This is a genomic window from Paenibacillus sp. JSM ZJ436, from assembly GCF_044383795.1.
Lineage (GTDB): Bacteria > Bacillota > Bacilli > Paenibacillales > Paenibacillaceae > Paenibacillus_AQ > Paenibacillus_AQ algicola.
The window spans coordinates 173,014-217,958 of sequence record NZ_JBISEO010000007.1 but is presented as its reverse complement, the minus strand read 5'-3'; the positions used below and the strand labels follow the sequence as shown (position 1 = coordinate 217,958).

Below are 44,945 nucleotides of genomic sequence, written 5' to 3'. Positions count from 1 at the left end.
GGCTGTGATGGGGAGCGAAAATTACAGTAGCGAAGGTCATGATCTCACACTGCCAAGAAAAGCCTCTAGTCAGGTGAAGGTGCCCGTACCGCAAACCGACACAGGTAGGCGAGAAGAGAATTCTAAGGCGCGCGGAAGAACTCTCGTTAAGGAACTCGGCAAAATGACCCCGTAACTTCGGGAGAAGGGGTGCCCCGGTAGTGTGAATAGCACGAGGGGGCCGCAGTGAAAAGGCCCAAGCGACTGTTTAGCAAAAACACAGGTCTGTGCGAAGCCGTAAGGCGAAGTATACGGGCTGACGCCTGCCCGGTGCTGGAAGGTTAAGGGGAGCGGTTAGGAGCAATCCGAAGCTGTGAACCGAAGCCCCAGTAAACGGCGGCCGTAACTATAACGGTCCTAAGGTAGCGAAATTCCTTGTCAGGTAAATTCTGACCCGCACGAATGGCGTAACGACTTGGGCGCTGTCTCAACGAGAGATCCGGTGAAATTTTAATACCTGTGAAGATGCAGGTTACCCGCGACAAGACGGAAAGACCCCATGGAGCTTTACTGCAGCTTGATATTGGATTTGGGTACGATCTGTACAGGATAGGTGGGAGCCGTTGAAACAGGAGCGCCAGCTTCTGTGGAGGCGCCGTTGGGATACCACCCTGATCGTATCTAGGTTCTAACTTGGTACCGTGATCCGGTGCGAGGACAGTGTCAGGCGGGCAGTTTGACTGGGGCGGTCGCCTCCTAAAGAGTAACGGAGGCGCCCCAAGGTTCCCTCAGAATGGTTGGAAATCATTCGAAGAGTGCAAAGGCATAAGGGAGCTTGACTGCGAGACCTACAAGTCGAGCAGGGACGAAAGTCGGGCTTAGTGATCCGGTGGTACCGCATGGAAGGGCCATCGCTCAACGGATAAAAGCTACCCTGGGGATAACAGGCTTATCTCCCCCAAGAGTCCACATCGACGGGGAGGTTTGGCACCTCGATGTCGGCTCATCGCATCCTGGGGCTGAAGTAGGTCCCAAGGGTTGGGCTGTTCGCCCATTAAAGCGGTACGCGAGCTGGGTTCAGAACGTCGTGAGACAGTTCGGTCCCTATCTGTCGTGGGCGTAGGAAATTTGAGAGGAGCTGTCCTTAGTACGAGAGGACCGGGATGGACGTACCGCTGGTGCACCAGTTGTTCCGCCAGGAGCATGGCTGGGTAGCTACGTACGGAAGGGATAAGCGCTGAAAGCATCTAAGCGTGAAGCCCCCCTCAAGATGAGATTTCCCAGTATGTAAGACCCCTTGAAGACCACGAGGTAGATAGGTTGGAGGTGGAAGTGCAGCAATGCATGGAGCTGACCAATACTAATCGGTCGAGGGCTTATCCTACAAGCTTTGCGAAGCAAAGCTAGCTACGAAAGCATCCACAGAGCTTTGCGAAGCAAAGCTAGCTACGGAAGCATTACGCTAATGATCAATCTAATAACGCATATTCGTTTCGTATCTAGTTTTCAGGTGATCAAACATCTGAATCACGTTTGGTGGTGATGGCGGAAGGGTTCCACGCGTACCCATCCCGAACACGACCGTTAAGCCTTCCAGCGCCGATGGTACTTGGACCGCAGGGTCCCGGGAGAGTAGGACGCCGCCAAGCGAAGAAGAAACCGTTACTGCAGCTAATGCAGTAACGGTTTTTTTGTTCCATTCCAATCATCCACAGCGCATGACTTCAAACCTGCGTATCGTGATTGAAGTTATCCCTATGATGTGAACAAGCTGTATATAAGCTTGAAGATCAAGCTCATTAAGCACAGTTTATCAACATGACCTGGATACATCTTCACAGGAAAGCTTTTAATTCATGTTGAACAAAGGGGTTATCCTCAGGTTCATCCCCAGACCTGCATAAGATTCAGTGTTCTGCATGTCTATCTTACAAAATGTAATACATTCTTATCCACAAATTTAGTACTAAGTCCTAATACTTAGTGTTATAATAAACGAAAACAGATGGAGGTATCCACGGTGATCCAATCCCAATCAAGAGTCACGGCAATAGGAGCCTATGTGCCGGAACGGATTCTGACGAACGAGGATTTGCAGAAGATGGTTGATACCAGTGATGAATGGATAGTACAGCGGACGGGAATGCGGGAACGGCGGATTGCGGCAGAGGGACAATTCACGTCTGATCTGGCTGAGCAGGCCGTAAAGGATATGGTCCGCCGATACGGTATTTCTGTTCAGGATGTGGATATGATTCTGGTGGCGACAAGTACACCGGATTTTGTTTTTCCAAGTACGGCAGCAAGGCTGCAGGCCAAGCTCGGAATTCAGAACACCGGTGCCCTGGATATGAATGCTGCTTGTGCCGGTTTCGGGTATGCGCTGCAAATCGCGGACGGATGGATTACCAGTGGAATGTACCGTAAAATTCTGGTCATTGGCGCGGAGACGATATCCAAGATTACAGATTATACTGATCGAGCGACGTGTATATTGTTTGGTGATGGCGCCGGTGCGGTGCTGGTAGAGCGTGATGAGGAGCAGCCGGGATTCCTTGCCTCGATTACCGGCACTTATGGGGAAGGCGGCATGAATTTATATAAAACCGGCCTTGCCAGGCAAATGGATGGACAGGATCTTGGCAGCGAATGCATTGTCCAGAACGGACGGGAGATTTATAAATGGGCGGTGCGGAATGTACCGGAAGGCACTCAGCGCTTAATCCAGCGGGCGCAGCTAGCTCCTGAGGATGTAGATTGGTTCGTCCCGCATAGTGCGAATCTTCGGATGATTGAAGCGATTTGTGAGCGGGGACCGGTTCCATTTGAACGGACTTTAACGAGCGTTGAGTATTTCGGCAACACCTCAGCGGCATCGATACCGCTTGCATTGCAGCTGGCTGTGGATAACGGGAAACTGAAGGCAGGTCAGAATGTGCTGCTGTACGGCTTTGGCGGAGGCATGACCTATGCCGGTTCTATCATTCACTGGACCATCTAAATGACAGCTTGTTTGCGTACCCCCAGCGGTTATTGTGGATTAATAGCTTAAGCGAGGCCAGGATGGTTCCTGGCCTTTTTGGCATGGCGGCAGGATCGTAAAATATTCAACCTAGATTCAGAAGTTTGCCTCCTCAACATAAGGTGCTGCTTTGATTACACTGAAGAAGTAGAAAGCAACCTAAATGAGAGGGGTAAAAAGCATGAGTAGATTTAAAACCTGGGGCGTCATGCTCCTGAGCGTGATGATGGTGTTCTCGCTGGCGGCCTGCAGCGGTGGGAGTTCTGGAAACAACGAAGGTTCATCGGAAGGAACGAATGGAGAGCAGCAAGGTAGCAGTAACGAAGGAGCATCTACGGAAAACGTTGAGCTTTCTTTCTGGTCGCTCGGTACGACCAATTATGAGGAACTGGCCAAGGAGTACACGAAAGAGCATCCCAACATTACGTTCAAGTTTCAGAACACTTCTGATCAGACCGCACATCATGCCAATTTAACGACAGCCCTATCGGCGGGATCAGGTGCCCCAGACATTTTCATGCTTGAAATCGCATTCATTGAGCGCTTTATCAATGCTCAGGATAAATTCTATAACCTGTATGATCTCGGTGCGAAGGATGTACAGGGAGATTACCTGGACTGGAAATGGAAGCAAGCTACTTCCGTAGACGGCAGCTTCCAGTTGGGACTTCCTACTGACGTCGCTCCGACCGTAGTCTACTACCGGACAGATCTCGCAGAAGCAGCAGGTCTCCCAACAGACCCGCAGGAATTCTCGGCAGCCATTAACACCTGGGATAAGTTTGCTGAGGTCGGCAAGCAGTTCAAGGACAAAACAGGCAAGCCATTCGCGGATTTGACGGACCTGGTCTATAACGGTCTTCGGGATCAGTCTCCAAACCAGATTTATTTCAGTAAAGAGGATGGTTCATTCATCGGGGATTCCAACCCGCAGGTGAAGAAAGCTTACGATTTCACAGTCAAAGGGATTCAGGAGGGCTGGATTGGCAACTGGGTGCTCTGGTCTCCGGAATGGAATAAAGCCATGAATGATGGTGAATTTGGCGTGCTGCTGGGCCCGGCATGGATGGCGGGAACGATTCGTAACGCAGAAGACTCCTCCGGCAAGTGGCAGATTGCTCAAATGCCAGAGGGCGCAGGCAACTGGGGAGGCTCCTTCCTGACGCTGCCGAAAGAAGGAAAGCATTCCAAAGAAGCATATGAATTTATTTCCTGGCTCGTCAACAAGGAGAACCAGCTGAAATCCTTCAAGGTCAGCGGCTTGTTCCCGTCTATTCCTGCAGTGTACGATGATCCGGCATTCAAGTCGGAGCAGGACGAATTCTTCAGCGGTCAGATCATTGCAGAAGCATATGCCGAAGCAGCGAAGAGCGTACAGCCGGTGTATTACGGTCCGCTTCATGATCAAACCGATACGATTATCAAGAACGCCCTGAAAAATGTACTGGAGAAAAAAGCGGATCCAGCAGCAGAGTGGGAAGGTGCCATGAAGCAAATTAAAACGCTGGTGGACCGCAGCTAGATATAGAAAGAGACAGAAAGAGATAGCACAGCAAGGTACAGATATTCGAATCAGGAAGCATATCAGACAAAGAGTTCATCACAATCATTATCATTAGAAGCAGTTCTGAAATAACAACCGTCCGGATGAATGCAGGGAGGACTTCCTTACGTTCATTCGGACCTATTCTTTAGCATGGAGGTGCACCATGGCAGAACCCGCAACAGCCGCAGCGGCATCCTATCCGGCCACACGTAAACGGCTGACAGAGCAAAGAAAAAGCCGGCTGACGGCCTACCTGTTTATTTCTCCGTTTTTCGTGCTGTTCGGCATTTTTGGCTTGTATCCGATCCTTTTTACGATCTACCTGTCCTTCTACAAATGGGATGCGCTCGGTCCAATGAGGTATGTAGGCTTCAAAAATTACGAGCTCATTACGAGTGATCCGACCTTTTGGATCTCGTTTAGTAACACTTTGATTATGGGAATTATGGGAACCGTACCGCAGATTATCGTTGCACTGCTTGTTGCCGTCATGCTGAATTCGGCCCTGAACAAGTACAAGAACATATTCCGTATACTATTTTTCATGCCCAATATTACGTCCATCGTCGCTGTAGCATTAGTGTTCAGTACGATGTTTGGCAACAACGGGATGGTGAACTGGCTGCTGAATAGCCTGGGCCTGGACAGTGTTCCTTTTAACTCCGGCTGGTGGGGGGTCAAAATCGCCATATCGACGATGGTCATGTGGCGCTGGATGGGGTATAACGCGATTATTTTTTTATCCGGCCTGCAGAGTATACCGACTGATATATATGAAGCCGCCCGCATTGATGGAGCCAGCCGCAGCCAGCAAATGCTGTATATTACGCTGCCGCTACTGCGTCCGTTCATTCTGTTCGTAACCTTGGTATCGACAATCGGGGCACTGCAGCTGTTTACCGAGCCTTATGTGTTTCTGGGGCAGTCCGGCTCTGGCTCTACTCGACAGGAAGGGGTTACGATGGTTACGTATTTGTATGATGAGGCATTCAAGAATGGATTTTTTGGAACGGCGGCGGCGACGGCAGTGCTGCTGTTAATAGCGACCATTATGTTCTCCCTGCTGAATATGCTTCTATCCAGCCGGATGGGCGGAGAAAGAGGGGGGAGTAAGGCATGAGCATCGCTGTAACGGCCAAAAAAAATCCGGATGAGCCGGGCATTGGCGCAAAGATACTATTTTATCTGCTGCTGCTGTTCGGTGCTGTACTCTCCATCTTTCCGTTCTATTGGATGTTTGTCGTAGGTAGTAATGATAAGACGGCCGCCTTTCAGATTCCGCCGCTACTTACTCCCGGTACGGAGTTCTTCAATAACTTCTCCCGCGTGCTGGAGCGTACGGATTTCTTCAGAGCGCTGATGAATTCAGCTGTGGTGTCCACCACGGTTACGCTCTCCGTTGTCTTCTTATGTACGCTGGCAGGATATGCGTTCGCCAAATATGAATTTCCGCTCAAAAAAACGCTGTTCGTGTTCGTGATTGGCACGATGCTCGTCCCTGCACAGCTCAGTGTACTGCCTCTGTATGTGATTATGGCCAAGCTGCAGTGGATCGACAGCTACAAGGCACTGATCGTGCCGGCCATGGTGAATGCGTTCGGTATTTTTTGGATGAGGCAGTATATTGCCTCGGCTGTGCATAATGAGCTGATCGAGGCAGGCCGGATGGATGGCGGCGGACATTTTCGGATCTTCTGGAATATTGCAATTCCGGTGGTGACCCCGGCCATGGCTACACTTGGCATTATCAACTTTATGAACGTATGGAATGATTTCTTCTGGCCCCTGGTTGTGCTGAAGAATCGTGAGAATTATACAATCCAGATCGCTCTTCAGCAGCTGTTTACGAACAAGGACGGCCTGGATTACGGGATGATCATGTCAGCAACCTTTGCAGCGACACTGCCGCTGCTCATCGTGTTTCTGCTGTTTAGCCGCTGGGTGATTGCCGGGTTGACCTCGGGGGCGGTTAAGAGCTGAGTTTTTTCAAACTTGTTAGCCAGCTACAAAGGAAGTGGCGCAGCGATGAAGAATAATAGACAGAGGAGAATGGGGGGAAGCCTGTGAAGCTCCGTCGTAAAATCCTGCTGGCTATTATTCTTCTTGTGTTTATCCCGGTGATCGCTATGGGGAGTGTGACCTACTACACGTACTCCCAGGCCATGGAGAAGAAGTCCAGTCATTTTTACTGGATATCGCTTCAGGAAACGGATCGCCGTCTGAAATTTGCACTGAATGAGATTACGACCATATCCAATTTTGCAATTACCCAGCAGGCAGTTCAGCAAGCCTTGAAGCAGCCGGAATCCGCTGTGACCTATAACCGCCGGCAGGAAATGAACAATTTAATCCATCACCCGATGATTCTGTCCTTTGCGCTGTATAGTCATGACCGGCTTATCTACTCCGACAGTGACGCTTATACCCTCGCAGAGCTTCAGGCCCAGGAATGGTATGGCCGGGTCGTGGAAGCGCAGGGACGTCCGGTGTGGGCAGGACCGGGAGAGGACCGTGCTGCGGGAGCGCTGATCTCTGATCAAGCCCCTTCCACAGGGCGTATTGAAATCGCTTCCGGGGCACTTATTCAGGCGCGGACCATTAAGGATTACCACTCTTTGGAGGACATCGGGACGCTTATCATTTACGTCAAGCCTGATTTGCTAGACCAGGTGTTTTGGGAGGCGGCAACGTTAAAGCAGGGAGACATCCTGCTGGTCAATCAGGAGGGGCGCATCGTATTCGATAAATCCGGGGAGCGGATCGGGGAGCATGCAGCGTTTCCTTTTTTGGAGGCGGGCTACAGCAACGGCAAAGGCTATTATGTAGATGATGATCTCGGGGAGTCGTCACTCATTACCTATCTGCCTTCACATCACAAGGAATGGTTTCTGGTCGCGGTGACCGAGAAGAAGCTGATCGCCTCGGAGTCGTCCTATATCCGCAATCTGGCGCTGCTGCTGGGCGGAAGCTCGCTGCTGTCGGCGTTTTTGTTTGACCGCTTCTTTGTCCGGCGGCTCGTGCAGAGCATCATTGGGGCGGTCAACGGCATGAAGCAGGTGAAGCGGGGCAGCTTTGTTCCGATTCCTTCACCAGGGCGGGCGGATGATGAAACCGATCTTTTAATTGATGGCTTTAATCGGATGAGCGCCCAGATTGAAGAGCTGCTGCAGCAGATTCAGACCGAGCAGGCACGCAAGAAGGAGGCTGAAATGCAGGCACTGGTGGCGCAGATCAATCCACATTTTATATATAATTCTCTGGAGTCGATCAATTCGATGGCGGTGCTGGAGGGCAACCGGAATATTAGTAAAATGGTTATTTCGCTCGGCAAGCTCCTGCGGATCAGTATTAACGAGAATCAGGAGCTAATCCCGCTTAGTATGGAGCTGGAGCACGTCAGGCATTACATGAACATCCAGAAGTTTCGCTTTGAGGATCAGTTTGATTATGAGATTACGATTCCCGAAGAGCTGAAATTTGTCGTCACTCAGAAGCTGATTGTGCAGCCCATTGTAGAGAACGCGCTATATCATGCCATTGAGCCTATGGAGGAACCGGGTCTGATTCGTATTGCGGTCAGCGATGCGGGAGACGAGGTATTCATTGATATTACGGATAACGGACCTGGATTCTCTAAGGAACGGCTTCAAAAGCTATATGGTGAAGAACAGGGACCCGCGAGAAAGTATCGGGAAAACGGTGTGGGATTAAAAAATGTTCATGAACGCCTTCAGATTCGCTTTGGCGGGCGTTATGGCATGATGATCTGCTCCGCGCCGGGCTTCGGCTCGACGATCCGTATCCGGATACCGAAAATGCTGCCATGAAGGGAGAGCAAGCATGAAGACTCCAAACATATTGGGAGCCCGGGGATGGGTTGTACTGTATATGTGTCTGATGACGTTACTTGTAGGCTGGATGCTGCTGCAGGATCGGGAAGTCATTGAAGAGGAGCAGGGTGAGAAAATAACGCTCACCTTTCGACACTTTTGGAATAAGGAGCATGACCGCCAAGTGCTTGACATCGTAACAGAAGTCATCAGCAGCTATCAGGCGGAGCACCCGAATATCAAAATTAACTTTGAAGGAATGGACCAGACGATTCACCGGGAGCAGAAGCTTAAGAGTGAAATGGTTACCGGCACGCCTCCGGATATGTTTGTACTGTTCGGCGGAGCGGAGATTGAGCCTTACGCCCGGGCTGGGCGCCTAATGGATTTATCGGAGTTTGTGCAATCCCGCGGTTTGAACGGGGAGTTTACAAGCCTTTCATTATGGACCTTTGATGGCAAAATCTTTGGGCTTCCCATCGAAGGGCATGCTGAGCCGCTCTATTATAACAGGGACCTGTTTCAGCGGCTCGGACTTCAGCCGCCCCGGACGCTCGCCCAGCTGAATGAGATCATAGAGAAGCTGCTGAAGCGGGATGTGATTCCATTTGCGTTAGGCAATGAGGACCGGTGGCCGGCTGCAATTTTTGCCCATTATTTCATGGATCGGTATGCCGGAGCTGCCTTGATTGAGCGCTTGGCACGGGGAGATGAAGGCGTCCGTTTTGACAATGAGCTATATTTGAGTGCCTTTCAGCATTTCCAGTCCTGGATTGAGCAGGGGGCCTTCGGCCCTTCGCCCAACACTTCCTCAACAGAGGAGGCCATTGCCCTGTTTACCGGCGGGCAAGCCGCGATGTATTTAAACGGGAATTGGGATATTAATCTGTTTCAAAGTGAAGAAGACCCGGATTTTCAGCAAAAGGTGGGTGTCATCCCGTTTCCTTCTCTTCGGAACAGCGAGCCAAGGTCTATGGCCGGCGGATATACGATCGGTATTGGACTGTCCTCCGAGCTTGTAGATCCAGAGAAGCAGGCGGCGTTAGGGTTAATGGAGGCCTTGTACACGGAGGATGTGCAGGCTCGCATCGTGTATGAGGGTCGGAGGATTCCGTCAATGAAAATTCCGTTTGATCCGGAGCGGACTGGACCGGTATTTGCCCAGGTCATTGATTTGCTAGAGCAAAGCCCGGCGAGCTTTCTCGCTTATGACAACGTCATTTCTCCGGAGGTCAAAACATCATTTCTGGAGGTCATTGAGGACCTTATCAGCGGTAAAACCAGTGCAGGAGCAGCACTTGAGCAAATTGAGCAGTCCTCCCGGGCGTATTGGGAGCTGCGCAAGGATGCGCGCAGGTGACAAAAAAGGGAGGCTGGTGTGCTTATGGAGGAGAAGCGGTATCGTGTTATCCTGGTGGATGATGAGCCGATCATTCTCCGGAGCTTGAGAGCAGCAATTCCATGGGAAGAGCTGTCGATGGAGGTTGCCGGTGAAGCAAAGAATGGAGAAGCGGCGCTGGAGCTCGTCAAGCAGCTCCAGCCTCACGTACTGATCAGCGATATCCGTATGCCGGGCCTGGATGGGATTTCTTTAATGAAGGAAGTAATGCAGGAGCAGCCGAAGCTGTTTTTTATTTTTATAAGCGGCTACGGGGAATTCGAGTATGCCCGGGAAGCGCTGCGGGAAGGCGCCTTCGATTATTTGCTCAAGCCGATTGATCATGAGGAGCTGGCGGCTTCACTTCTGAGAGCTGTTGCGGCTTTGAAGAAGCAGGAGGAGAATGACAGGCTGCTGCACTCTATGCAAACCCTGTCCCTTCTGGCCAGAGAACGCCTCTTTACTGAGCTGATTGAGGGCAGCCGCAGCCCGCTCCTTCAGCTGCAGTGGCTGGAGCATAATGAGCTGGACCAGAGCTGGTATATGGCGGTGCTTCAGCTTGACCGTTTCGAGAAGCTGGAAGCGGCCTGGAGCCGGGATGAGAAAAGGCTGTGGCTGTTCGCAATTCGGAATATATTGGAGGAATGGTTTGAGAACAGCGGCGGCCTGACTGTGTTTCCGTTTCGGAGCGGAGAGTGGCTGCTCATCTTTCCCGAGCGGATGAAGGAGCTGCAAAAGCAGCTTGGTCATGAGCTTATTTCTTTGATAAAACGGCATACAAAGCTTTCCGCCTCCGTCGGCTTCAGCTTGACGGCGTCGGGTATGCAGCAGCTGGGTGAAGCCTATGAATCGGCCACCCGGGCGCTGTATCAGCGTTTTTATACGAATGGAGAAGGCGTCTACTGCGCGGAGCAGAATAGCAGGATTAGCACCTCTGCCGGGAGCTCCTATCCAAAAAATCTGGAGGCCTCCCTGTTGGACCGTGTAAGAACGCTGGATCAGGAAGGACTGCGCTCAGGCCTTCAGGAGGTGTATGCTTACCTGGAAGCACAAGGCTGCCTGAGGCCGGCGGCGGAGCAGATTCTGGTTGAGCTGTCGGTCGTATTGTATCGGCAATTTAAGGATATGAGGACCGGGCAGGAATGGTCATTGGAAGAGCTGCTTCAGGACATCCATGCTTCCGACAGCCTGAAGGATATGATGTCCGTGCTTCAGATCACGCTGGCGCGGTGGATGAAGGACAGTGCTGCCGAGCCCTCCAGGGAGGATATGCACACGGTCATGGAGAAAGCCCGCAGCTATATTCAGGAGCACTATCAAAAGGATTTATCGATCGAGGAGGTGTCAGAGTATAGCCATCTTAGCATCAGTCACTTTTGTACGTTGTTCAAGCAGTCCTCCGGCTATACCTTCGTGGAGTATTTGACTCTCTGTCGTATCGAGAAAGCGAAGCATATTCTGAGAAATACGAGTGTGAAGGTATATCAGGTGGCGCCGCTTGTCGGCTATCAGGACCCCAGATATTTCACTCAGGTATTCAAAAAGGTTACCGGTCATACACCTACAGAATACCGAGAGTCGGTAAGTGCACAATAAAAAACACCTTCCCTTGCAAATGCGGGAAGGTGTTTTTTTGGGGAATAATAAATGCGTTGTCTGTTGTTAAGGTTACGAACGGTTGCGTCTCATCGAACCCATAACCAGGCTGACGATGAAGACCAGTGCAACGGCACCGATAATGGCAGGGACGATGAAGAAGTCACCAATTTCTGGACCCCAGTCACCAAGAATCAGGCTACCGAGCCATGCGCCGATGAAACCGGCAATAATGTTACCGATGACGCCTCCGGGAATATCTCTTCCCATAATCAGACCTGCGATCCAACCAATGATACCACCAACAATGAGAGACCAAAGAAAACCCATGATTATCACCTCGTTAAAATTTTTTTAACTGTCTGTGCTTTACTATTAACCAAAGAAGCTCCGTTTAAACAGCTACCGACACAGAAAAAATGGAATCCTGTTGTAAGGGGTATGTTATATATAAGAAATTAAAAATAACGATATGGAGGGAGAGTCTGTCATGGAAAATCACAGCTTGCTAAGAACCGGTGCAGTCGATACCGAGGAGGTCACCCCGGATCTATTGTCCATGAGAACGCTAATTGCCAATGTGCTGATGGTAGGACAGCCGAAGCAAGGCAGCTGGGTGCTGGTGGATACCGGCATGGCCAAGTTTGCAGACGCCATTGCAGACACTGCAGTCCAGAGATTTGACCGCCCGCCCGCATGCATTGTGCTCACGCACGGGCATTTCGACCATGTCGGCACGGTGAAGGAGCTGGCAGATCGTTGGAATGTTCCCGTGTATGCCCATGGGCTGGAGCTTCCCTATCTGACAGGGAAGGCAAACTACCCGCCGGCAGATCCTACGGTGGGCGGAGGCTTGATGGCGCGGGCAGCGCCAGCGTATCCGAACGAAGGCATTAATCTTGGCACACGCGTTCACGCTTTACCGAAGGACGGATCACTGCCGGAGCTGCCGGAATGGAGATGGATCCACACACCAGGCCACAGTCCTGGCCATATTTCACTATACCGAGAGCGGGACGGCGCCCTCATTGCAGGCGATGCGTTCATTACCGTGAAGCAGGAATCGGCCTTGGCGGTCGTGACCCAGAGTAAGGAGCTTCACGGACCGCCGATGTATTTTACGCCTGACTGGGAAGCCGCGGAGCAGTCCGTTCAGAAGCTTGCCGCATTAAAGCCTCAAGTAGCAATTACGGGACATGGCGTTTCCATGGCAGGTGCCGAGCTGCAGGAGTCGCTGCTCTGCCTCGCGGAACATTTCAAAGAGATGGCTGTACCGAAGCAGGGCAAATATGTAGAGGACAGACCGTAGGCCGAGGCTGGACCGTTCTTATATGACCTGACTCCCGGATGCTGGAGACATCCGGGAGCTTTTGCCGCAGCTGCCCATGGTATAATATCATTTACGAGAAAGGGGAGAGCTTATGAAGATATTGGTGTTGGCGGAGAAGCCGTCGGTAGCTAGAGAAATTGCGCGGGTCATGGGGAGCCGCGAGAAGCATAAGAACTATTTTGAAGGACCGAAATATGTAGTTACCTGGGCACTGGGGCATTTGGTAGGGCTGGCCGAGCCGGAGGATTATGATCCCAAATACCAGACCTGGGCGCTGGAGGATCTGCCGATCCTGCCGGAGCGCATGAATCTGAAGGTGCTGCGTGAAACGAGCCATCAGTTCAAGACCGTACAGCATCTCTTGAAGCGCCAGGATATCGGGGAGATGATTGTAGCCACGGACGCGGCACGGGAAGGCGAGCTGCTGGCCCGCTGGATCCTGAGCATGGCGAAATGGAACAAGCCGTTCAAGCGTCTATGGATTTCTTCCCAGACAGACAAGGCGATTCGGGAGGGCTTTGCTTCCCTTAAGCCGGGCAGTCAGTTCGATCGTCTGTACGAGTCCGCACGCTGCCGGGCGGAGGCAGATTGGATGGTCGGCTTGAACGTGACGCGCGCGCTGACGTGCAAATTCAATGCACAGCTGTCTGCCGGGCGGGTACAGACGCCGACGCTGGGCATGATTATGCAGCGAGAGAAGGATATTACCGGCTTCCGCTCCCAGGAATTTGATACGATTCAAGTGGATCTTGGGGGCTTTGAAGCCTCGTGGCGGGCGTCCGGCGGTGACGGACGCATCTTTGACCGCAAGCAGACCGAGGAACTGAGGGCCAAGCTGTCTTCAGGAGCAGCCCGCGTCATCACGGTGAAAAAAAGTGAAAAAGCCGAGCCGCACCCGCTGGCGTACGATTTGACCGAACTGCAGCGGGATGCGAACCGCCGCTTCGGCTTCTCAGCCAAGCAAACGTCCAGTGTGCTGCAGCGTCTGTATGAACAGCATAAGCTCGTTACATATCCGCGTACAGACAGCCGTTACTTAACAAGTGATATGGTGTCCACGCTTAAAGAACGGCTGGAGAGCGTAGCCATCGGCCCGTATGCTGCGCTGGCCCGTCCACTGCTGCGCAAGCCGATGCAGCCTGGCAAGCGAGTCGTTGATGACAGCAAGGTGAGTGATCACCATGCGATCATTCCAACAGAGGAAACGGTGCTGCTGAACAAGCTCAGCGCAGAGGAGCGCAAGCTGTATGACCTGATCGTGCGCCGGTTCATCAGCCTGTTCTATCCTCCTGCGAAATATGATTCCGTGTCGGTCACCCTCAAGCTGGAAGGCGAGCAGCTGTACGCCAAGGGAACGACCGTTAAAGACAGCGGCTGGCGCGAGGTGTACGGAGGCGATTACGAGACCGCGGAGGAGGACGATGCAGATCTCGGCGTTTCGGAGTCAGCCGGAAAGCTGCTGCCTCCGCTGCAGGAAGGCGAGCAGCTTCAGGTGCGCCGCTGCATCGTCAAGCCGGGCCGCACTCAGCCGCCGAAGCGGTACACGGAAGCCGCGCTGCTGACCCAGATGGAGAAGCATGGGCTCGGCACTCCGGCAACGCGCGCGGACATTATCGAGAAGCTCGTCAGCTCTGATACGATTGAGCGGCAGGGCTCGTCGCTGCATCCAACAGGCAAGGGCAAGCAGCTGATTGAGCTGGTGGCGCCGCAGCTGCGTACACCGGAGCTGACCGCAAGCTGGGAAGCGGACCTGGAGATGATCGCCAAGGGCCAGGGCAAAGCGGAGCCGTTCATCCGCGGCATTCGGGAGATGACAAAGGAGCTGGTCGCGGGAGTCAAGGGGAGCACGGCGGAATATACGCCGCATAATGTATCGGCCAGCCATTGCCCGGACTGCGGCACGAGGCTCCTGGAGAAAAAGAGCAAGCGCGGCAAGCTGCTGCTCTGTCCCAGCGACGACTGCGGCTATAAGCGTTCCGGGGAGAAGCGTCTCTCCAACCGCCGCTGTCCTCAGTGTCATAAGAAGATGGAGCTGAAGGAAGGCAAGGCCGGGATGTTCGTGCAGTGCCTGGGCTGCGGCATTACGGAGACGCTGAATAAAGACAGCAAGCATATTAACAAACGGGAGGAACGTAAGCTCGTTCAGCAGTATGGTAGCAAGCAGGAATCTCTGGGTAATAATCTGGGGGAGCTGCTGAAGGCTGCGATGGAGAAGAACAAAGACTGATTTCCCTTCTTGAACAGAGGGAGAAATCGGCTTTAATTTTACATAGAATTAACTCAATAACTGCTCCCCGTAAATTTTTCCGCGTTATGGTAGGAAAGCAGCGTCTTTGAAAATTCATTTTTTCATAGACCAGTGGTTAGATCCATTCCGCTAAACAGCGAACGAGGAGGAGTATAATTCTATGGAAAAGGTATTGGCGAAAAAAATGATCAGCAGCATGCTGAGCGCAGTTGTTGTGGCAGCATCCGTTCTTCCCGGCCTGGCAGGAGCGGCAGGTACAGCAGGTGCAGCGGGTACAGCAGGTGAATCAAAGGGGTTTGAGCTCCGCATTTTACATACGAATGATACCCACGCGCATTTGGACCAGGTCGCCCGCAGGGTGACGGCAGTGAATGCAGCGAGAAACGACAGCACTTTGCTGCTGGATGCCGGCGATGTATTCTCCGGGACGCTGTATTTCAATCAATATAACGGACTGGCCGATCTGTATTTCATGAACCTGCTGGGCTATGACGCTATGGTGCTCGGAAACCACGAGTTTGATAAGGGTCCCAAGGTGCTGGCTGATTTCGTCAAGCAGGCCAAGTTTCCGCTGCTAAGTGCGAATATTGATTTCAGCACCGAGCCGGCACTGCAGAAGGAGTCTGATCAGGCCATCGGCGTGCCCGCAAGCAACGGCAAAATCTATCCGGCAATGATCAAGGAAGTAAACGGAGAGAAGGTTGGCATTATTGGACTGACGACTCCGGACACCGCGGTGCTCTCTTCTCCGGGTCAGAACATCAAATTTCAGGACGAGGTGGAGAGTGCACAGCAGCAGGTGGATGCCTTTGAAGAAATGGGAATTGAGATGATCATTGCATTGACTCATTTGGGCTACAATGCCGACGTGGCGCTTGCCGAGCAGGTAAAGGGGCTCGATATTATTGTGGGCGGTCATTCCCACACAATCCTGAATGAACCTAAAGTGGTGCATGCGGATGAAGAGCCTACGCTCATCGTACAGACGGGTGAGTACGACAACAACCTGGGCCAGCTTGACGTCACCTTCAATGATGAAGGCGTGGTTACAGCCTGGAAGGGCCAGCTGATTCCTCTGAATAAGAAGGATGATGCAGGCAACTACACCATTGCCAGCGATCCGGCTGCTGCTGAGAAGCTGGCTGAGTATGCAAAGGCGCTGGAGGAGCTGAAGAAAACCGTAGTCGGTAAATCCGGCGTGGAGCTGAACGGCGAGCGTGAATCAGTGCGCAAGGAAGAGACAAACCTCGGCAATCTGATGGCGGACGGAATGCGCTCCAAGGTGATGAGCATCGTCAAGGACCCGGATGCCAAAGCTTATGTAACCATTCAGAACAGCGGCGGCATCCGCGCCTCGATTGGGGCGGGCGATATTACCCTGGGGCATCTGCTGACGACGATGCCTTATGGCAATAATCTGACGGCTTTGAAGATGACCGGGGAAGAGATTGTTGCTGCGCTGGAGAACGGAGTCAGCGGCGTGGAGGACGGAGCGGGAAGGTTCCCGCAGGTGTCCGGTTTGCGCTTCTACTATGATTCCACGAAGCAGCCGGAGAAGGTGGACAGCGTAACCGGAACAACAGAGCAGGAAGGCCAGCGGATCGCAAGTGTGCAGATTCTGAATGAAGATGGCACGTATTCCGATATAGACCCGGATGCTTACTATATCGTTGCCACGAACTCCTATGTTGCCGATGGCGGCGACTTCTACAGCTCCATGAAGCAAGCCAAAGAGGACGGGCGTTTATATGAGCTGAATCTGGTCGATTATGAGGTGTTCCGCGAGCATCTGGATCAGGTGGGGAACGTCAAGATCTCTACCGAAGGACGGATCACCGATCTGCTAGGAGCGGCGCTTCCGGCTGAAGCCGGAGGAAACGCTGGTGCCACTAACGGCCCTGTATTCAAGGACATCGTCAATGATCCGGCTCTGGCTATGATTCAGGAGGCAGCAGAAGCGGGGATCATCAAGGGCTATGAGGATGGCACCTTCCGTCCGGACCGTGTCGTTACAAGGGCGGAATTCGCCGTCTTGATCAGCCGGGCATTTGACATGAAGAAGGCAGGAGATGCAGCGGAGTTTACGGACGCCCATCTTATTCCTGCCTGGGCGCAGGATTCTATCGCTGCATTGGATGGAGCCGGACTGCTGAAGGCATGGCCGGGCATGGCATTCAAGCCTATGGAGCCGATGACAGCATCTGAAGCAGCAACGCTGCTCCGCGCAATCTCGGACAGCTACGACGTTACCGGAGAGGCGAAAAGTCTGACCCGTAAAGCGGCTGTGCTTCTGATCATGGAGGCACTCTGATATCTAGAAAGTCCTGACAGTGAGGCCCCTGGTCTTTGAGGCGTGAAGCTAGAGGCTTCATCCGTAGACCAGGGGCCTTTTTTTTATTGAAAATGGCGGAAAATGGCGCTGCATTGTAACCTTTGCGCGGCACTTTAATTATAGAATAGGATGGAGTGACTGGATAGCCATTTCATTCCAATTAGACGAGGTGAAGGAGGAGTATGGCATGGAAGAAACAGCAAGCCGCATTCAATGGGGCATTATGGGGACAGGCTGGATTGCCGAAAAGTTTGCTGCCGATTTGAAGTATGCCAATAACGGAAGCCTTGCGGCCTGCGGGTCGAGAACTGACGACAGCGCCCGGCGCTTTGGGGAGCGCTTTGATATTCCTCGTACATATGGATCTTATGAAGAGCTCGTGCAGGATCCGGCACTGGATGCCATTTATGTAGCAACGCCGCATCCGCTGCACAAGGACAATGTGCTGCTTGCACTTCGCGCCGGCAAGGCCGTGCTGTGTGAGAAGCCCTTTACGATGAACAGCCGCGAGCTGGAGGAAGTGATCCAGACTGCGAGAGACCACAAGCTGTTCCTGATGGAAGGCATGTGGACCCGCTTTCTTCCGCCTATTGTACAGGCAAGACAATGGATTGCGGATGGCCGTATTGGCGAGGTGCGTATGTTGAAGGCGGAATTTGGCTTCAGGACGGAGATGAACCCTGAGCACCGTCTGTTCAAGCCGGAGCTGGGAGGCGGTGCACTGCTGGATGCGGGCATCTATCCGGTTTCGTTCGCTTCTATGGTGCTGGGAAGTGCTCCTTCAAACCTTAGCAGCACGGTACATTTTTGCGAGACCGGGGTTGACGATCAGTTTACGCTGCTGCTGGAGTATGAGGATGGAAAGTCAGCCTCTTTAAGCAGCGCTACGCGCCTGGCCTTGACCAATGACGCCGTCATTTATGGAACGGAAGGGCGGATCCGGATTCCTGGCTTTTTCAATGCCCGTGAAGCCTTTCTTTATGAGGGAGATCAGCAGACCGAGGCCTATCAGGATGACCGGGTCAGTGACGGCTATGCCTTTGAAGCCGAAGAGGTTGGACGCTGCCTCATGAACGGCGCCCTGGAGAGCGCTGTAATGCCTTTGGATGAATCCCTGGCCATTATGAAGCTGCTGGATGGGGTGCGGGAGCAGTGGGGACTTCAGTACGAGGTTGAATAAAAAAAACGGAGCATAAGCTTCCCTTCGTTGGCTCACTCTAGGTAGTACAGGGGGGTGAAGTGATATGCCGATCCATAAGCCAAGAAAGATCAAGAATCAACAAAACCACTCCAGCATTCTGGAGGAAAGCCAGACGGTGAAGCCGCAAAAAGCAGCTCATACACCGCCGAGCCTGAACGGAATCCCGAAGCAGGAATCGTAAGCATTTTGCCGGAATGATATAGCATAGAGCCCCTTAGTTTGTGTTCTCCTCCCGTCACTTTTATAATAAAACGGAAGAAGAACGCGGGATAGGGGGCTTTTATAGTGAGGACAGCACTGATCATATGGTTTCTGTTTATTAATCTGACCTCATATCTGGTGATGTCCGAGGACAAGCGCCGGGCACGGCTGGGCCGCGAACGGATTCCGGAGCAGACGCTGTTCCTGCTTGCGGCAGGAGGCGGGGCAACGGGAGTGCTGGCAGCGATGTACCGCAAACGTCACAAGACCAGGCATCTCTCCTTTCGACTAGGAATACCGCTGCTGCTGTTTGTAAACGCGGTCATTTACGGGTACTTATGGACATAATAAGCAGGCTAAAGGGCATGCTCCGGGGTTTCACCTTACCGGGTTGAAGGTTAATGAAGGGCAATTCTTTCTTTAACCTGGGAATGAGGTGGGCTACATGCTGTTCAAAAATATATTGCTGGCTTATGACGGATCGGAGCTGTCCGAGAAGGCACTAGAGCAGGCGCTGGGGCTGCTGAAGGTCATGCCAGAGGCAGCGCTGGATATCGTGCACGCTTATGAATTTCCTCGCTTTTTCATCGGAGAGGGCATTGCGCCGGTTCCGGGAACGGTGAATAAGGAGATTTTTGATGTGGCGGAGCAGACGACGAACGAGCTGAAAACCCGGCTGCGCGAAGCCGGTGTGGACGGGAACGTACAGATGATTCAGGGTGCACCGGGAGAGGTGCTGGTAGAATTTGCTGTTCAGAACGGGAATGACCTGATTGTGATCGGCAGCCGCGGTCGCAGCGGTATCCAGGAATTCATGCTGGGAAGCGTCAGCCATCATGTCGTTCAGCACGCCGGCGTGCCGGTGCTGGTCGTTAAATCATAATTCGAGAGCGGGGACACGGCTTCAGGGACACCATGGGTGTTCCTTTTTTTATAGGAACAGGAGCCTTGATTTTACAAAAAGCGAACATTAGATTTTACGAACAACTAAACGTTCGTGTTTAGGTTGACACCCGGTGTTAGAGATTGTTAAACTGAAATTATCAGGGCTTATTTATCTCATGAATGATCTATCCCATGAAATAACGGCCTAATTGTATAGGTCTCGTATAAAGCCGGGGATAGGGCCCGGAGGTTTCTACCCGAAAACCGTAAATTTTCGGACTACGAGGGAACAGGGCATAAGTCAGCAGGGCCATGTGTCGATGGCTGCAGAAGACCGCCCTTACAGGTATTTTTTGTGCCCGGACTTTAATCGCCATTATGATTTCATCATAGAGCAGGTCCGGTGTTCCCTTGGAAGTCCGGTCCTTCTGCACAGCTGCAGAAAGAGCCGGATTTTTTTAATAGCTAAGTGTAGTTGAATCCTGAGAAAGCAGGTGCATGATGTCGGTAAAAGCAGCAGTCATTATGGGCAGTCAATCGGATTGGGATACGATGTCCCACGCATGCGAGGTGCTGGAGGAGCTAGGCATCCCCTATGAGAAGAAAGTGGTATCCGCCCACCGGACGCCGGACTTGATGTTTAAATATGCTGAAGAGGCAGAAGGACGGGGCATTCGCGTAATTATTGCCGGAGCGGGCGGGGCAGCCCATCTGCCGGGTATGGTGGCGGCGAAGACCGTGCTGCCGGTGATTGGTGTGCCGGTGCAGTCGAAAGCGCTGAACGGTCTGGATTCTCTTCTGTCCATCGTGCAGATGCCCGGCGGCGTGCCGGTAGCAACGGTGGCGATCGGCCGCGCGGGGGCAGTCAATGCAGGCTTGCTGGCCGCCCAGATTCTCGGAACCGCCGATGAGGCGATCCGGGCCAAGGTGCAGGAGCGGCGTGACCGCACCCGCGATGAGGTGCTGAAGGGCAGTGACCTGTTATGAGCAAACGTATCAATGAAGGACAAGCTGCTCCAGTGCTTCCGCCAGGCTCCGTCATTGGGGTGCTCGGAGGCGGTCAACTCGGCCGCATGATGGCTCTGGACGGAATGAAGATGGGGTATCGGTTCATGACGCTGGACCCCGTCCCGGATTGTCCGCTGGGCCAGCTGGCTCCGCAGATTACGGCGTCCTACTCTGACCGTGAGGCGGCTGCGGAGCTGGCCTCCAGGTCAGATGTCATCACTTATGAATTCGAGAATGTTGACGCAGCCGTAGCTTCATTGCTGGAAGAGCAGTCCTATGTTCCTCAAGGCAGCCGGCTGCTCTATACGACGCAGAATCGTCTGCGGGAAAAGGCGGCGATTGAAGCTGCTGGCGTTCCGGTTGCTCCTTACCGGGAGATACGGAGTCTTGAGGAGCTTCAGGCTGCTGCGGCAGCTCTGGGCCTGCCCTGTGTGCTGAAGACCGCAACAGGCGGCTATGACGGCAAGGGACAGGCGGTTCTGCGGGAAGAAGGCCAGCTGGCTGAAGCCTACGACACTCTGGCAGCAGCTGGAACACAGCTCGTGCTGGAGAAATTCATCACCTTTAGCAGTGAAATTTCTGTGATTGCAGCGCGAACACCGGCTGGTGAGGTCAAGAGCTTCCCGCCGGCGGAGAATGTGCATATAGACAATATTTTGCACGTATCCATTGTGCCCGCCCGAATTCCTACAGAGGTTCAGCGCCGGGCCTGCCAGGTGGCGGAGAAGGTAGCAGAGGGCTTAGAAGCTGTTGGTCTGCTGGCCGTTGAAATGTTCTTGACAGACCAGGGCGATATTTATGTGAACGAGGTGGCTCCTAGGCCGCATAACTCGGGTCACTATACGATGGAAGCCTGCGCTACCTCACAGTTTGAGCAGCATGTGCGTGCGATCTGCAGCCTTCCTCTCGGAGACACCGCGCTGCTGAGTCCTGTTGTGATGGTGAACCTGCTGGGCCAGCATGTCGAGCCGGCTGTGGAGCGCCTCACAGGCAAGGATGAACTTGCAGAGTCGCTTGGCATCGTGCCGAAGCTTCATTTATATGGAAAGAGCGAAAGCAAGCACGGCCGCAAGATGGGACATATCAACCTGCTGTGCGGTGATGTGGAAGATGCGTTGAAATGGATCGAGCAGACTAATATTTGGAGGCTGAATCAATGATTGAACGTTACAGCAGACCGGAAATGCGGGCCGTTTGGACCGAGGAGAACAAATTCAGAGCCTGGCTGGAGGTTGAGCTTTGCGCCTGTGAGGCTTGGGCAGAGCTGGGCGTAATTCCGAAAGAGGATACCGTCACCCTGCGCCAGAATGCTTCCTTTAATATTGACCGGATCTACGAAATCGAGCAGGAGACGCGCCATGACGTTATTGCCTTTACCCGCGCAGTCTCGGAAAGCTTGGGCAATGAGCGCAAATGGGTTCACTACGGTTTGACCTCCACAGATGTTGTGGACACGGCCAACGGCTATCTGCTGAAGCAGGCTAATGAAATTCTGGAGCAGGACCTGCTGCGCTTCATCGACATTTTGCGCGAGAAGGCGCTCTCCTACAAGCATACCCCGATGATGGGACGCACACACGGCGTTCATGCCGAGCCGACGACCTTCGGTTTGAAGATGGCGCTGTGGCATGAGGAAATGGTCCGCAATCTGGAGCGCTTCCGCCACGCCGCAGATGCGGTGCAGTACGGCAAGATCTCCGGCGCAGTTGGCACATACGCGAACATTGATCCGTTCGTAGAGGAGTTTGTGTGCCGCAAGCTGGGTACAAAAGCGGCTCCGATCTCCACCCAGACGCTGCAGCGTGACCGCCATGCGGAATATATGGCGACGCTGGCGCTGATCGCGACGTCTCTGGACAAGTTCGCTACCGAGGTCCGCGCGCTGCAAAAGAGTGAGGTCCGGGAGGTGGAGGAAGCTTTTGCCAAGGGGCAGAAGGGCTCCTCGGCAATGCCGCACAAGCGCAACCCGATCGGTTCGGAGAACATCTCCGGCCTGGCCCGTGTCATCCGCGGCCATATGGTGTCAGCGTATGAGAACGTGCCGCTGTGGCATGAGCGCGATATTTCACACTCCTCCGTGGAGCGGATCATTTTGCCGGATGCAACCATGCTGCTGAACTACATGCTGAACCGCTTCGGCAACATTGTGAAGAATTTGACGGTGTTCCCGGACAACATGAAGCGCAACATGGCCCGTACATTCGGTGTTCCGTTCTCCGGCCGCGTCATGACGAAGCTGATCGACAAGGGCTTCAGCCGGGAGCAGGCCTACGATACAGTGCAGCCGAGAGCGATGCAGGCGTGGGAAGAGCAGCGCCAGTTCCGCGAGATTGTGGAGAGCACGCCGGAAATTACTGAAGTGCTGAGTGCAGAGGAGATTGAGGATGCGTTCAATCCTTCATGGCATCTGAAGCATGTAGATACGATTTTTGACAAGCTGGGCTTGAAATAGAAGTAAGGCGGCTCCGGCTGGAGCTGCCCCTTCAAAGGGAGTGGAGAATATGGGATCTCGCGCACTGTCCACAGCTGTGGATCTGATTGATGCGCCGCTGCTGTACAAAGGCAAGGTCAGAGAGCTTTATGATCTTGGAGAACATCTGCTGATTGTGGTCACGGACCGCATCTCGGCGTTTGATTACGTGCTGGACCCGCCGGTTCCCGCCAAGGGAACGGTGCTGAACCAGCTCAGCGCTTTTTGGTTTGACCTTACGAAGCATCTCATGGATAACCACGTGGTGCATACCGATGCTCAGACATTAGGCGCAATCGCCAAGGACCCGGAGGTGCTGGAGGGAAGAGTGATGGTGTCCAAGCGGGCGGAGCGCATTGATATTGAGTGTGTGGTCCGCGGCTACATTACCGGAGGAGGCTGGCGGCAATACCAGTCCACCGGAGAGATCAACGGCATTCATCTTCCGGAAGGCATGCGGAAGAATGAGGCCTTTAAAGAGCCCATCTTTACGCCTGCAGCCAAGAACGACGTCGGCCATGATGAGGATATCTCCATGGATACGATGAAGGACATGGTGGGAGCAGAGCTCGCACTGGAGCTGCAGGAGAAAAGCCTGATGCTCTACCACTATGCCCATAATTACTGCGCCGAGCGGGGCATCATCCTGGCAGACTGCAAGTTCGAATTCGGCCTGCTGGACGGCAAGGTGATTCTCATTGATGAAATCTTCACTCCCGATTCCTCAAGATTCTGGGATCAGAGCAAGTACGAGCTGGATATTGAAATTGACAGCATGGACAAGGAGCCGGTCCGCAGCTACCTGGCGGGAACCGACTGGGACAAGAACAGCAAGCCGGAGGAGCTTCCGGCCGGTGTCGTTGAAGAGACGACTCGCCGGTATACCGATATTTACCGCCGCATTACGGCACCCGTTCAATCAAACTCTTAATTCCTATACGATACCGAGGAGGAACATCAAAGACATGTTAAAAGCAAAGGTCTATGTCACCATTAAGCAGAGCGTTTTGGATCCACAGGGAGTTGCCGTTCAGGGCGCTCTTCATTCCATGGGTTTTCAGGAAGTGGAAAGCCTTCGGATCGGCAAGTATATGGAAGTAGAGCTGAATACGGATGACCGTGAAGAGGCGGAAGCGCGTTTAAAAGTCATGTGCGAGAAGCTGCTTGCCAACACCGTGGTTGAAAATTACCGCTTCGAACTGGAGGGCTAAGTATCATGAGATTTGCAGTACTCGTGTTTCCCGGCTCCAACTGTGATATTGACTGCTACAAGGCGGTAGAGCAAACGGTTGGTGAGCCTGTTGATTACGTTTGGCATACCGCAACCGACCTGTCGGCATATGATGCCATTCTGGTACCCGGCGGCTTTTCCTACGGCGACTATCTGCGCTGCGGCGCCATTTCTCGCTTCGCTCCGGTAATGAGCGAGGTCGCGAAGGCAGCAGAGCAGGGCAAGTTTATTCTGGGCATTTGCAATGGCTTCCAGATCTTGACGGAGGCGGGCTTGCTGCCAGGCGCTCTGCGCCGCAATGAATCGATGAAATTCCGCTGTCATGACAGCGTTCTGAAGGTCGTGAACAACGAAACTCCATTTACCCGCCACTATAGTGAGGGACAGGAGATCGTCATCCCGATCGCACATGGAGAAGGCAACTACTACTGTGATGAAGAGACACTGCAGCAGCTGCATGACCGTAACCAGATCGTATTTACGTACAGCGACAATCCGAACGGCTCCGTTGCGGACATCGCTGGCATTTGCAACGAGCGTGGCAACGTGCTGGGCATGATGCCGCATCCGGAGCGGGCGGTGTCCAGCCTGCTTGGCTCGGAAGACGGAAAGGCAATGTTTACATCCATCATTCAGACCTGGAGGGATACACATGGCGCAGCAAGTGTCCGCTAAAGAACCTACCGCAGAACAGATTGCGGAACACCGACTATATGAGCAGATGGGCGTGTCGGACAGCGAGTATGATCTGATCTGTTCGTTCATGGGACGCAAGCCGAATTATACGGAGATTGGCGTATTCAGCGTCATGTGGTCCGAGCACTGTGCCTACAAAAATTCCAAGCCGCTGCTCCGCCGTTTTCCAACGAGCGGTCCGCGCGTGCTGATGGGACCCGGCGAAGGCGCAGGGATCGTTGACATCGGCGACAATCAGGCCGTTGTATTCAAAATCGAAAGCCATAACCACCCCTCCGCTGTAGAGCCGTTTCAGGGCGCAGCGACCGGAGTCGGCGGCATTATCCGTGATATTTTCTCCATGGGTGCAAGGCCGGTAGCGATTCTGAACTCGCTTCGTTTTGGCAAGCTAGAGAGCGATCGGGTGAAATATTTGTTTGAGCACGTCGTTTCCGGCATCGCAGGCTACGGCAACTGCATCGGCATTCCGACCGTCGGCGGTGAGGTAGTGTTCGATGAGAGCTATGAAGGCAACCCGCTTGTAAACGCGATGTGTGTCGGCGTCATCGACCATGACAAAATTCAGCGCGGTGTCGCCAAGGGTGTAGGGAACCCGGTCTTCTATGTAGGACCTCCTACCGGCCGTGACGGCATTCACGGAGCAACCTTTGCTTCGGTAGAACTGACTGAGGAATCGGAAGCGAACCGTACTGCGGTTCAGGTTGGCGATCCGTTTATGGAGAAGCTTGTCATGGAATCGTGCCTGGAGCTGATCGACTCCGGGATCGTGCTGGGCATTCAGGATATGGGCGCAGCCGGCCTCACGTGCTCCAGTGCTGAAATGGCAAGTAAAGCCGGCAACGGCCTGGAGCTGTATCTGGATCAGGTTCCGCAGCGCGAAGAAGGCATGACGCCTTATGAGATGATGCTGTCGGAATCCCAGGAGCGTATGCTTTTCGTTGTTGAGCCGAAGGATGAAGCGCAGGCGCGGGAAATTTTTGAACGCTGGGGCGTGATTTGTGCGAAGGTCGGCAAGGTTACAGACGACGGCCGCCTGAAGCTGTTCCATCACGGTGAGGTGGTCGGCGATATGCCGGTTACGGCGCTCGTGGATGAGTGCCCGGTGTATAACAAGCCTTCCTCGGAGCCGGCTTACTTCGCCGAACAGGCCAAGGTGGATACGACACGTTATGCGGAAGTCACAGACCTTGGCGGCGCGTTGAAAAAGGTGCTGGGCTCCCCTAGCCTTGCGAGCAAGGCCTGGGTATACAACCAGTACGATTATATGGTACGCACCAGCACGGCAGTACGTCCGGGCTCGGACGCTGCGGTTGTAACCGTGGACGGCACACGCAAGGCGCTGGCTATGACAACGGACTGCAACGGCCGTTATGTATATCTGGATCCGGAAACCGGCGGCAAGATTGCTGTCAGCGAAGCAGCGCGGAACATCGTCTGCTCCGGCGCAGAGCCGCTGGCCATTACGGATAACCTGAATTTCGGATCTCCGGAGAAGCCGGAAATCTTCTGGCAGATGGAGCGGGCTGTTGACGGCATGGCAGAAGCATGCCGCGAGCTCAATGCTCCAGTCATCGGCGGTAACGTCAGCCTGTATAACGAAAATGCCAAGGGAGCGATTTACCCGACGCCGGTCGTTGGCATGGTCGGTCTGATCCATGATGTAGACCATATCACGACACAGGACTTCAAGGCGGAAGGCGATCTGGTGTATCTGCTGGGCGAAACATTTGCGGAGCTGGGCGGAAGTGAATTCCAATCAGTAATCCACGGCGTTTCCGAGGGACGTCCGCCGGTGCTTGATCTGGCCAAGGAAAAAAGACTGCTCAGCGGCGTGCTGACAGGTATCCAGTCCGGCTTCATCTGCTCCGCGCATGACGTATCCGAGGGCGGACTTGCCGCTGCTCTGGCCGAGAGCTGCATCAGCGGACAGATTGGCGCAAGCATTGAGCTGCAGAGTGAGCTCAGAAATGACATGACGCTCTTCAGTGAAAGCCAGTCCCGGATTATCGTTTCAGTTACCCCGGGGAATGAGTCCAATCTGGAGCAGCTGCTGAAGGAAGCCGGCGTTCCGTTTGCTGCGATCGGACGGGTTGGCGGCAGCGAGCTGCATATTTCGATCAACGGTGCTTCCGCGGTACAAGAACCGGTGGAGGCTTTGAAAGCCGTCTGGGAGGATGCCATCCCATGCCGAATGAAATAATGCCTGAAGGCTTATGGACTGGCGATTATTACAACGAAGGCAGCGGCAAGGACGGCGTCTTTGATAAATTGAAGGAGGAGTGCGGGGTGTTCGGCGTGTTCGGACATCACGACGCGGCTTCACTCTCCTACTACGGACTGCATGCTCTGCAGCACCGCGGTGAGGAGAGTGCCGGTATTTGTGTAGCGGACGGCATACAGTTCCGTTATCATCGCGGCATGGGGCTCGTCAAAGAGGTGTTCGGGCGGGAGCTGCTGGAGTCTCTGCAGGGAGACCGTTCTATCGGACATGTCCGCTACTCTACGAGCGGCGACAGCCAGATTACGAATGCCCAGCCGCTCGTCTTTAAATATCGCCAGGGTAATCTTGCGATTGCTACGAATGGCAACATCGTCAATGAACCGGCACTGCGCCGGGAGCTGGAGGATTCCGGCTCCATCTTTCAGACGACCAGCGACACCGAGGTCATCGCGCATCTTATTGCCCGGTCCCCTAAAAATTTTGTTGAAGCAGCCAAGGATGCTTTGCAGCGTCTGGTAGGCGGATTCGCCTTTCTGCTGATGACGGGCGATAAGATGATTGTGGCTTCGGATCCGAACGGTCTGCGTCCGCTGACGATGGGGCGTCTTGGAGACGCCTACGTCTTCGCATCGGAGACCTGCGCGATGGAGGTCATCGGTGCCGAGCCGGTCCGCGACATTGCACCAGGCGAGCTGCTGGTGCTGGATGCTGACGGACTGCACGAGGACCGTTATACCGAAGCCGGCAGAAAAGCGCTGTGTGCGATGGAGTATATCTATTTCTCCCGTCCGGACAGTGACATGAACGGCTCGAACCTGCATTCCGCCCGCAAGCGGATGGGCAGCCGGATGGCGCTGGAATCCTTCGTGGATGCCGACGTCGTTACCGGAGTTCCGGACTCCAGTATCTCCGCTGCCATCGGCTATGCCGAGCAGACCGGTATTCCGTACGAGCTGGGACTGATCAAGAACAAGTACACGGGCAGAACGTTTATTCAGCCCAGCCAGGAGCTGCGGGAGCAGGGCGTCAAGATGAAGCTCAGCGCCGTACGGCGGGTCGTGGAAGGTAAGCGGGTAGTCATGATTGATGATTCGATCGTGCGTGGAACGACGTCGCGGAGAATCGTGAATCTGCTGCGTGAGGCCGGAGCGACTGAGGTGCATGTGCGGATTACGTCGCCGCCGTTCCAGAATCCGTGCTTCTACGGCATCGACACGCCGGACCGGAGGGAGCTGATTGCTTCTTCCAAGAGCGTGGACGAGATCTGCCGGGAAATTAACGCGGACAGCCTCTCCTTTCTGACGCCGGATGGCCTCATATCGGCCATTGGGGGCTACGACGAAAACAGCCCGAAGGGCGGCTTGTGCCTGGCCTGCTTCGATAATGAGTATCCGACACAGATTGATTTCGGCGGGGAAGAGAAGATGGGGTGCAGCTGTTAAGGAAGGCGGCTTAAGCTTTCAACAACCAGTGCACCTATGATCTGGTATCCTGCATGCAATGAAGTTAAGTCCATAAATGATTCAAGCCATAAAGCAACACGCTTGATACCGGCACGGACATCATCCGGCAGTTGAAAAGGAAGTCCTGTGGATTCCTGCTGGACTGGCCGGATGGTTCTGTCTGTGTCATCAAATACGTATCCATTAATTTCTTTAAAGGAGTGTTTCGCGCGTGTCTGATACTTATAAAAACGCCGGAGTCGATATTGCGGCAGGCAATGAAGCGGTAGAACGGATGAAAAAACACGTCAAAACAACGTTCAGGCCGGAGGTTATGACGGATCTGGGCGGATTTGGCGCTTTGTTTCAGCTGAATAAGGATCAATATGAAGAGCCGGTTCTCGTCTCCGGTACCGACGGCGTAGGCACCAAGCTGAAGCTCGCATTCTCGATGGACCGCCATGATACGATCGGGATCGATGCTGTAGCGATGTGTGTCAATGATGTCGTGGTGCAGGGTGCAGAGCCGCTCTTTTTTCTGGACTATCTGGCCTGTGACAAGGTCATTCCTGCAAAAATTGAATCCATCGTGAAAGGCATCGCAGACGGCTGTAACCAGGCGGGCTGCTCCTTGATCGGCGGCGAGACCGCGGAAATGCCAGGAATGTACAGCGAAGGCGAATATGATATCGCCGGCTTTACGGTAGGCATCGTGGACAAGCGCAAAATGATCACTGGCCAAAGTATCGCTGCCGGCGACACGGTCATTGGACTGGCGTCCAGCGGCGTGCACAGCAACGGCTTCTCGCTCGTACGCAAGCTGCTCCTGGAGCAGTCTGGCTACAAGCTGGATCAGGACATTGAAGCATTGGGAGGCCGTCTCGGGGACGTGCTGCTCACACCGACCAAGATTTATGTGAAGCCGCTGCTGGCCTTGATGAAAGAGGTAGAGGTTAAGGGCATGGCGCATATTACAGGCGGAGGCTTTATCGAGAACATTCCGCGGATGCTGCCAGAAGACGTCAATGTCAATATCGAATACGGCTCCTGGCCGATTCTACCGATCTTCCAGCTGATGCAGGAGCAAGGCGGAATCTCGAATAAAGATATGTTCACAACCTTTAATATGGGCATTGGCATGGTGATCGTTGTCTCCAGCGCCCAGGCAGAACAAGCTGTTGAGCTGCTGAAGGCTGCAGGAGAAGAACCGTACGTGCTGGGACAGGTCACAGCAGGCGAGCGGCTTGTGACCTTTACAGGGGCGGACGTTTAATGGGCTCTTACCGGATCGCCGTGTTTGCTTCCGGCACCGGGAGCAATTTTCAGGCGCTGCTGGATGCGCAGCGTAAGGGGAGCTTGCAGGCGGAAATCGTCCTGCTTGTGTCGGACAAGCCGAACGCCCCGGTTGTGGAGCGTGCCCGAAATGCCGGAATCGAGGTGTTTCTGTTTCAGCCCAAGGACTATAACCAGCGGGAGGATTATGAACGCGAAATTCTGAGTCAGCTGGAAGCACGGGGCGTAGATCTCATTGTATTGGCAGGCTATATGAGACTGCTGACCTCCGTACTGGTAGCGCCGTACAGCGGACGGATGATCAACATTCATCCGTCACTGCTGCCGGCTTTTGCAGGCAAGAACGCAATCGGACAAGCACTGGAATACGGTGTAAAGGTGACGGGAGTGACCGTTCATTTTGTCGATGGGGGCATGGATACCGGACCGGTCATTGCCCAGACGGCGCTGGACATCCAGCCCGGAGAAGAAGAAGCCGCCCTGACAGAGCGTATTCATGCTGCGGAACAGCAGCTTTATCCAGCGGTCGTTTCCTGGTTTGCTCAGGGGCGGATTATCTTGGAGGGACGTCAGGTGACGGTGCTGCCGCTGCGTTAAGGAGATTAAGCGCTCAGCCCAACCTTCTGCAGCAGTCCATGCAATAGCCCTTTAGCTCAATCTGGGCTGCAACTATATAAAGTCCGATTGAGCTTCAGGCATTCTGAATAAAGCCCCGAATACTGCCGGGCAGGTTACATATTTCTCGGGAAATACTGCCCCATATCTTCCTTCTCGACAGCATTTATCGCTGGTAAGGCAGTGTTTAGGGAACTTTGCATAAATTAGGAGGAATCCATAGTGAGTATCAAACGAGCGCTGGTCAGCGTCTCTGACAAAACAGGTATCGTGGAGTTTTGCCGCGAATTGTCTGCATTAGGCGTCGAAATTATTTCTACAGGCGGAACAAAATCCTTGCTGGCGAAGGAAGGCGTGCCGGTCATCGGCATTTCGGACGTAACCGGCTTTCCGGAAATTTTGGACGGACGTGTCAAAACACTGCATCCTGCGGTGCACAGCGGCCTACTTGCCATTCGTGACAGCAGTGAGCATCAGCGTCAGATGCAGGAGCTTGGACTGGACTATATCGATCTGGTGGTCGTCAATTTGTATCCGTTCCAGGAAACAATTGCGAAGCCGGATGTTGAGTATGAGGACGCAATTGAAAATATCGACATCGGCGGTCCAACCATGCTGCGCTCTGCAGCAAAAAATCACGCGTTTGTCAGTGTTGTTGTCGATGCAGCGGACTATGCTTCCGTATTGGAAGAGGTTTCAGCAAGCGGCGATACGACGCTGGAAACGCGCAAACGCCTTGCAGCCAAGGTGTTCCGCCACACCGGCGCATACGACACCTTAATCTCCGAATATTTGTCGAATGTAACCGGCGATCCGCTGCCGGAGCGTCTCAGTGTTACTTTTGAGAAAATCCAGGATTTGCGCTATGGCGAGAATCCGCATCAGAAGGCTGCCTTCTATCGCAAGCCGCTTGCTCCAGCCGGTACGCTTACAACGGCAGAGCAGCTTCACGGGAAAGAGCTGTCCTACAACAATATTAATGACGCGAACGCAGCACTGCAGATCGTTAAGGAATTTGACGAGCCGGCTGTGGTAGCCGTCAAGCATATGAATCCATGCGGTGTTGGCGTTGGTGCAACGGTGCTGGAGGCTTACCAGAAGGCGTATCATGCCGATCCAACTTCGATTTTTGGCGGTATTGTGGCCGCGAACCGGACCGTGGATGCAGAGACTGCCGAGCTGCTGAAGGATATTTTCCTCGAAATTATCCTCGCTCCGGATTTCACGCCGGAAGCGCTGGAGCTGTTAACCCGCAAGAAGAATGTGCGCCTGCTCAAAATGGGTGAGTTCGGTTCGGCGAAGGAGCGCACATCATCCCTGAACGTAACGTCCATTGAGGGCGGGATGATTGTGCAGGAAAGTGACGTGCATTCTCTGGATGCTGCGGAGCTGCAGGTGGTCACAGAGCGTCAACCGACAGAGGAAGAGCTGAAGCAGCTGCTGTTCGGGTGGAAGGTTGTTAAGCACGTGAAATCCAATGCCATCGTTCTGGCAGCAGATGATATGACCGTCGGTGTCGGCGCCGGTCAGATGAACCGTGTCGGTTCAGCGCGGATTGCGATTGAGCAGGCAGGGGAGAAGGCTCAGGGAGCTGTAATGGCTTCCGATGCGTTCTTCCCGATGGGAGATACTCTGGAGCTGGCGGCGAAAGCAGGCATTACTGCTGTTATTCAGCCCGGCGGCTCGATCAAGGACGAAGAGTCGATCAAGGTTGCTAACGAGAACGGCATCGCCATGGTGTTTACCGGCGTAAGGCACTTCAAGCACTAAGCCCTGCCGCGCTATAACGATTCACTTTGGCAGCTAGCAGGCTAGGTATGACCAAATTCACACGGAGATGCCGTTTATCCCTCAGGAAACGGCATTTCCGCATATGGAGGGAACCCATGGATATTCTGGTAATCGGCGGCGGCGGCCGCGAGCATGCAATCGTCTGGGCTTTGGCCCAAAGCCCGAAGGCGGGGAGTATTTATTGTGCGCCGGGCAATGCCGGCATCGCGCAGCTGGCGGAGTGTGTGCCCATCGCAGTCGGTGAGTTTGAAAAGCTGAAGGCATTCGCACTGGAGAAAGAGGTCGGGCTGGTTGTCGTCGGACCGGACGACCCGCTCGCGGATGGCATCGTTGACGTGCTGGAGGACGCGGGCCTGGCCGTATTTGGACCCCGTAAAAATGCAGCCGAAATTGAAGGCAGTAAAACCTTCATGAAGGATCTGCTCCACAAGTACAGCATTCCGACCGCCGCATATGAGAAATTCGACAGCTACGAGCAAGCACTGACCTACCTGCGCAGCCAGAAGGCGCCGATCGTCATTAAGGCTGACGGGCTGGCCGCCGGTAAAGGGGTAACCGTCGCTCATACGATGGAAGAGGCGGAGCAGGCGCTGCAGGATATTATGCAGTCCAAAGTGTTTGGTGAGGCTGGCAGCCGTGTCGTCATTGAGGAGTTTCTAGAGGGACAGGAGATGTCGATCCTGGCGTTTGTCGACGGAGAGACGGTCAAGCCCATGTCGGCAGCCCAGGACCATAAGCCGGCATATGACGGAGACAAGGGACCGAACACGGGCGGTATGGGAACCTATTCCCCGCTGCCTCATATTCCGTCTTCTGTCATTGAAGAAGCGGTCGAGCAGATCATTAAGCCGACAGCCAAAGCGATGGTCGCTGAAGGCCGGCCGTTCCGCGGCGTGCTGTTCGCAGGCCTGATGATTACGCCGGAAGGGCGCGTGAAGACGATCGAATTCAACGCCCGGTTTGGCGATCCGGAGACGCAGGTCGTCCTGCCGAGACTGAAGACGGATCTGCTTGAAGTGTTCCTTGCAGCGGTCAATGGCACACTTGCAGAGCTGGAGCTGGAATGGCGTGAAGAAGCAGCAGTCTGCGTTATTCTGGCGTCCGGCGGTTATCCGGCCTCGTATCCGAAGGGACTGCCGATTACCGGCCTGGAATCGACGGATGATACGTCCATGGTCTTTCATGCAGGGACGGCCTTAAATGCTGAAGGTCAGGTGGTCACAAGCGGAGGCCGGGTGCTGGGCGTTGTGGGTCTGGGTGAGGATATTGCTTCAGCCCGTGACAATGCTTATCAGCGTGCCGAAGGCATTACATTTGAAGGTAAGCATTTCCGTACCGATATTGCTGCCAAGGCGTTGAAATAGCTTCCCGGTCCTGAAGGCTGAAATATGGGCATTGCGTCTACAAAAGGCTGTTCTCCAAGTGCTACACAGGAGAACAGCCTTTTTAATTTGGAGCTCCAGCACGTTGATTATAGGCTACTATAAGTCGTAGCGCATGAAATTTTCGCTAATGCAAACGATTGCTCAAATGGAGAGGCGTATCAATCCGTTACAGGAGCAGATCTTGTCCAATTCTCAGTATAATTTCGCGAAAAATTAGATATACTGCATAAGAAAGCGATATAGGGAGAAAAACGGAGATAATGAACAATTACTCTGGATTTTCAGTCTGTGCAAACGTTTTTACAAAGACTTGCGCATGGTGTATGATGTTTCTAGTGAATGAAGCGCTTTCTCATTAAAAAAGTCTTGGGAAACGGTTTCGCCCTACATAAACTACAATGGGCTTGAAAGTTTTCTGAAATCGTTTGCGCAGAGTTCCAAGGTGATTCAAGAACATTATTGAGAGGGGTTATTTTAGAATGAAGATGAAAAAGGTTATGACACTCGCCGCTGCGTTCACTATGGCATTCTCGATCACAGCATGCGGAGGCAACACAGCAGCTCCAGCTCCAGAAACTCCAACACCTGCTGAAAATACACCAAAGACGGAAGCTCCACCAGCCAATTCCCCAGAGCTGGCACCTGAAGAAGGCGCTAAGCTGGTCGTTTGGGAAAGTAAAGACGAAAGAGCTTACACGGATGAAGTTATAAAAGCATTTACCGAAAAATATGGTGTAGAAGTTACCCTGGAAGAGCTGGCTCCAACGGATCAGCTGACTAAGCTGGCACAGGATGGACCATCCGGCCTCGCCGCTGACGTTGTGATCTTCCCGCATGACCAGCTGGGTAGAGCGGTATCCTCCAATCTGGTACTGCCAAATGACCACTTCGATGTAGAGACGAGAGAAGCAAACTCTGAAGCAGCAATTCAGGGCGCATCCTTCGATGGCGTACTGTATGGCTACCCTCGTGCAGCTGAAACCTACCTGATGTACTACAACAAGGATTTGGTTCAAGAAGCGCCTGCAAGCTTCGAAGATGTTATTGAATTTGGCAAAAGCTTCACTGACAACACGAAAAACAAGTATGCGATCATGTGGGAAACGGGTAACCTGTACTTCACATATCCGTTCCTGGCTTCCAACGGCGGCTACATCTTCGGAAGCAACGGTACAGATGTGAATGATATCGGGATCAACAATGAAGGCGCTGTAAAGAGCATGGAGGTTTACCAAAGCCTGAATGAAATTCTGCCCGTCAAAGCTGGTGACATCACTCCGGACATCAAGCGTGCACTCTTTAATGAAGGCGACCTGGCCATCGACATTAACGGTCCTTGGGAATTGGCAGGCTACAAAGCAGCACTGGGCGACAAGCTGGGCGTAGCACCGATTCCAACGATCGCAGGTCAGCCGGCTGTATCCCTGTCCGGTATTAAAGCTTGGTACGTCAATGCAAACTCCCAATATCCGAATGCTGCCCGTCTCTTCGCAAACTTCGCAACGAATGAAGAGAACCAGCTGAAGCTGAGCGAGCTCGTAGGCTCCGTACCAACCAACAAAGCAGCTCAGGAATCCGATCAAATTAAAAACGACCCGTACCTGTCCGCGTTCACAGAGCAGTTCAACAGCTCTGTACCAATGCCTTCCGTACCTGAGATGAACAATGTATGGTCTCCGGTGGGAGCGGCACTGACAGAAATCTGGGATAACAACAAAGACATTAAAGCTTCCCTGGACAACGCAGTCAATCAGCTGAAAGAGCTGAACAGCGGCGCAGCGAAGTAAGCAGCACCCTATAGAATAACGTACAAAGATGTTCACCCGCCGCGGGCCGGCGGGTGATTCCTCGATTATACGGAGAGGAGAATGGATGGAGAATGCGTCAACATCGAATGATCGCAGCCATATTATCAGCAGTTTGTATGGGCTTGGGCCAACTGTATAATCGTCAATGGATGAAAGGCATTATTTTAACTGTGATCGGGGCGGGAAGCCTTTATTTTTTCTTTAACAATCTGGGGGATGCCCTGTGGGGAATTACAACCCTGGGAGAGCAAGGCAACCGCTTTGAGAAGGTGGATGGCCTGACCAAGCTGGTGCCGGGAGATCATTCCATCAACCTCCTGATTGAAGGGCTGATTGTTCTGATTCTGCTTGCTCTGTATCTTATCGCTTATTACGCAAACATCAAGAACGCTTATAACGCAGGAAAACAAAGGGATCTGGGCGAGAAGCCCAACACGATGAAAGACACCCTTAACTATATTTTTGAAGTTAAATTTGCACAATCCTTTCTGACGCTGCCTGCATTCGGTATTTTGTTCTTTACGGTGATGCCGATTATATTCATGGTCATGCTGGCATTTACCAACTATTCAGCGCCGAATAACCTGCCTCCGGCGAAGCTGGTGGACTGGGTCGGCTTTGAAACCTTTACCAGCCTGGTAGCGCTTAAATCATGGAGCCATACCTTCTATGGCGTATTAACCTGGACGCTGATCTGGGCGGTGCTGGCCACAGTTACGACCTATTTCGGAGGCATGCTCGTTGCCCTGCTCATTCAGCAAAAAGGCATTCGCTTCAAAGGCATGTGGCGTGTCATCCTGATTATTCCTTACGCAATTCCACAGCTGATTTCCCTGCTCGTGATGCGGAATCTGTTCAACGGTCAATTCGGCCCGATTAATCAGTATTTTAAATACTTCGGTTTAAATGGCCTGCCATGGCTGACAGATCCCTTCTGGGCAAAGGTTACGGTTATCGTCGTTAATATGTGGGTCGGCATCCCTGTATCCATGCTGCTGATCATGAGTGTATTGACCACAATTCCGAAGGATTTGTATGAAGCTGCCGAAGTCGATGGGGCAAGCGGATACCAGAAATTCAGAATTATTACTCTGCCGATGATCCTGTTCTCGACAGCACCCGTGCTGATCACACAGTTCGCCGGTAACATCAATAACTTTAATGCGATTTTCCTGCTGACCAACGGTAACCCGGTCGTCGGCGACTATCAGTATGCCGGAGCTACCGATTTGCTTGTCACCTGGCTCTACAAGCTGACACTGGATCAGCAGCGCTATAATATGGCGTCTGCGGTCGGCATCATTATCTTCCTGATTATCGCCAGCTTCTCGATTTACAACTACCGTCGTTCCAGATCGTTCCGAGAGGAGGATATGATCCAATAATGGGAATCAAGCTGAAAAACACCATTCGCCTGACGTTCAGCTACCTGCTGCTCGTGATTATCGCCATCGGTTGTATTTATCCGGCTGCCTGGGTCGTGTTGTCTTCCTTCCGTCCCGGAAAGTCGCTGTATAGCAAGACATTTATTCCGGAAGCCTTTACCCTGAGCCATTACCAGGAGCTGTTCACCTCAAACACCTTTATGTTTACGACCTGGTATGCCAATACGTTAAAAATTGCCGTGCTATCCATGGTCATCGGTACGCTGCTCGTGCTTCTGACCAGCTACTCGGTTTCCCGCTTCCGCTTTAAGGGACGGAAGAACGCACTGTCTACGATTCTCGTACTGGGTATGTTCCCGGGCTTCATGAGTATGATTGCGATTTACATTTTGCTGAATTCTCTGAATCTCCTGAACACGCATATGGCGCTGATCATCGTGTATGCGGCGGGTGCGCCGCTAGGCGGAACGTTAATTATGAAGGGCTTCCTGGATACCATTCCGCGGAGCCTGGATGAAGCCGCCAAGATTGACGGAGCTACCAACTTCCAGATTTTCCGAAAAATCATTCTGCCGCTTTCCAAGCCGATGATTACGTACATGGGTCTGACCTTGTTCGTTGGTCCATGGGTGGACTTCATCTTTGCCCGCCTGGTGCTGCGGACGAAAGAAAACTGGACCCTGGCCGTCGGACTGTGGGATCTCGTAAACTCTCAGCAGAACAGTAACTTTACGCTGTTTGCGGCTGCATCTGTATTGATTGCCCTGCCGATTACGATACTGTTCGTCTTCCTGCAGCGCTTGCTGGTGGATGGTATGACTGCCGGCGCGAGCAAGGGATAAGGAAAGACATCGTGAACTTACGACAACGCCTATAACGTTGAATAGAGCTTACTATAATGGCATAAGCGACATCATGGAGAGACACAGCGTACAAGATGCTGTGTCTCTTTATGCATAATTCTAAATAATCGGGGGTACATACGAGTATGTTAAAGCGCTTACAATTCAAGTCGGTCGGGATGAAGCTGTTTATGATCTTTTTTACAGCAGTGCTGCTGCTCACTTCGGTGCTGGGCTGGGTCGCGCTCTCTGTCTCCCGCAGCATTGTGCTGGAGCAGGTGTCAGAGGCGACCGCCGGACAGCTGGCTCAGGCAGCGGACAAGGTGGATTTTCTGTTCTCACAATATGAAGGAATCTCCAAGCAGCTGGCTGTGGATACTCTGCTGAGGGAGGATCTGGTTATTGTCAGCGATCCTGCAGTGAGCATTGTGAACAAGACAGCCGCCGAGGCTCGGATCCGGGAGCGCTTGAACGGCGCTGTGCAGATGGACAGCAAGCTGCAGGGGGTGCGCCTGGTGTCACTGGATCTGGGCACCTCGACCTCCTACAGCTCGGTAGGCTCCTCCGGGACGACCTCCTCTGAAGCGATACAGGCCAAGATGGAGCACATTGTGAAGGCAAACGGGCAGGTAGTATGGTTCCCGACAGAAATCAAAGGCTTTATGGGCAATGAAACGAAAGCATCGATAAGTATGGGAAGGCTGCTGAAGAACCTCAACTTCCCACGGGCCACCTATGTGCTCGTGATTGACGTCAAGGAACGGGCGATCGGAGACATGCTGTCCAATATTCAGATCGGCGAGAGCGGCAGCATCCGTATGGTGACAGCGGAAGGACGGATCGTCCATGATCCGGATGCCCAGCTGCTGATGAGCCAATCTGATCTTGAGCTCCCGCAGCAGGATGAAGCGGAGCAGGGAGCTTTTTATACGGACCAGGATGAAATGGTCGTGGTAGAAGCCATGAGCACAGCGCCATGGGTGCTGGCGGGATATGCACCGACGGATGATTTTTTGCAGGCGGCGGACAAGCTGTTATGGGTGACATTAGCAGTCATTGCGGCAGCCATCGGGATTGCCCTGCTCCTCGGGTGGTTTATGATGCGGCATGTTGGCAAGCCGCTGAATGATATGTGCTTATTGATGGAGCAGGGAGAACAGGGGAACTTACAGGTACGGACCTCGTTTCCACAACGGCAGGATGAGATTGGAAGGCTGGGGTTGAGCTTTAACCGGATGATGGAGCAGATTTCGGGCCTGGCTGATCAGACCCGGGCTTCAGCCGTACAGGTGCTGGCTACTGCGGAGGAGCTGGCCGATGTATCCCGCTCGACCTCCCAGACGGCTGGTGAAATTGCGGCGGCGATGGAGCAGGTCGCTCAGGGTGCCGGCAGCCTCAGCCAGCAGGCGGAGAATGAAAATGCTCTGGCCGAGCATATCGGGGTTCAGATGGGTCGGGTTACGCAGTCTCATGAGGTGATGCAGGAAGCGGCAGACCGGGTGCTGCAGGTTGCGGGCCAAGGAAGCCGTCATATGCATCATCTGGTAGAAAAAACGGAGGAGATTCATCAGGTGAATCAGCAGATGGTTCAGCGTGCGGAGCAGCTGAAGGACAAAGCCTCCTCGATCCACAAAATCCTGGAGCTGATGAATGAGATTGCGAAGCAGACGAATATTTTGTCCATGAATGCGACGATTGAAGCTGCCCGGGCAGGAGCAGCGGGCAAGGGCTTTATGGTCGTGGCGGATGAAATTCGGGAGCTGGCGGATTCCTCCAAGCGCTCGATCCATACCGTTGCCGGCATGACCCGGGAAATTCAAGAGGGGGTCCAGCATACCGTGGAAACACTGAATCGCTCCGCTCCGCTGTTTGATGAGCAGCTGCAGTCGGTAGGTGAAGCACAGGAGAGATTTCATAATGTGCAGAAGCAGATGGATCACTTCCTGGTTGAAATTCAGGGCTCAACGCATTCCATTCAGGAGCTGCTAGATGCTCAGCAGGAGCTGACCGGCTCGATCGCTTCGGCGGCCTCCATCGTTCAAGAGAGCAGTGCGGCGACCGAGGAGGTGGCTTCCATGGCGTCCCAGCAGTATAAAGTAAGCGAACGGCTCGTGGGCCTGTCTGGTCAGCTGGAGCAGCTGTCGGAGCAGCTGAAGGAATCGCTGGTGAAGTTTAGAACATAAGCGCATAAGTAAAAGTATTAATATACCTCTTATTTTAATTTATTTGTGTTAAAATACAATAAATTACAAAATAAGAAGGGGGAAAAGCATGAAAAAGAAAGGTTATGTCATATCCGTTATAACTTTGTTTGTTGCTGCTGCGTCTTTTTTCTACTTCAATACCACAAGCAAAGCTTCGCTGCCGGAAGAAAAGGAGGTTCAAAATATCTTCGAAACATATTTTGAAGCAATTCAATCTGGAGATATTGAATCGGCTATGGAGCTAGTGATTGACACTCGCTACGAAGATGCTGAAAGTCAAAGGATTGGTTACGAAGCTGCGGCTAAAGAGGATATCATCTACAGCATAAACGTAGAAGGTATATCAGAAGGAGATTCCGGGAAATCAAGCTTGTACAGCAAGAAGTTTCAGGAACAATACGATGTTCAATTGGCTGTTAAGAATCAAACGAATGGAGCATTTAAGATTACCTTACCGGTCGTAAAGGACGAACAAGGTGAATGGAAAATCTTAATTCTTCCCACGAATGTTGCACCAGCCTCATAAATATATACACACACAAAAGACCAGCCCCCTCGGGGCGAATCGGTGGATGGCTTCACCGGTTTGCACCCCAGGGGGCTGGCTGTATTAGAGACTATTCATTGCCGGAGCTAGAGCCTAGCTGATGCTCATCTCATCATGGCTGCCAGTTGACGTTGACGGTTGCCGTGCCGGAGGCTGGAGCGGTAAATGTACGGTTGCTGCCCCCTTCCCACGTAGCCGTAGAGCCGTTTTTCTTCAGGAATTTGTAGCTGATCGTTGCACCGGCCGGTACGCTGACATCATAGTACCAGGTCGGATACTGGGTGATGACCTTGTTGTACAGTGGTCCGATCGCTTTCGCCGGATCCCAGTTGCCCAGCTCACTGACGCTGCCGGCAAGGTATACATTTTGGCCGAGCGTTGTGGTCGCGTTGTTAACAATGAAGCGGACGGTGACCTGATCTCCGGTCAGTACTTCAAAATTATCGTACACATTACTCTGAACGGCTCCTGCATTCCCGATGCGGACATTATATTTACCCGGCGTGACAGCTGGAATCTTCACTTTGATCTGGGTATCCTCCCAGGATGTAATGGCACTTCCAGTGACAGCTGTGGTGCCGAAGTACACAGTTCCTTTGACTGCGCCGAAGCCGCGGCCATCAATGGTGATGGTGGTGCCGGCTTTGGCCATCATCGGTCCGACATGTCCAACCACCGGAGTGGATTGGGCAGAGGTCTTCTCCCATACTGCCACTGCGCCTGCAGCCAGAGTGAAGGCATTGACCGTGCCGCTGCCGCCGGCAGTAATCGAGCCGCCGCCCAGCAAGCCGCCCAGCGCGTCACTATACGTACCCGCCGGAAGCGAGGTGACCATTCCGCTGATGGAGGCGGAGGTGTTCAGGTTACGATTGATCGCAATGACAGCCGTGCTGGAGCCGAATTTGCGCTCATAGACGATGACGTCATTGTTAATCCAGCGCTCCTGGGTGGAGCCGTAGGCAATGGCTGGGTTTGATTTCCGCAGCGGTGCCAGCTTTTTGATGACATTGTATGCCGTTGTGGTCGTGGAGAAGGAAGGGATGCGGGCCCGGTTGTTCGGGTCATTCCCGCCGGCCATATATTGCTCCGTTCCATAATAGATGGCGGGTACGCCGCGTGAGGTCAGGGTAAAGGCCAGCGCCTGCTCCAGCTTTCGGTTGCTACCGGTTTGGAAGCGCTCCATATCATGATTGTCAATGAACGTGACCTGATCATCCACCTGGGCGTAGTCCACTGCCGTGCCCTCCAGCATGGCCTTCAGGCCGTACATGTTATCCGTACCGTCACGGAACACCTGCCGCGTCTTCTGCGCGAAGCGGAAATCCAGCAGGCTCATGCCGATCTCATTGGCAAATTGGTGATTCTCCGCGCTGACTTCATTGGTGCCGAGGAACCATTCGCCGAAGGTGAAGACCGGCTTATAGTTGTTAATAGTAGCCATAAAGCTCTTCTGCCAGCCAAACGGCATATGCTTGACCGCGTCGACACGGATTCCGTCGATGCCAAGATCCAGCCACATCTTGATCGCATCCTTCAGATACTTGTCCACCGTGCTGTTGTTATGGTTCAGGTCCGCGAGATCATACAGATTGCGGTAGATCCCGTCCTCCGTGGAGGAGAAGTTGGTGCCGCCGTTATGATGGAACAGATTTTGCGTATCGTTGGTGTAGCCTCCCAGCAGAGTGCCGTTGTTGTAGAGCTTGCCATTCTCGGCAAAGGAAGGCTGATCGGATGAGGCAGGTGAAGTATGGTTCGGTGCAAAGTCGATAATGACCTTAATATTCTTGGCATGCGCGGCCGAGATCAGGTTGCTGAATTCGGTCATGGTGCCGTAGTAAGGGTTCGCCTTCTTGAAATCACGGGCCCAGTAGCCATGGTAAGCGGTATTGTTCACTCCGGAGTAGTTGATGACACTGTAAATGTTCTCCACCGGCTGCGAAATCCAGATCGCGGTAATGCCCATGCCGGTCAGGTAGCCATCATTAATCTTGTTAATGATCCCTTGCCAGTCTCCCCCGCAATAGAGCCGGAGGTTGGAGCAGTTTGCGCTATATGCCGATCCGGATGGGTTGTTAGCTGCATTGCCGTCCGAGAAGCGATCGGTAAAAATCTGATAAATCACGTCGGTGCTGAAATTCTGCTTGTTCGTCACCGAGGTGTCTGGTGCAGCCTGAGCCGGTGTAATGACACTCAAGGCCAGAGAGAGCGACAGTGTAAAGGCAGCGGTAAACCGAGTCCATCTCTTCATTTTCTTAAAAAGCCTCCTCTTTGATCTTCAAAATTCCAGGAGTTCTCCTGGTGCAATCGGTTGCTCAAACAAGCGTCGCTGCCTCACCTCCTTAAAAATGGACCACAAACAACCCCGGCGTCTCGGGAAGAGATACCGGGGTTGTTTCATCACCTGAAATGGATCTGAAAGCAGGGCCCTCAAATTAACCTAGTTATGAATGTGTGTGAGTTTATTTTATAAGTAAGCGTATACATTGTCAATCATTTTATAGTCAAGAAACTGTAGGTCTGTCTAATTTACTGAAGATTTTTTTGTGAATAGTTCCAAAATATCAGCTGACAGCATCTCAGCGCTCTGTTATAATGGGTCTTGTTACGGGGGAACACGTACGTGTATAGAGATATAGAACTAGAAGGAGGCCTGTCCTAAGACAGGCCTCTTATATATTCTTCTGGTCCATTGGCGAAGAATCCCTCATGGGATTGACAAATATCTCGTTAATATCTTAATATTAAGATATATAAATTAAGCATAACTACACTGAAAATATATTTAGCTCTGAGGAGGAGAAGCAGCATGCCTAGAACATCGGGAATTCACCATATTACATCTTTTGTGCAGGATCCGCAGGGCAATGTGGATTTTTATGCGGGTGTCTTGGGGCTTCGACTGGTGAAGAAGACCATTAACTTTGATGCACCTCAGGTCTATCATTTTTATTTCGGGAATGAAACGGGAAGCCCCGGAACGATTATGACCTTCTTCCCGCAAGAGGGCGCGCGCCGGGGAAGTATTGGCGGAGGACAGGTCGGAATTACGGTCTTTGCAGTGCCCTCAGGAGCACTGGAATTCTGGAAATCCCGGCTGGAGCAATTTGGGATTGCCTATGAGGAAACGACCCGCTTCGGAGAAGTGTACATTCGCTTCCATGATCCGTCGGGCCTGCTGCTGGAGCTTACGGAGCGCAAGTCAGGCGAGGATAGCCGCTGGACCTTCGACGGGATCGGGGTGAAGGAGGCTATCAAGGGCTTTGCGGGAGCGGTACTGTTTAGCATGAAGCCCCAGCGCACGGCGGAGGTGCTGCAGGGACCGCTGGGTCTCCAGCAGGTAGAGGAGTCCGGGGGCTGGGTGCGGTATCAGGCAGCCGGGGCCCGAGGCCAGATCATCGATATGAACAGGAACGAGATGGAGTGGGGCCGGGGGGGAGCGGGAACGGTGCACCATATTGCCTGGCGCGCAGCCGATGATGCACAGCAGGAGCAGTTCCGCCGTGAGGCGGAAGAACAGCGGCTTCACCCGACACCGGTCGTGGATCGTCAGTATTTCAATGCGGTCTACTTCCGCGAGCCGGGCGGCATCCTGTTCGAGATTGCGACCGACCCTCCGGGATTTGCGAAGGATGAGCCGGAAGAAACCCTGGGTGAGCGCCTCATGCTGCCGGAATGGTATGAGCCTCACCGTCAAGAGATTGAGCGCGGCCTTACTCCAGTAGAGGTGCGTGTACTGAAAGGAGGTGCGTGAGATGGAGCATCATCACATTTATAAGGAAGGCACATCGCCAGAAGCGCCGATCTTGCTGCTGCTGCATGGCACCGGCGGTAATGAGCAGGATTTACTGCCACTCGCAGACCTCCTTCACAGCGGTGCTGGCGTGCTGAGCGTAAGGGGCAATGTGCTGGAGAACGGAATGCCTCGCTTCTTCCGGCGATTGTCGGAAGGAGTATTCGATGAGGAGGACCTCATCCGCCGTACGAGTGAGCTGAACGCCTTCCTTGATGCAGCAGCAGAGCAGTATGGATTTCAGCGCAGCAAGGTTGTTGCGGCAGGCTACTCCAACGGGGCGAACATCGCTGCAAGCTTAATGTTTCACTATGGCGATGCGCTGGCAGGCGCCATGCTTCACCATCCGATGGTTCCGCGGCGGGGTATCGCACTCCCGGACTTGTCCGGCGTGCCGGTGTTCATAGCGGCCGGCAAGCGAGATCCCTTGTGCACGCCGGAGGAAAGTGAGGAGCTGCAGGGTCTGCTGTCTGGAGCCGGCGCGGACGTGCACCTCCACTGGGAGCCGGGCGGGCATCAGCTGAGCCGGACCGAGGTGGACGCAGCGGCGGCATGGCTGCATAATAAGCTGTAAATAGAAGCAGGGCCTCCCTCGGAACTACATTGAGGGAGGCCCTGCTTGCTTCTATTCTGAACGTTGAATGTGAAGCGGCGGCGGAATCAGCCAGC

General features: G+C 53.2%; 36 protein-coding genes, 2 rRNA genes and 1 riboswitch (1 of these 39 running past the window's edge). Of the genes, 35 read left to right on the top strand and 3 right to left on the bottom strand.

The annotated features are described in order from the left end of the window. From ACH6EH_RS11815 to ACH6EH_RS11775, 9 genes are all read left to right on the top strand, one after another. Positions 1-1,363, top strand: a 23S ribosomal RNA gene (locus ACH6EH_RS11815); the annotation flags it as partial. Positions 1,364-1,511: 148 nt separating this feature from the next. Beyond that, a 5S ribosomal RNA gene (gene rrf / locus ACH6EH_RS11810) occupies positions 1,512-1,628 on the top strand. Between the two features lie 371 nt (positions 1,629-1,999). Beyond that, positions 2,000-2,980: a ketoacyl-ACP synthase III gene (locus ACH6EH_RS11805; RefSeq protein ID WP_397332451.1), complete on the top strand. Its 981-nt coding sequence runs from the start codon at positions 2,000-2,002 to the stop codon at positions 2,978-2,980. Between the two features lie 202 nt (positions 2,981-3,182). After that, on the top strand, positions 3,183-4,523 hold the full coding sequence (locus ACH6EH_RS11800; protein ID WP_208204434.1) for an ABC transporter substrate-binding protein: 1,341 nt from the start codon (positions 3,183-3,185) through the stop codon (positions 4,521-4,523). 187 nt (positions 4,524-4,710) lie between these two features. Next, positions 4,711-5,667, top strand: a complete 957-nt coding sequence (locus ACH6EH_RS11795; protein WP_397332450.1) for a carbohydrate ABC transporter permease — start codon at positions 4,711-4,713, stop codon at positions 5,665-5,667. After that, on the top strand, positions 5,664-6,527 hold the full coding sequence (locus ACH6EH_RS11790; protein WP_138224549.1) for a carbohydrate ABC transporter permease: 864 nt from the start codon (positions 5,664-5,666) through the stop codon (positions 6,525-6,527). Before ACH6EH_RS11795 ends, ACH6EH_RS11790 begins: the two co-directional genes overlap by 4 nt. An 83-nt stretch (positions 6,528-6,610) precedes the next feature. Next, positions 6,611-8,374: a cache domain-containing sensor histidine kinase gene (locus tag ACH6EH_RS11785; protein WP_397332449.1), complete on the top strand. Its 1,764-nt coding sequence runs from the start codon at positions 6,611-6,613 to the stop codon at positions 8,372-8,374. 70 nt (positions 8,375-8,444) lie between these two features. Beyond that, entirely contained in the window at positions 8,445-9,737 is a 1,293-nt protein-coding gene (locus tag ACH6EH_RS11780) for an ABC transporter substrate-binding protein (RefSeq protein WP_397332448.1), read from the top strand. Between the two features lie 24 nt (positions 9,738-9,761). Then, positions 9,762-11,351 (top strand): response regulator transcription factor, encoded by a 1,590-nt coding sequence (locus ACH6EH_RS11775; RefSeq protein WP_208204432.1) that lies wholly within the window; start codon positions 9,762-9,764, stop codon positions 11,349-11,351. A gap of 72 nt (positions 11,352-11,423) precedes the next feature. Here ACH6EH_RS11775 and ACH6EH_RS11770 read toward each other — a convergent pair whose 3' ends face one another. Then, positions 11,424-11,681 carry a GlsB/YeaQ/YmgE family stress response membrane protein gene (locus ACH6EH_RS11770; RefSeq protein ID WP_138224553.1) on the bottom strand — a complete coding sequence of 86 codons (258 nt, stop codon included), beginning with the start codon at positions 11,679-11,681 and terminating at the stop codon, positions 11,424-11,426. Between the two features lie 160 nt (positions 11,682-11,841). On the opposite strand from ACH6EH_RS11770, the gene ACH6EH_RS11765 reads away from it, so the two are divergent. The 24 genes from ACH6EH_RS11765 to ACH6EH_RS11650 all read left to right on the top strand — a co-directional run bounded on the left by ACH6EH_RS11765 (position 11,842) and on the right by ACH6EH_RS11650 (position 40,465). Continuing rightward, entirely contained in the window at positions 11,842-12,660 is an 819-nt protein-coding gene (locus tag ACH6EH_RS11765) for an MBL fold metallo-hydrolase (protein ID WP_397332447.1), read from the top strand. 112 nt (positions 12,661-12,772) lie between these two features. Further along, the gene (locus tag ACH6EH_RS11760; RefSeq protein WP_208204430.1) at positions 12,773-14,908 is read left to right on the top strand and encodes a DNA topoisomerase III; all 2,136 of its coding nucleotides are present in this window, start codon (positions 12,773-12,775) and stop codon (positions 14,906-14,908) included. A 181-nt stretch (positions 14,909-15,089) separates the two neighbouring features. Next, positions 15,090-17,240 (top strand): 5'-nucleotidase C-terminal domain-containing protein, encoded by a 2,151-nt coding sequence (locus ACH6EH_RS11755; protein WP_397332445.1) that lies wholly within the window; start codon positions 15,090-15,092, stop codon positions 17,238-17,240. A 208-nt stretch (positions 17,241-17,448) separates the two neighbouring features. Next, positions 17,449-18,441 carry a Gfo/Idh/MocA family protein gene (locus ACH6EH_RS11750; protein ID WP_208204428.1) on the top strand — a complete coding sequence of 331 codons (993 nt, stop codon included), beginning with the start codon at positions 17,449-17,451 and terminating at the stop codon, positions 18,439-18,441. Between the two features lie 64 nt (positions 18,442-18,505). Continuing rightward, entirely contained in the window at positions 18,506-18,643 is a 138-nt protein-coding gene (locus ACH6EH_RS11745) for a hypothetical protein (RefSeq protein WP_208204427.1), read from the top strand. A 104-nt stretch (positions 18,644-18,747) separates the two neighbouring features. Then, entirely contained in the window at positions 18,748-19,011 is a 264-nt protein-coding gene (locus tag ACH6EH_RS11740; protein ID WP_397332444.1) for a DUF1294 domain-containing protein, read from the top strand. A 97-nt stretch (positions 19,012-19,108) separates the two neighbouring features. Continuing rightward, positions 19,109-19,546 (top strand): universal stress protein, encoded by a 438-nt coding sequence (locus ACH6EH_RS11735; RefSeq protein ID WP_138224559.1) that lies wholly within the window; start codon positions 19,109-19,111, stop codon positions 19,544-19,546. A 202-nt stretch (positions 19,547-19,748) separates the two neighbouring features. Beyond that, positions 19,749-19,850, top strand: a riboswitch (purine riboswitch). A 199-nt stretch (positions 19,851-20,049) separates the two neighbouring features. After that, entirely contained in the window at positions 20,050-20,535 is a 486-nt protein-coding gene (gene purE / locus ACH6EH_RS11730) for a 5-(carboxyamino)imidazole ribonucleotide mutase (protein ID WP_138227612.1), read from the top strand. Further along, positions 20,532-21,716: a 5-(carboxyamino)imidazole ribonucleotide synthase gene (purK, locus tag ACH6EH_RS11725; RefSeq protein ID WP_397332443.1), complete on the top strand. Its 1,185-nt coding sequence runs from the start codon at positions 20,532-20,534 to the stop codon at positions 21,714-21,716. Before purE ends, purK begins: the two co-directional genes overlap by 4 nt. Next, positions 21,713-23,008, top strand: a complete 1,296-nt coding sequence (gene purB / locus ACH6EH_RS11720) for an adenylosuccinate lyase (protein ID WP_138224562.1) — start codon at positions 21,713-21,715, stop codon at positions 23,006-23,008. The genes purK and purB overlap by 4 nt, the downstream gene beginning before the upstream one ends. 49 nt (positions 23,009-23,057) lie before the next feature. After that, positions 23,058-23,957 carry a phosphoribosylaminoimidazolesuccinocarboxamide synthase gene (locus tag ACH6EH_RS11715; RefSeq protein WP_397332442.1) on the top strand — a complete coding sequence of 300 codons (900 nt, stop codon included), beginning with the start codon at positions 23,058-23,060 and terminating at the stop codon, positions 23,955-23,957. 34 nt (positions 23,958-23,991) lie between these two features. After that, the gene (gene purS, locus ACH6EH_RS11710) at positions 23,992-24,237 is read left to right on the top strand and encodes a phosphoribosylformylglycinamidine synthase subunit PurS (protein ID WP_138224564.1); all 246 of its coding nucleotides are present in this window, start codon (positions 23,992-23,994) and stop codon (positions 24,235-24,237) included. Between the two features lie 5 nt (positions 24,238-24,242). Continuing rightward, positions 24,243-24,932 carry a phosphoribosylformylglycinamidine synthase subunit PurQ gene (gene purQ / locus ACH6EH_RS11705; protein WP_397332441.1) on the top strand — a complete coding sequence of 230 codons (690 nt, stop codon included), beginning with the start codon at positions 24,243-24,245 and terminating at the stop codon, positions 24,930-24,932. Further along, positions 24,910-27,153 (top strand): phosphoribosylformylglycinamidine synthase subunit PurL, encoded by a 2,244-nt coding sequence (purL, locus tag ACH6EH_RS11700; RefSeq protein ID WP_208204424.1) that lies wholly within the window; start codon positions 24,910-24,912, stop codon positions 27,151-27,153. Before purQ ends, purL begins: the two co-directional genes overlap by 23 nt. Then, positions 27,138-28,616 (top strand): amidophosphoribosyltransferase, encoded by a 1,479-nt coding sequence (gene purF, locus ACH6EH_RS11695; RefSeq protein WP_397332440.1) that lies wholly within the window; start codon positions 27,138-27,140, stop codon positions 28,614-28,616. Before purL ends, purF begins: the two co-directional genes overlap by 16 nt. A gap of 232 nt (positions 28,617-28,848) precedes the next feature. Next, entirely contained in the window at positions 28,849-29,889 is a 1,041-nt protein-coding gene (gene purM / locus ACH6EH_RS11690; protein WP_397332439.1) for a phosphoribosylformylglycinamidine cyclo-ligase, read from the top strand. Continuing rightward, complete coding sequence (purN, locus tag ACH6EH_RS11685) at positions 29,889-30,506, top strand: phosphoribosylglycinamide formyltransferase (RefSeq protein ID WP_138224569.1); 618 nt, start codon at positions 29,889-29,891, stop codon at positions 30,504-30,506. Before purM ends, purN begins: the two co-directional genes overlap by 1 nt. Positions 30,507-30,746: 240 nt before the next feature. Next, positions 30,747-32,294: a bifunctional phosphoribosylaminoimidazolecarboxamide formyltransferase/IMP cyclohydrolase gene (purH, locus tag ACH6EH_RS11680; protein WP_397332438.1), complete on the top strand. Its 1,548-nt coding sequence runs from the start codon at positions 30,747-30,749 to the stop codon at positions 32,292-32,294. Between the two features lie 116 nt (positions 32,295-32,410). After that, the gene (gene purD / locus ACH6EH_RS11675) at positions 32,411-33,679 is read left to right on the top strand and encodes a phosphoribosylamine--glycine ligase (RefSeq protein ID WP_138224571.1); all 1,269 of its coding nucleotides are present in this window, start codon (positions 32,411-32,413) and stop codon (positions 33,677-33,679) included. Between the two features lie 500 nt (positions 33,680-34,179). After that, positions 34,180-35,487 carry a sugar ABC transporter substrate-binding protein gene (locus ACH6EH_RS11670; RefSeq protein WP_397332437.1) on the top strand — a complete coding sequence of 436 codons (1,308 nt, stop codon included), beginning with the start codon at positions 34,180-34,182 and terminating at the stop codon, positions 35,485-35,487. Between the two features lie 92 nt (positions 35,488-35,579). Further along, entirely contained in the window at positions 35,580-36,893 is a 1,314-nt protein-coding gene (locus tag ACH6EH_RS11665) for a sugar ABC transporter permease (protein WP_138224573.1), read from the top strand. Continuing rightward, positions 36,893-37,735: a sugar ABC transporter permease gene (locus ACH6EH_RS11660; RefSeq protein WP_138224574.1), complete on the top strand. Its 843-nt coding sequence runs from the start codon at positions 36,893-36,895 to the stop codon at positions 37,733-37,735. Before ACH6EH_RS11665 ends, ACH6EH_RS11660 begins: the two co-directional genes overlap by 1 nt. A 146-nt stretch (positions 37,736-37,881) precedes the next feature. Beyond that, positions 37,882-39,918: a methyl-accepting chemotaxis protein gene (locus ACH6EH_RS11655; RefSeq protein WP_397332436.1), complete on the top strand. Its 2,037-nt coding sequence runs from the start codon at positions 37,882-37,884 to the stop codon at positions 39,916-39,918. An 88-nt stretch (positions 39,919-40,006) separates the two neighbouring features. After that, the gene (locus ACH6EH_RS11650; protein ID WP_397332435.1) at positions 40,007-40,465 is read left to right on the top strand and encodes a hypothetical protein; all 459 of its coding nucleotides are present in this window, start codon (positions 40,007-40,009) and stop codon (positions 40,463-40,465) included. A 133-nt stretch (positions 40,466-40,598) separates the two neighbouring features. On the opposite strand, the gene ACH6EH_RS11645 is transcribed toward ACH6EH_RS11650, so the two are convergent. Next, positions 40,599-42,734 (bottom strand): alpha-amylase family glycosyl hydrolase, encoded by a 2,136-nt coding sequence (locus ACH6EH_RS11645; RefSeq protein ID WP_397332434.1) that lies wholly within the window; start codon positions 42,732-42,734, stop codon positions 40,599-40,601. Positions 42,735-43,292: 558 nt separating this feature from the next. Here ACH6EH_RS11645 and ACH6EH_RS11640 point away from each other — a divergent pair. Together ACH6EH_RS11640 and ACH6EH_RS11635 are read left to right on the top strand one after the other, a co-directional pair. Continuing rightward, complete coding sequence (locus tag ACH6EH_RS11640) at positions 43,293-44,237, top strand: ring-cleaving dioxygenase (protein WP_397332433.1); 945 nt, start codon at positions 43,293-43,295, stop codon at positions 44,235-44,237. Position 44,238: 1 nt separating this feature from the next. Further along, complete coding sequence (locus ACH6EH_RS11635; protein WP_138224579.1) at positions 44,239-44,850, top strand: alpha/beta hydrolase; 612 nt, start codon at positions 44,239-44,241, stop codon at positions 44,848-44,850. Between the two features lie 51 nt (positions 44,851-44,901). Here ACH6EH_RS11635 and ACH6EH_RS11630 read toward each other — a convergent pair whose 3' ends face one another. After that, on the bottom strand, positions 44,902-44,945 hold the final stretch of the coding sequence (locus tag ACH6EH_RS11630; RefSeq protein WP_397332456.1) for a DUF3231 family protein. The gene runs 463 nt beyond the window's last position; 44 of the gene's 507 nt are visible here — the last part of the coding sequence; its start codon lies beyond the right edge, outside the window; it ends in the stop codon at positions 44,902-44,904.

What these genes read in the sequence shown, in the direction of transcription:
- ACH6EH_RS11800 (WP_208204434.1), top strand. Translation starts at nt 3,183, where the DNA reads ATGAGTAGATTTAAAACCTGGGGCGTCATGCTCCTGAGCGTGATGATG.
- ACH6EH_RS11795 (WP_397332450.1), top strand. Translation starts at nt 4,711, where the DNA reads ATGGCAGAACCCGCAACAGCCGCAGCGGCATCCTATCCGGCCACACGT.
- ACH6EH_RS11790 (WP_138224549.1), top strand. Translation starts at nt 5,664, where the DNA reads ATGAGCATCGCTGTAACGGCCAAAAAAAATCCGGATGAGCCGGGCATT.
- ACH6EH_RS11780 (WP_397332448.1), top strand. Translation starts at nt 8,445, where the DNA reads ATGACGTTACTTGTAGGCTGGATGCTGCTGCAGGATCGGGAAGTCATT.
- ACH6EH_RS11775 (WP_208204432.1), top strand. Translation starts at nt 9,762, where the DNA reads ATGGAGGAGAAGCGGTATCGTGTTATCCTGGTGGATGATGAGCCGATC.
- ACH6EH_RS11770 (WP_138224553.1), bottom strand. Translation starts at nt 11,681, where the DNA reads ATGGGTTTTCTTTGGTCTCTCATTGTTGGTGGTATCATTGGTTGGATC.
- ACH6EH_RS11765 (WP_397332447.1), top strand. Translation starts at nt 11,842, where the DNA reads ATGGAAAATCACAGCTTGCTAAGAACCGGTGCAGTCGATACCGAGGAG.
- ACH6EH_RS11760 (WP_208204430.1), top strand. Translation starts at nt 12,773, where the DNA reads ATGAAGATATTGGTGTTGGCGGAGAAGCCGTCGGTAGCTAGAGAAATT.
- ACH6EH_RS11755 (WP_397332445.1), top strand. Translation starts at nt 15,090, where the DNA reads ATGGAAAAGGTATTGGCGAAAAAAATGATCAGCAGCATGCTGAGCGCA.
- ACH6EH_RS11750 (WP_208204428.1), top strand. Translation starts at nt 17,449, where the DNA reads ATGGAAGAAACAGCAAGCCGCATTCAATGGGGCATTATGGGGACAGGC.
- ACH6EH_RS11745 (WP_208204427.1), top strand. Translation starts at nt 18,506, where the DNA reads ATGCCGATCCATAAGCCAAGAAAGATCAAGAATCAACAAAACCACTCC.
- ACH6EH_RS11735 (WP_138224559.1), top strand. Translation starts at nt 19,109, where the DNA reads ATGCTGTTCAAAAATATATTGCTGGCTTATGACGGATCGGAGCTGTCC.
- purE (WP_138227612.1), top strand. Translation starts at nt 20,050, where the DNA reads ATGTCGGTAAAAGCAGCAGTCATTATGGGCAGTCAATCGGATTGGGAT.
- purK (WP_397332443.1), top strand. Translation starts at nt 20,532, where the DNA reads ATGAGCAAACGTATCAATGAAGGACAAGCTGCTCCAGTGCTTCCGCCA.
- purB (WP_138224562.1), top strand. Translation starts at nt 21,713, where the DNA reads ATGATTGAACGTTACAGCAGACCGGAAATGCGGGCCGTTTGGACCGAG.
- ACH6EH_RS11715 (WP_397332442.1), top strand. Translation starts at nt 23,058, where the DNA reads ATGGGATCTCGCGCACTGTCCACAGCTGTGGATCTGATTGATGCGCCG.
- purS (WP_138224564.1), top strand. Translation starts at nt 23,992, where the DNA reads ATGTTAAAAGCAAAGGTCTATGTCACCATTAAGCAGAGCGTTTTGGAT.
- purQ (WP_397332441.1), top strand. Translation starts at nt 24,243, where the DNA reads ATGAGATTTGCAGTACTCGTGTTTCCCGGCTCCAACTGTGATATTGAC.
- purL (WP_208204424.1), top strand. Translation starts at nt 24,910, where the DNA reads ATGGCGCAGCAAGTGTCCGCTAAAGAACCTACCGCAGAACAGATTGCG.
- purF (WP_397332440.1), top strand. Translation starts at nt 27,138, where the DNA reads ATGCCGAATGAAATAATGCCTGAAGGCTTATGGACTGGCGATTATTAC.
- purN (WP_138224569.1), top strand. Translation starts at nt 29,889, where the DNA reads ATGGGCTCTTACCGGATCGCCGTGTTTGCTTCCGGCACCGGGAGCAAT.
- purD (WP_138224571.1), top strand. Translation starts at nt 32,411, where the DNA reads ATGGATATTCTGGTAATCGGCGGCGGCGGCCGCGAGCATGCAATCGTC.
- ACH6EH_RS11670 (WP_397332437.1), top strand. Translation starts at nt 34,180, where the DNA reads ATGAAGATGAAAAAGGTTATGACACTCGCCGCTGCGTTCACTATGGCA.
- ACH6EH_RS11665 (WP_138224573.1), top strand. Translation starts at nt 35,580, where the DNA reads ATGCGTCAACATCGAATGATCGCAGCCATATTATCAGCAGTTTGTATG.
- ACH6EH_RS11660 (WP_138224574.1), top strand. Translation starts at nt 36,893, where the DNA reads ATGGGAATCAAGCTGAAAAACACCATTCGCCTGACGTTCAGCTACCTG.
- ACH6EH_RS11655 (WP_397332436.1), top strand. Translation starts at nt 37,882, where the DNA reads ATGTTAAAGCGCTTACAATTCAAGTCGGTCGGGATGAAGCTGTTTATG.
- ACH6EH_RS11650 (WP_397332435.1), top strand. Translation starts at nt 40,007, where the DNA reads ATGAAAAAGAAAGGTTATGTCATATCCGTTATAACTTTGTTTGTTGCT.
- ACH6EH_RS11645 (WP_397332434.1), bottom strand. Translation starts at nt 42,734, where the DNA reads ATGAAGAGATGGACTCGGTTTACCGCTGCCTTTACACTGTCGCTCTCT.
- ACH6EH_RS11640 (WP_397332433.1), top strand. Translation starts at nt 43,293, where the DNA reads ATGCCTAGAACATCGGGAATTCACCATATTACATCTTTTGTGCAGGAT.
- ACH6EH_RS11635 (WP_138224579.1), top strand. Translation starts at nt 44,239, where the DNA reads ATGGAGCATCATCACATTTATAAGGAAGGCACATCGCCAGAAGCGCCG.